General features: G+C 32.9%; 54 protein-coding genes, 1 rRNA gene and 1 riboswitch (1 of these 56 running past the window's edge). Of the genes, 21 read left to right on the top strand and 34 right to left on the bottom strand.

The features are described from left to right. Window positions 1-346, bottom strand: partial view of an EamA family transporter gene (locus BM253_RS04195; protein ID WP_091519650.1) — the start only. 512 nt of this gene lie to the left of the window's left edge; 346 of the gene's 858 nt are visible here — the first part of the coding sequence; it begins with the start codon at window positions 344-346; its stop codon lies off the left edge, out of view. Between the two features lie 157 nt (window positions 347-503). On the opposite strand from BM253_RS04195, the gene BM253_RS04190 reads away from it, so the two are divergent. The 8 genes from BM253_RS04190 to BM253_RS04155 all read left to right on the top strand — a co-directional run bounded on the left by BM253_RS04190 (window position 504) and on the right by BM253_RS04155 (window position 7,973). Continuing rightward, window positions 504-860 (top strand): hypothetical protein, encoded by a 357-nt coding sequence (locus BM253_RS04190; RefSeq protein WP_091519647.1) that lies wholly within the window; start codon window positions 504-506, stop codon window positions 858-860. Between the two features lie 2 nt (window positions 861-862). Then, entirely contained in the window at window positions 863-1,144 is a 282-nt protein-coding gene (locus BM253_RS04185; protein WP_091519644.1) for a DUF3817 domain-containing protein, read from the top strand. Between the two features lie 94 nt (window positions 1,145-1,238). Beyond that, window positions 1,239-2,501 carry an OmpA family protein gene (locus BM253_RS04180; protein WP_091519640.1) on the top strand — a complete coding sequence of 421 codons (1,263 nt, stop codon included), beginning with the start codon at window positions 1,239-1,241 and terminating at the stop codon, window positions 2,499-2,501. A gap of 79 nt (window positions 2,502-2,580) precedes the next feature. Further along, entirely contained in the window at window positions 2,581-4,578 is a 1,998-nt protein-coding gene (gene uvrB, locus BM253_RS04175) for an excinuclease ABC subunit UvrB (protein WP_091519634.1), read from the top strand. A 37-nt stretch (window positions 4,579-4,615) separates the two neighbouring features. Beyond that, entirely contained in the window at window positions 4,616-5,110 is a 495-nt protein-coding gene (locus tag BM253_RS04170) for a hypothetical protein (protein WP_091519631.1), read from the top strand. Between the two features lie 5 nt (window positions 5,111-5,115). Then, on the top strand, window positions 5,116-5,868 hold the full coding sequence (locus BM253_RS04165) for an LVIVD repeat-containing protein (protein ID WP_177205721.1): 753 nt from the start codon (window positions 5,116-5,118) through the stop codon (window positions 5,866-5,868). 49 nt (window positions 5,869-5,917) lie between these two features. Beyond that, the gene (locus BM253_RS04160) at window positions 5,918-6,379 is read left to right on the top strand and encodes a DUF1456 family protein (RefSeq protein ID WP_091519626.1); all 462 of its coding nucleotides are present in this window, start codon (window positions 5,918-5,920) and stop codon (window positions 6,377-6,379) included. Window positions 6,380-6,440: 61 nt separating this feature from the next. Further along, entirely contained in the window at window positions 6,441-7,973 is a 1,533-nt protein-coding gene (locus BM253_RS04155; RefSeq protein ID WP_091519623.1) for a hypothetical protein, read from the top strand. 15 nt (window positions 7,974-7,988) lie between these two features. Here the strand turns inward: BM253_RS04155 and BM253_RS04150 are convergent, their stop codons facing one another. From BM253_RS04150 to BM253_RS04120, 7 genes are all read right to left on the bottom strand, one after another. Continuing rightward, window positions 7,989-8,558 carry an anthranilate synthase component II gene (locus BM253_RS04150; protein WP_091519621.1) on the bottom strand — a complete coding sequence of 190 codons (570 nt, stop codon included), beginning with the start codon at window positions 8,556-8,558 and terminating at the stop codon, window positions 7,989-7,991. A gap of 14 nt (window positions 8,559-8,572) precedes the next feature. Next, window positions 8,573-9,991: an alkaline phosphatase gene (locus BM253_RS04145; protein WP_091519618.1), complete on the bottom strand. Its 1,419-nt coding sequence runs from the start codon at window positions 9,989-9,991 to the stop codon at window positions 8,573-8,575. Between the two features lie 79 nt (window positions 9,992-10,070). After that, window positions 10,071-11,279, bottom strand: coding sequence for a diaminopimelate decarboxylase (gene lysA / locus BM253_RS04140; RefSeq protein WP_091519615.1), 1,209 nt, complete (start codon window positions 11,277-11,279; stop codon window positions 10,071-10,073). Window positions 11,280-11,397: 118 nt separating this feature from the next. Next, complete coding sequence (locus BM253_RS04135; RefSeq protein WP_091519608.1) at window positions 11,398-11,895, bottom strand: thioredoxin family protein; 498 nt, start codon at window positions 11,893-11,895, stop codon at window positions 11,398-11,400. 44 nt (window positions 11,896-11,939) lie between these two features. Continuing rightward, window positions 11,940-12,677 carry a LytR/AlgR family response regulator transcription factor gene (locus tag BM253_RS04130; protein ID WP_091519604.1) on the bottom strand — a complete coding sequence of 246 codons (738 nt, stop codon included), beginning with the start codon at window positions 12,675-12,677 and terminating at the stop codon, window positions 11,940-11,942. Next, complete coding sequence (locus BM253_RS04125) at window positions 12,677-12,976, bottom strand: 2TM domain-containing protein (RefSeq protein WP_091519601.1); 300 nt, start codon at window positions 12,974-12,976, stop codon at window positions 12,677-12,679. The genes BM253_RS04130 and BM253_RS04125 overlap by 1 nt, the downstream gene beginning before the upstream one ends. Further along, window positions 12,963-14,279: a histidine kinase gene (locus tag BM253_RS04120; protein ID WP_091519597.1), complete on the bottom strand. Its 1,317-nt coding sequence runs from the start codon at window positions 14,277-14,279 to the stop codon at window positions 12,963-12,965. The genes BM253_RS04125 and BM253_RS04120 overlap by 14 nt, the downstream gene beginning before the upstream one ends. Window positions 14,280-14,466: 187 nt before the next feature. On the opposite strand from BM253_RS04120, the gene BM253_RS04115 reads away from it, so the two are divergent. From BM253_RS04115 to BM253_RS04100, 3 genes are all read left to right on the top strand, one after another. Next, a complete protein-coding gene (locus BM253_RS04115) occupies window positions 14,467-15,015 on the top strand; it encodes an IS1096 element passenger TnpR family protein (RefSeq protein WP_091519593.1) in 549 nt (182 codons plus the stop codon). Window positions 15,016-15,108: 93 nt separating this feature from the next. Next, a complete protein-coding gene (locus BM253_RS04110) occupies window positions 15,109-16,167 on the top strand; it encodes a nucleoid-associated protein (protein WP_091519590.1) in 1,059 nt (352 codons plus the stop codon). Window positions 16,168-16,937: 770 nt separating this feature from the next. Next, window positions 16,938-17,483, top strand: a complete 546-nt coding sequence (locus tag BM253_RS04100) for a hypothetical protein (protein ID WP_091519583.1) — start codon at window positions 16,938-16,940, stop codon at window positions 17,481-17,483. A 43-nt stretch (window positions 17,484-17,526) separates the two neighbouring features. On the opposite strand, the gene BM253_RS04095 is transcribed toward BM253_RS04100, so the two are convergent. The 4 genes from BM253_RS04095 to BM253_RS04080 all read right to left on the bottom strand — a co-directional run bounded on the left by BM253_RS04095 (window position 17,527) and on the right by BM253_RS04080 (window position 21,637). Then, window positions 17,527-17,877 (bottom strand): heavy-metal-associated domain-containing protein, encoded by a 351-nt coding sequence (locus BM253_RS04095; protein WP_091519580.1) that lies wholly within the window; start codon window positions 17,875-17,877, stop codon window positions 17,527-17,529. Between the two features lie 15 nt (window positions 17,878-17,892). Then, the gene (locus tag BM253_RS04090) at window positions 17,893-18,525 is read right to left on the bottom strand and encodes an NAD(P)H-dependent oxidoreductase (RefSeq protein ID WP_091519576.1); all 633 of its coding nucleotides are present in this window, start codon (window positions 18,523-18,525) and stop codon (window positions 17,893-17,895) included. A 160-nt stretch (window positions 18,526-18,685) separates the two neighbouring features. Continuing rightward, on the bottom strand, window positions 18,686-19,642 hold the full coding sequence (locus tag BM253_RS04085) for a phosphoribosylaminoimidazolesuccinocarboxamide synthase (protein WP_091519573.1): 957 nt from the start codon (window positions 19,640-19,642) through the stop codon (window positions 18,686-18,688). Between the two features lie 18 nt (window positions 19,643-19,660). Further along, complete coding sequence (locus BM253_RS04080; RefSeq protein ID WP_091519569.1) at window positions 19,661-21,637, bottom strand: alpha-ketoacid dehydrogenase subunit alpha/beta; 1,977 nt, start codon at window positions 21,635-21,637, stop codon at window positions 19,661-19,663. A gap of 269 nt (window positions 21,638-21,906) precedes the next feature. Between BM253_RS04080 and BM253_RS04075 the strand changes: the two genes are divergently transcribed. Then, window positions 21,907-22,563 carry a TetR/AcrR family transcriptional regulator gene (locus BM253_RS04075; RefSeq protein WP_245758443.1) on the top strand — a complete coding sequence of 219 codons (657 nt, stop codon included), beginning with the start codon at window positions 21,907-21,909 and terminating at the stop codon, window positions 22,561-22,563. A 57-nt stretch (window positions 22,564-22,620) separates the two neighbouring features. Next, the gene (locus BM253_RS04070) at window positions 22,621-23,571 is read left to right on the top strand and encodes an isopenicillin N synthase family dioxygenase (RefSeq protein ID WP_091519562.1); all 951 of its coding nucleotides are present in this window, start codon (window positions 22,621-22,623) and stop codon (window positions 23,569-23,571) included. 24 nt (window positions 23,572-23,595) lie between these two features. On the opposite strand, the gene rocD is transcribed toward BM253_RS04070, so the two are convergent. Further along, window positions 23,596-24,831 carry an ornithine--oxo-acid transaminase gene (gene rocD / locus BM253_RS04065; RefSeq protein ID WP_091520086.1) on the bottom strand — a complete coding sequence of 412 codons (1,236 nt, stop codon included), beginning with the start codon at window positions 24,829-24,831 and terminating at the stop codon, window positions 23,596-23,598. Window positions 24,832-25,007: 176 nt separating this feature from the next. Here rocD and rlmD point away from each other — a divergent pair, with 176 nt between their 5' ends. The 3 genes from rlmD (at window position 25,008) to BM253_RS04050 (ending at window position 27,688) form a co-directional block, all read left to right on the top strand. Further along, window positions 25,008-26,420: a 23S rRNA (uracil(1939)-C(5))-methyltransferase RlmD gene (gene rlmD / locus BM253_RS04060; RefSeq protein WP_091519561.1), complete on the top strand. Its 1,413-nt coding sequence runs from the start codon at window positions 25,008-25,010 to the stop codon at window positions 26,418-26,420. A gap of 76 nt (window positions 26,421-26,496) precedes the next feature. Beyond that, a complete protein-coding gene (locus tag BM253_RS04055; RefSeq protein ID WP_091519559.1) occupies window positions 26,497-26,994 on the top strand; it encodes a DUF6452 family protein in 498 nt (165 codons plus the stop codon). Further along, complete coding sequence (locus BM253_RS04050; RefSeq protein ID WP_091519557.1) at window positions 26,969-27,688, top strand: DUF6048 family protein; 720 nt, start codon at window positions 26,969-26,971, stop codon at window positions 27,686-27,688. The genes BM253_RS04055 and BM253_RS04050 overlap by 26 nt, the downstream gene beginning before the upstream one ends. Window positions 27,689-28,164: 476 nt before the next feature. On the opposite strand, the gene BM253_RS04040 is transcribed toward BM253_RS04050, so the two are convergent. From BM253_RS04040 to mnmE, 7 genes are all read right to left on the bottom strand, one after another. Further along, window positions 28,165-28,983: a YoaK family protein gene (locus BM253_RS04040; protein WP_091519552.1), complete on the bottom strand. Its 819-nt coding sequence runs from the start codon at window positions 28,981-28,983 to the stop codon at window positions 28,165-28,167. Further along, window positions 28,967-29,455 carry a hypothetical protein gene (locus BM253_RS04035; RefSeq protein ID WP_091519548.1) on the bottom strand — a complete coding sequence of 163 codons (489 nt, stop codon included), beginning with the start codon at window positions 29,453-29,455 and terminating at the stop codon, window positions 28,967-28,969. The genes BM253_RS04040 and BM253_RS04035 overlap by 17 nt, the downstream gene beginning before the upstream one ends. After that, window positions 29,452-29,958 (bottom strand): adenine nucleotide alpha hydrolase family protein, encoded by a 507-nt coding sequence (locus BM253_RS04030; RefSeq protein WP_091519544.1) that lies wholly within the window; start codon window positions 29,956-29,958, stop codon window positions 29,452-29,454. The genes BM253_RS04035 and BM253_RS04030 overlap by 4 nt, the downstream gene beginning before the upstream one ends. 109 nt (window positions 29,959-30,067) lie before the next feature. Continuing rightward, complete coding sequence (locus BM253_RS04025; protein ID WP_091519541.1) at window positions 30,068-31,444, bottom strand: HAMP domain-containing sensor histidine kinase; 1,377 nt, start codon at window positions 31,442-31,444, stop codon at window positions 30,068-30,070. Next, window positions 31,441-32,139 (bottom strand): response regulator transcription factor, encoded by a 699-nt coding sequence (locus tag BM253_RS04020; RefSeq protein ID WP_091519537.1) that lies wholly within the window; start codon window positions 32,137-32,139, stop codon window positions 31,441-31,443. The genes BM253_RS04025 and BM253_RS04020 overlap by 4 nt, the downstream gene beginning before the upstream one ends. 96 nt (window positions 32,140-32,235) lie before the next feature. Further along, window positions 32,236-33,723: a DnaJ domain-containing protein gene (locus tag BM253_RS04015; protein ID WP_091519532.1), complete on the bottom strand. Its 1,488-nt coding sequence runs from the start codon at window positions 33,721-33,723 to the stop codon at window positions 32,236-32,238. Between the two features lie 95 nt (window positions 33,724-33,818). Beyond that, on the bottom strand, window positions 33,819-35,219 hold the full coding sequence (gene mnmE, locus BM253_RS04010) for a tRNA uridine-5-carboxymethylaminomethyl(34) synthesis GTPase MnmE (protein WP_091519529.1): 1,401 nt from the start codon (window positions 35,217-35,219) through the stop codon (window positions 33,819-33,821). 146 nt (window positions 35,220-35,365) lie between these two features. On the opposite strand from mnmE, the gene BM253_RS04005 reads away from it, so the two are divergent. Further along, window positions 35,366-36,214: a universal stress protein gene (locus BM253_RS04005; protein WP_091520083.1), complete on the top strand. Its 849-nt coding sequence runs from the start codon at window positions 35,366-35,368 to the stop codon at window positions 36,212-36,214. 19 nt (window positions 36,215-36,233) lie between these two features. Here the strand turns inward: BM253_RS04005 and BM253_RS04000 are convergent, their stop codons facing one another. The 4 genes from BM253_RS04000 to BM253_RS03985 all read right to left on the bottom strand — a co-directional run bounded on the left by BM253_RS04000 (window position 36,234) and on the right by BM253_RS03985 (window position 39,907). Continuing rightward, window positions 36,234-37,247 carry an iron ABC transporter permease gene (locus BM253_RS04000; RefSeq protein ID WP_091519526.1) on the bottom strand — a complete coding sequence of 338 codons (1,014 nt, stop codon included), beginning with the start codon at window positions 37,245-37,247 and terminating at the stop codon, window positions 36,234-36,236. After that, a complete protein-coding gene (locus BM253_RS03995; RefSeq protein WP_091519524.1) occupies window positions 37,247-38,374 on the bottom strand; it encodes an ABC transporter substrate-binding protein in 1,128 nt (375 codons plus the stop codon). Before BM253_RS03995 ends, BM253_RS04000 begins: the two co-directional genes overlap by 1 nt. Before the next feature lie 232 nt (window positions 38,375-38,606). Next, window positions 38,607-38,879 carry a hypothetical protein gene (locus BM253_RS03990; RefSeq protein WP_091519520.1) on the bottom strand — a complete coding sequence of 91 codons (273 nt, stop codon included), beginning with the start codon at window positions 38,877-38,879 and terminating at the stop codon, window positions 38,607-38,609. Window positions 38,880-39,130: 251 nt separating this feature from the next. Next, window positions 39,131-39,907, bottom strand: a complete 777-nt coding sequence (locus BM253_RS03985; protein WP_143095580.1) for a hypothetical protein — start codon at window positions 39,905-39,907, stop codon at window positions 39,131-39,133. A gap of 83 nt (window positions 39,908-39,990) precedes the next feature. Continuing rightward, a riboswitch (cobalamin riboswitch) is annotated at window positions 39,991-40,186 on the top strand. Window positions 40,187-40,214: 28 nt separating this feature from the next. On the opposite strand from BM253_RS03985, the gene BM253_RS03980 reads away from it, so the two are divergent. Next, entirely contained in the window at window positions 40,215-42,056 is a 1,842-nt protein-coding gene (locus BM253_RS03980; RefSeq protein ID WP_091519515.1) for a TonB-dependent receptor plug domain-containing protein, read from the top strand. A gap of 1 nt (window position 42,057) precedes the next feature. Further along, on the top strand, window positions 42,058-43,071 hold the full coding sequence (locus BM253_RS03975) for a YncE family protein (protein ID WP_091519512.1): 1,014 nt from the start codon (window positions 42,058-42,060) through the stop codon (window positions 43,069-43,071). Between the two features lie 58 nt (window positions 43,072-43,129). Here the strand turns inward: BM253_RS03975 and BM253_RS03970 are convergent, their stop codons facing one another. The 9 genes from BM253_RS03970 to BM253_RS03930 all read right to left on the bottom strand — a co-directional run bounded on the left by BM253_RS03970 (window position 43,130) and on the right by BM253_RS03930 (window position 54,818). Next, window positions 43,130-44,440 (bottom strand): dihydrolipoamide acetyltransferase family protein, encoded by a 1,311-nt coding sequence (locus tag BM253_RS03970; RefSeq protein ID WP_091519508.1) that lies wholly within the window; start codon window positions 44,438-44,440, stop codon window positions 43,130-43,132. Between the two features lie 90 nt (window positions 44,441-44,530). Then, window positions 44,531-45,679 carry a glycosyltransferase family 2 protein gene (locus BM253_RS03965; protein ID WP_091519504.1) on the bottom strand — a complete coding sequence of 383 codons (1,149 nt, stop codon included), beginning with the start codon at window positions 45,677-45,679 and terminating at the stop codon, window positions 44,531-44,533. A 6-nt stretch (window positions 45,680-45,685) separates the two neighbouring features. Next, complete coding sequence (locus BM253_RS03960; protein ID WP_091519502.1) at window positions 45,686-46,726, bottom strand: arginase family protein; 1,041 nt, start codon at window positions 46,724-46,726, stop codon at window positions 45,686-45,688. 214 nt (window positions 46,727-46,940) lie between these two features. Then, entirely contained in the window at window positions 46,941-48,173 is a 1,233-nt protein-coding gene (gene hutI, locus BM253_RS03955) for an imidazolonepropionase (RefSeq protein ID WP_091519499.1), read from the bottom strand. Window positions 48,174-48,259: 86 nt separating this feature from the next. After that, complete coding sequence (locus BM253_RS03950) at window positions 48,260-48,982, bottom strand: LOG family protein (RefSeq protein WP_091519496.1); 723 nt, start codon at window positions 48,980-48,982, stop codon at window positions 48,260-48,262. Window positions 48,983-49,107: 125 nt separating this feature from the next. After that, entirely contained in the window at window positions 49,108-51,939 is a 2,832-nt protein-coding gene (uvrA, locus tag BM253_RS03945) for an excinuclease ABC subunit UvrA (RefSeq protein ID WP_091519493.1), read from the bottom strand. Between the two features lie 105 nt (window positions 51,940-52,044). Beyond that, window positions 52,045-52,356: a DUF2695 domain-containing protein gene (locus tag BM253_RS03940; protein WP_091519491.1), complete on the bottom strand. Its 312-nt coding sequence runs from the start codon at window positions 52,354-52,356 to the stop codon at window positions 52,045-52,047. A gap of 15 nt (window positions 52,357-52,371) precedes the next feature. Beyond that, window positions 52,372-54,180, bottom strand: coding sequence for a chloride channel protein (locus tag BM253_RS03935; protein ID WP_091519488.1), 1,809 nt, complete (start codon window positions 54,178-54,180; stop codon window positions 52,372-52,374). A gap of 35 nt (window positions 54,181-54,215) precedes the next feature. Beyond that, entirely contained in the window at window positions 54,216-54,818 is a 603-nt protein-coding gene (locus tag BM253_RS03930) for an acyl carrier protein phosphodiesterase (protein WP_091519485.1), read from the bottom strand. A gap of 105 nt (window positions 54,819-54,923) precedes the next feature. Between BM253_RS03930 and BM253_RS03925 the strand changes: the two genes are divergently transcribed. Further along, complete coding sequence (locus tag BM253_RS03925; protein ID WP_091519484.1) at window positions 54,924-55,760, top strand: hypothetical protein; 837 nt, start codon at window positions 54,924-54,926, stop codon at window positions 55,758-55,760. A 67-nt stretch (window positions 55,761-55,827) separates the two neighbouring features. Next, window positions 55,828-57,213 (top strand): phosphoglucosamine mutase, encoded by a 1,386-nt coding sequence (gene glmM, locus BM253_RS03920; RefSeq protein WP_091519482.1) that lies wholly within the window; start codon window positions 55,828-55,830, stop codon window positions 57,211-57,213. Window positions 57,214-57,579: 366 nt separating this feature from the next. Here glmM and rrf read toward each other — a convergent pair. After that, a 5S ribosomal RNA gene (gene rrf, locus BM253_RS03915) occupies window positions 57,580-57,671 on the bottom strand; the annotation flags it as partial.

The following is a 57,671-nucleotide window of genomic DNA, read 5'->3' as shown; positions in this document are numbered from 1 at the left end:
ACGTAAAGATTTCATGAAACAACCAAAAACTCAATATTACCGGGATTATTAGCGATAATCTTTGAAAAATATCTGTTTTAGCTAGTCCTGATTTATTTAATGATTTATTTAAAAAATAAAATATACTCGGCATTAAAATTCCTAAGGATATAGCTATTGGAGATAATGATTTGTTTAATGTTGATTGATTTATAACATCATTAAACAACATTAAACAAACAATTAGTGCAACAACATAATTTATAAAAACTACAATAAACAGTTTTTTTATTTCTTTGATTTTCAAAAACTTAATAAAAAAACCAACAAATAGAGAGGATATTAAACTTAACAGTAAAGCATACATATTTAAATTGAATTATAAGTCTGTTTTAATATAATATTAATTCTATTTTACATAATATACATTATAGTTCAATATAATTACAGTATAAAATAGATTGATAAATTTTTAATATTCAACAAATATCATTAATTTTGCGCTGTTTATAAAAAATAAATAAGTGGAAAATTCAAACGCACAAAAAATTATCAAGGCATTACAAGCCGAAGTAATTTCAAATGGTATAGTTGCCAAAACTATAGTTCCTGAATTAAAAAAGCTTAGAGAATTTGCTTTACTTGAGGAAAAACCTGTTCTGGTTAAAGCATTACGTTTAGCTTATGAACATATTGATGAGAATGATGATTTCTTGGTTAACATCCCTACAGATGAGCCAATTGAAGAAGATTCTGAAATCAATAACGAAAACTCTTCTACAGAAAGTTTTACTTATTTTATGTCGTTGATGTTGGATTTGGAAAATAAACACAATCTGGCAGACTTAAAAGAATACAACCAACAATTTCAACAATTTTAATCATGTTAAACTTTTTTAGATTCATAGCTGCTTTAGAAGGTATATCATACATCGCATTGTTTTACAACATGTTATATAACAAACCGAATAATCCCGAATTATACCAACAATTATTATATCCAATTGGAATGATTCATGGCATACTTTTTGTTTTGTACTTTATACTGGCTATTTATTTAAAATATGAATACAATTGGTCTATGAAAAAGTTAGGATTAATTTTAATTGCTTCCCTCCTGCCTTTCGGAACGTTCTATTCAGACTATAAGTGGTTAAAAAATTAAAAAAATTTTTGTTTTTAGTTAAAAAATATTATTTTTACCGAAAATTATAAATTCAAATATTCTATAATTACTAATAATTTAAAAAAAAAGTTTTATGAAAAAAATAACTTTGCCTTTAATTGCTGCAGTATTAGGTTTCTCAAATATGAACGCTCAAGAAGGATTACCTTACAACAAATGGTCTATTGACATTAATGGTGGTTTAACAAAACCTTCTTCTCCTATGACTCCAGGTTATAATGGTGACACTTTCTTCGGATTAGTTCACGCTGATGCTGGTGTTCGTTACATGTTCAATAATAAATTCGGTATTAAAGCTGATTTTGGTTATGACTATATGAAAAGTGGTGAAGATTCTAACTACTTTAGAACTACGCACTACAGAGCAAGCTTACAAGGGGTTGCAAATTTAGGTCGTATCATGAATTTTGAAGAGTGGACTAGAACTTTTGGTTTACAAGCTCACATGGGTGCTGGTTATTCTTGGATGGAACCAGGAAAAGACTTGGCTACAAATCTTTATGACAAAGACCAAATGGGTCACGTTCTTTTAGGATTAACTGGTCAAGTAAAATTAGGTAACCGTGTTGCTTTAAATGCTGACTTTACAATGGTTAATACTGTTAAGCAAAACTACACATTCGATGGTAATTCTGTGATAGATGCTAACGATAGAGGATTTAACGGTACATTCTACAATGCTACTTTAGGTTTATCTTTCTACTTAGGGAAAAACGAACAACATGCTGATTGGTATGCTAACGATGGTTTAACTAACAGAGTTGAAGCTTTAGAAAACCGTGTAACAGATATCGAAAACAAAATGATCGATTCTGATAACGATGGTGTTGCTGATTATTTAGATTTAGAGCCAAATACTCCAGCAGGAAACATGGTTGATACTAAAGGTCGTTCTATTGACTTAAACAAAAACGGTATTCCAGATTCTTACGAAGATTACTTCGATTCAAGATATGCTAAAAAAGGTGATACATTCTCTTCTGCTGATTCAAACACAGCTCAAGACTTAATCAACCAAGGTTATGTTGCAGTTTATTTTGATTTCGATAAATCAACTCCTAAAAACGCAGAAGCAACTAATTTCTTAATTACTTACTTACGTTCTAATCCAAACGCTACTGTTGAAGTTAATGGTTTTGCTGACTCAGTTGGTAACCCATCTTACAACCAACGTTTGTCTGAAAAACGCGCTAAGAATGTAGCTAAAATTTTAGAACAATCTGGAATTTCTAGTTCAAGAATTAAAACAACTGCTAACGGTGAAGATACTTCATTCGACGGTAAAAACAAAACTACTTCTAAATTTGCTAGAAGAGTAACTTTCAAAGTAAACTAATAATAGTTTAATATATCAAGAGAAAGAGAGGTTTATGCCTCTCTTTTTTTATTCTTATATTTGTAAAAATTGTACGATAATGAAATTTAAAGTAGAATCAGAATATAAACCTATGGGCGATCAGCCTGCAGCAATAAAAAGTCTTTCAAACGGTATCAAAAACAATGAACGTTTTCAAACTCTGTTGGGTGTAACCGGTTCCGGTAAAACTTTTACAGTTGCCAATGTTATTCAAGAAGTACAGAAACCTACATTGGTTCTGGCTCATAATAAAACCTTGGCAGCACAATTATATTCAGAATTTAAGCAGTTTTTTCCAAACAATGCCGTGGAATATTTTGTTTCGTATTACGATTATTATCAACCCGAAGCTTATCTACCGGTCACAGGAACATACATTGAAAAAGATCTTTCTATTAACGAAGATTTAGAAAAGATGCGGTTAAGTACTACATCTTCCCTACTTTCTGGTCGAAGAGATGTATTGGTTGTGGCATCGGTATCTTGTTTGTATGGTATCGGAAATCCTACAGAATTTCAAAAAAACGTGGTTACTGTTGAGCAAGATCAAGTTATTTCTCGGACAAAATTTCTGCAGCAATTAGTTCAATCATTATATTCAAGAACCGAAGCAGAATTTTCGCATGGAACTTTTAGAATTAAAGGCGATACAGTAGAAGTTTTTCCGAGTTATGCCGATGATCCTTTCCGCATTCATTTCTTTGGTGATGAAATTGAAACCATTGAATCTTTTGATTTGGCAACATCTAAAGTAATTGAGAAATATCAATTGTTAAGCATCTACCCTGCCAATATGTTTGTTACATCGCCAGATGTTTTGCAAAATGCCATTTGGGCAATTCAGCAGGATATGGTTAAACAGGTTGATTATTTTAAATCAATCGGAAAACATTTAGAAGCAAAACGTTTAGAAGAACGCACCAATTTTGATTTAGAAATGATACGCGAATTGGGCTATTGTTCGGGTATCGAAAATTATTCGCGATATTTAGATGGTCGTGAGCCCGGAACACGTCCCTTTTGCTTAATTGATTATTTTCCGAAAGATTATTTAATGGTTATTGATGAAAGCCACGTAACGGTTTCGCAAGTGCATGCCATGTATGGTGGCGACCGCTCGCGTAAGGAAAATTTGGTTGAATATGGTTTTAGATTGCCTGCTGCCATGGACAATCGTCCTTTAAAATTCGAGGAATTTGAATTATTGCAAAATCAGGTTCTTTATGTATCTGCAACTCCGGCTGATTATGAATTACAAAGATCAGAAGGAATTTATGTGGAACAAGTTATTCGTCCAACCGGACTTTTAGATCCTATTATTGAAGTGCGTCCAAGCCAGAATCAAATTGATGATTTAGTGGAAGAAATACACAAACGTGTGGAAATTGACGAACGCGTTTTGGTTACTACTTTAACGAAGAGAATGGCAGAAGAATTGGCTAAACACTTTACAAAAATCGGCATTCGTTGTAGATACATTCATTCTGATGTGGAAACTTTAGAACGTATTGAAATTATGCAGGATCTTCGTAAAGGTTTGTTCGATGTGCTTATTGGAGTAAACCTTTTACGTGAAGGTCTTGATTTGCCTGAAGTTTCCTTGGTCGCTATTTTAGATGCAGATAAAGAAGGCTTTTTACGAAGTACTCGTTCTTTAACACAAACTGTTGGTAGAGCGGCACGTAATATCAACGGCAAAGCCATCATGTATGCGGATAAAATAACCGATAGTATGCAACGTACTATTGATGAAACGCTTTACAGACGCAACAAACAAATGGCTTTTAACAAAGAGCATGGATTAAAGCCAAAGGCTTTAAATAAAAAGATTGAAAAATCGTTGGCTGATAAATTTAAATCGTACGATCAAACCGAAACAAATTTAAAAACCGTTGCTGAAGAAAATGTTGTTTATAAATCATCAAAAGATATCGATAAAGCAATAAAAGACAAACGTAAAGAAATGGAAAATGCTGCTAAAAATTTAGATTTTATACAGGCAGCCAAGCTTCGGGATGAGATCCAAGAATTAACAAATAAAAAAGCAAACCTATAGGTATTTTTTATATTTTTAACCAAAATATACTTAAAACATGAAAAACTTAAAATTATTGTTGTATTCCGTACCACTTGTAGCAACTTTAATGTTGCAAAGTTGTATTTATCGGGTAGATGATTCGCCATCACGCTATTCACCTTACGAACCTGTTTACATGTCACGTCAGCAACTGGAAAGTTCGATAAAAATGTCGGCTCCAAAAAGCATGACAAAAGCAGGTAAAATATACGTAAAAGATTCTTACATTTTTATTACCGATGAAAACAAAGGATTTCATATTTATGATAATTCAAATCCAAATACGCCACAGTTAACGGGCTTTTTAGAAGTTCCCGGTGCTACCGATATGGCTATTAAAAACAATACCATTTACATTAATCAGGCTGTTGATTTAGTTGCAGTTACCATAAACAATGGTACGGTTACGGTACATAAACGCATTGCCAATACGTTCCCGCAAAAAATCAGTCCGGATGGTTGGGGACATAGTGCAGGACAAAATGAAATTATTGTTGATTGGAAATCGTAATGTTTATGAAAAAGTTTTTAAAATTTAGTTTTTTATTGGCAACGTGTTTTTCATTAACATTTTGTTCAAGCGATGGTTCGGATTCTGGCGGACCAAATTCAGAAGGTACAGGAAAAGGAGGATCAATGGCAGTTTTTGCTATTAAAGGAAATTATTTATACACAGTAGATCATCAAGATTTACATGTTTTTCAGATATCAAACACAAACGATCCTGTAAAAGTGAACGATGTAACCATTGGACGTGATATTGAAACTATTTATTCTTTGGGAGATTTAATGTTTATGGGATCACGAAACGGAATGTTTATTTTTGATGTTTCCAATCCTGAAAATCCTAAATATTTATCACAAGCACAGCATTTTACGGCATGTGACCCAGTGGTTGCCAATGAAGGTTATGCGTATGTAACTCTGCACTCTAATACAGGTTGTGGAAATAATTTGAATACCTTAATGGTTTATGATATTGCCGATGTTAAAAATCCACAGCTTATCCATCAAAGAAATTTAACCTATCCACGAGGATTGGCAATTCATGAAAATTTTCTGATTATTTGTGATGATGAATTAAAGATTTTTGATACTACAAATCCAGCAGAACCGGTATTGGTAAAATCGGTAAACCATAAATTTAAAGATGTTGTGATTTATAACGATGTTATGTATGCTTTTGGCGAACAAAAAGTCACGCAATTTAAATGGAATGCCAGCGATTTTGCAAATACACTGACACCAATTAGCGATATTACTTACTAAGCTTTCTTTAAGAAAGCTTTTTTCTTGTATATTTACAAAAATAAAAAAAATGACTAACAACGATATATTAAAAAAATTACGAGTTGCTTTACAGTTAAGAGACGATCAAATTCTTGATATTTTAGAATTGGTTGATTTTAGAATTTCTAAAGGAGAAATAGGCAATTTTTTTAGAACAGAAGATCACCCAAAATATGTAGAATGTCAAGATCAGATTTTACGTAACTTTTTAAATGGTTTGGTTATTTATCTACGAGGAACTAAGGAAAATCCTAAAAATCCGAAAGATGTTTTAGCAGAAATTTCAGCATCTAAAGTAGCATTAACAGACAAACCTAAAGTTGAAAATAAACCTAAAGCAATTTCAGCTACTAAAAAACCAACAACTGCAAAACCTGCTTTTGAAGGTAAAAACAATGCTACAATAAAAAGTAATACTATAAGTCCTACAAAAAAAGATATTTTAGGAAACGTTAAATTTAATAACGGCAAACCGAAAAAGAAAGATTAATTTAAACATTCATTATTAATAAATTACCTATTAGTTTATAAGGTTAGATTTACAAATCATTATGCGAAAATTAGTATTTTTTATATCAGCATTCGTTCTATTTACTACTTCAGAAAATTACGGACAATCTTTGTATAAACGTGAATGGGGAACTTTATTACCTATATCAACCAAAACTACAAAGGCTTTCACACCTAACAAAGCAATTGTGAGAACAGTTTCTTTTGTTACCGTAGTACATCCTGAAACAGGGAATTTATATTTGGTAAATGCAGAAGGAAATGAAATTTATGAATACCGTCCGGATCAGCTTAAACCAAAACTTATTTATAAAATTTCTGATAGCGAAGAGGGCTTATCTACTATTGAAAATTTAAAGTTTGATTTTGAAAATAATTTAATTATTTCAGGAAGAACCGTTGCACAAAACCTTGCAACATCTGGTGCCTATAGTGAAAGCTTGATATTTGGTTTTAAATTAGCGCCTAGTTATTTAGCTAAAATTAATTTGCAAGGCTCTGTTATTTGGTTTACTTATTTTCATGATATTTTATCGAGTAACTCATCATTAGCAGTCGATTCACAAAATAATATTTACGTATTAAATAAACGAAATAAAAACACAGTTGCATCACCCACATTTTTTCAAAAAAACGGTGATCTAACTTCTAACAATGACTATCAAGATGTCATAAGTAAATTAGATAAAAATGGTAAGCATATCTGGAGTACATTTTATTCTAAAGATAGTTCTACAATAAAAAGTATTGCTGCAGGTACTAATGGTTTATATATTTATGGTGATCACATGGGAGCAACTATGTCTAGCAACTATTTTGGTACACCTAACAGCCATCATGAAAAAATTTATCGCCCTAATAAATCCCTTGAAAATATTTTTAGTGTTTTTCTTTCAAAATTTAGTTTTGATGGAGAAAGATTATGGAGCACTTATTTTGGAGAAGATAATACAAATGTTACGTTAGGTAATACACTTTTAAACAATAATAGTTTAGCTGTTGTTGGTGATGAAGCTTATATATTGGCAACACATAGAATTTATAGTAAAAATGTAGATTTAGCAACAGAAAATGCCTATTTGAAACAACGTTTTTCTAATGCAAATAATAATACTATATCTAAATTTTCTTCAACTGGAGAAAAATTATGGACTAGTTTTACACATGGAGGTGAGCATTTATTTACAAACGGAGATGAACTATTTGTTACATCATTAATGGCTAAAGAAGAAAACATAGATAATTTACCAGCAATTAATGCGTACCAATCTAAATATGGAGGAGGAAATTCAGACGTTTATACTTCGATTATATCTTTAGACGGAACTACACTAAATTATGCATCTTTTTATGGTTTTGAAGGTAGAGATGCGGGTGTAACACTGCCAACAAAAGAAGGATTTTATATTATAGGAACTACTGATAATAATGAAAAGCAAAAAGCACCTTTTGCCACTTCACGTTCATCTGAAAAAAAATATTTTTCAAAAGGTGATGTTTATATAGGCGATTTTCTAAGTTATTTTAAACTAAACGCAAAAGCTAAACATAAGAAAAAGAAAAACGATCAGTAAGATCGTTTTTCTTTTTTAGTTATTTTTCAGCCAATTCTCAATGATCTGTTTGCCTTGTGGAGTTAAAACCGATTCGGGATGAAACTGAACTCCGCGAATATCGTATTCCTTGTGTCTCAATGCCATAGTGTTTCCTAATTCATCAATTGCAGTAACAATTATACTTGTTGATAGGTTTTGTTTACTTACACACCAAGAATGATAATGCCCAACAAAAATATCATCTTGTAAATCATTCCATAAAAAATCATCTTCTATAATATGTAGTTTGGTTGAAATTCCATGTAAAGGTTGATCTAAATTTACAAGCGAACATCCAAAATATTCGGCAATTGCCTGATGTCCCAAACAAACGCCTAAAATACTTTTTTTATCTTTATAAAAGTCAATTACATCCAACAAAAGTCCGGCTTCATTTGGAATTCCCGGACCTGGCGACAAAACAATTTTATCGAAACTTTGTAATTGCTCCAAATAAAATTCATCGTTTAAAAAAACGGATACTTCCACACCATCAAAACTTTCCAGATAATGAATAATGTTGTGTACAAATGAGTCGTAATTGTTTATTACTGCAATTTTCATTCAACAAAAATACACTAAAATTTGTTTTCCACTTCGGCAGCTTCCAACAATAAATAGTGCATATCGGTATTTTTCATAAACGGTTTATGCAGATGATTTCCCGGACCAAACATGGCTACCTCTACATAATCAGCCGAGTGATCCATTGAAATCCATCCAACGGAATTATATTTTTTCTGAATTTCTGCAAAAGCACTAAAAGGCAAATGTTTATAATTGTACAAGCCGTCATCGCCTTTTTTCAACCCATTGTAGTATGATGCTATGGTTTTAGTTTCTTCATCATTCAACTCAACATTTATCGAACTTTTGATAAACTCTTTTATCTGACTTTCAGATTGATTATTCTTAATATTGTTTAAAATATATTCATTTGTAAAATTGTATTTCGCCAAACTATCGAAATGATCGTTTGCATATTTACCGTAAATCATACCCGGGTTTGCATTCCCATGATCAGTAGTAATTACAACCAACGTATTTTTGTCTTGTTCGGCAAATTTCATAGCAACCGCAATGGCTTCATCAAACTGCAATTGTTCGTGAATTAAAGCCGAAACATCGTTTGCATGTGCCGCCCAATCAACTTTTCCTGATTCAACCTGCAACACAAATCCTTCATTATGATCTTTCATTTGATTGATCGCAACCTCTGTCATTTCAGCCAAAGTAGGAATCGTATTTGTTAGTTCTGCTGATTGTTTTCTGTCGATTTGATAGGGAAGTGCATCAAAATCAAAAACACCTAATAATTTTTTTGATTTATCAGTATTTTTTAAATCTGATTTATTTTTTGCCACCACATAATTTTGTTGACTAAAAGCAGTGAACATGTCTTTTTTATCCTTACGATGTTCAGCAGCAAAATATTTTTGTCCGCCACCTAACAAAACATCGTAACCAATACGTAAATATTCTTCTGCAATTGCAGACTGATCATTTCTACTTTTCATAGCTACCGTAAAACCGGCAGGAGTTGCGTGCGTAATAGGAACCGTTGTAACGCAACCCGCTTTTTTACCTTTTGCCTTGAATTTTTGCCAGATAGGAAGATTTTCTTCACCAGACGGACTAATGTTCAATGAACCGTTATTTACACGAGCGCCACCGCCCCAAGATGAACTTGCAGCAGCAGAATCGGTAACGATTGATGAAGCCGATGCCATATCCATTATTCCGCGAGAAACCTTATTATCAATATAAAGTTGCAGCCAATTACTATTTTTTCCAAGTATGCGGTTAGAAAACATATTTGCAAGGTTCAGCGTTCCAGAACTCATACCGTCACTAACCATAAAAATAATGTTTTTGGCTTTTTTATTGGTTGAATTTATTGATATATCGTTATTTCCTGCAAAAGTATCAATTGGATTTACTAATGTTGATCCCAACGCAGCCAAGCTTCCTAACTTAAAAAAACTTCTTCTTTTCATTTTTGAAATATTTTATACAAAAATAGGCAAACTATACGTTTGCCTACTCTATACATATTAAATAAATGTTACTTAATCTTTAGTCAAAATTAACCGCAATTTGGTTTTGAAGCAGATCTGCCATGGTTTCGCGTTTTCTAATTAAATGAACAGCATCATTATAAAACAAAACTTCTGCCGGTTTAAAACGGGAATTGTAGTTCGATGTCATTGAAAAACAGTAAGCTCCTGCATTGTGAAAACACAAAATATCGCCTTCACTAATTTCAGCAATTTTACGGTTGCTTGCAAAAGTATCTGTTTCACAAATGTATCCAACCACCGAATAAAAGCGCTGCTTACCGTTGACATTTGAAATATTTGTGATATGATGATACGAATTGTAAAACATTGGGCGAATTAAATGGTTAAAACCAGAATCAACACCTGCAAAAACAGTTGATGTTGTTTGCTTAACAACGTTTACTTTAGCTAAAAAATAACCCGCTTGTGAAACTAAAAACTTACCAGGTTCAAAAACCAAAGTTAAATTTTTACCATAATCTTTACAGAATTCATTGAAACGAACCGTTAATTTTTCGCCTAATTCTTCAATATCCGTTTCTAAATCTCCTTCTTTGTATGGAACTTTGAAGCCGCTTCCGAAATCAATAAAATCAAGATTTTTGAATTGTTTAGCGGTTTCAAACAAAATTTCAGAAGCATATAAAAATACTTCGATATCTAAAATATCAGAACCCGTGTGCATATGGATTCCGTTAACCTTCATTTTGGTATTTTCGATAATTCTTAAAATATGTGGCGTTTGATGAACAGAAATTCCGAATTTACTGTCGATATGACCAACAGAAATATTGCTGTTTCCACCAGCCATTACATGAGGATTGATACGCACACATACCGGAATATCAGGATGTTTAGCACCAAACTGTTCTAAAATCGAAAGATTATCAATATTAATGTGAACACCTAATTGTACAGCTTCTTCGATCTCTTCTAAAGAAACTCCGTTAGGCGTAAACATGATGTCATCTGGAGAAAAACCTGCTTCTAATCCTAATAAAACTTCCTGTATAGATACGGTGTCTAACCCACTGCCCTTCTTCTTCAACAACTTTAAAACGGAAATGTTGGTTAATGCTTTAGCCGCATAATTGATTTTTAATTTTTTTACTTGTTTAAACGCATCCTGTAAACGTTGAAATTGATTTTCAATTGTGTTACCGTCGTAAACATACACCGGACAGCCATATTGCTGTGCAATGTTTAATAATAAATTTGTATCCATTTTTTAAAATTGTTGTTGAAGATGCAAATTTATAATTATTAACGAAAAACGGCGTTTTTTAGAAAAATTATTTAAAAATTTATGGGAGATTTATTTTAATTGAAAAATCTGCAACTATTTATGGTTTTACCGATTTTAAGAAGTTTATTACTTTTGTTTCATTGTAACCTTTACCTTCTTCTAAATTTCCGCTTTCTTGAACTTTTAAAACTTTACCGCTGCTATTAAGAACAATAAAAAATGGATAACCCAATTTATCGCCATTTGGAGCATATTTTTTAAAAACAGCTTCGTTTTTATTTTCTTTTGAAAAATTTAAGTGATAGTATAAAAAATTGCTTTGTAATTCCTTTTTAACTTTTACATTAGTTTTAATGAAATCATTAAAAAGTAAGCACCACCCGCACCAATTTCCACCAGCTTGTAGAATTACGTTTTTCTTTTCTTTTTTAGCTTGTTTTAATAAAGCATCAATTTTTTGTTGAGCATTATCGTTTGGATTGTATGGTTTTTCTAATGATTTTTTTTCGGAAACTGCACTGTTTTTTTGAGCTGTTACATCGATTGAATTAAAAAGAAATCCGATAAAAAGTAAAGAAAATATATAGTTTTTCATTGTTTAAAAATTTGATCTAAATTACTAATAATTTTTAAATGAAATTATCTACTAATCCATTCTTTAAACGCCTGAACCTTTTCTCTACTTACAATAATTTCTTCTTCTTTATAATTATTCAAACTGATTTTTAAACGTGAATTACTGTAAACACTTATTTCTTTAATTGCTTTTAGGTTGATGATGAATTGACGATTTACTCTAAAAAAACATTCTTTATCAACTTCTTTTTCAATAGTTTCCATGCTATCATCTAAACTAAAAGATCTATTCTCAATTGTTGTTAAAAAACTACTTTTAAAGGCACTATAAAAACATTCAATATCATTAACATCGATAATTTTTATGATGTTTCCGGTTTTAACAACAAATCGTTTTTTGAAATTGCTGCTGTAAACATTGTTTAAACTTTGCTGATTAAAAATTGTTTTATTTTGCAACGATAAAAACTTTTCAATGGCTGCTTTCAGTTCGTTTTCATCAATTGGTTTTAGTAAATAATCAATACTATTCAGTTTAAATGCTTTTAATGCATATTCATCATAAGCAGTAGTGAAAATGACAGAACTCTTAATTTCTACCTGTTCAAAAATTTCAAACGATAAACCGTCGGATAATTGAATATCAACCAAAACCAAATCTGGATGTTCGTTTTGTAAAAACCATTCGATACTTTCTGTGACCGACGATAGCACGGCGATAACTTCACAATTCAGGTTTTCAACCTTACGTTTTAGTAAACGTGCAGCTGGCTTTTCGTCTTCAATAATTACAATTTTCATTAATGTTTATTTTTAAAAGCATTTCGTTCTTCGTCCATATACTGCTTAATTTTTCGGTTTTCCCAGTCTTTATTTAAAAAAGGAATAAAATTAAAAGTATTTGCAGCGTGCGAAAACAAACCTATTCCCCAACCAATTACCGGAAATACAAACCAATAATTAGTATCATTACTTAACAAATTTAAAATAATAAGCGCGCTGTTTACCAAAGCATAAATTAAAGCGTGAATATAAAAATCTTTTACTTTTTTTACACGTTTTCTTGCTTTTAAAAGTTCTAATTGACTATAATTTTCCATGAGTTCTATTTTTATTAATTTGTTTTTTTATCATTTTGTTTTCCCAATTCTTCAAGAAGTTTACTGTTTTAAATCCGTTTATAACAAGTGCAAAAAGTGTAAATAAAACTATTGCTAACGACCATTTATAGTGAGGTAAATAGAAAAAGTTTAGTATTATTGCTGCAGGAATTACAATTACAGCTACAAAAACGGTTACATAAAATTCTTTTAATTGATACATTCTATCGTAAGCATTATTAAAAAGCTCTTCTGTAATTAAATCATCTTGAAAGTTAACTAACGATTCGCCTGAAATTAATGGGAGTTTTACAATATATAATTTTTCGGTTTGTTGAATATCGATATTTAAATTAGATACTAAATTGTAGCGCTGCATAATATTTTGCAATCCAATTCTGGTAGATTTTTCAAAAGTTTGCTTTTTTTGATAAGTATTTTGAACAACCAGATAATTTTCTTCTTTGAAAATATCAATTTGTAAAGGTTTTTGGTCTGATATAATGTTGTGCTTTATGGCATTTTCTAGCAAAAGCTGTAAACTTAAAGGAACAATTCTAAATTCGCTTATATCTGCATCTGTTTGAAAATTGATGATGATGGCATCTTCAAAACGCATTTTTAAAAGCGAGACATACAATTTTGCAAAATTCAGTTCTTCTTCAACCGAAATCAAATTCTTATCTTTTTGATCTAAAACATAGCGGTAAATCTTTGAAAGTGCTACAGTAAATTCTTGTGCTTTCTTAGGATTTTCTTCAATCAACGAACTCAAAACATTCAAAGAATTAAACAAAAAATGCGGATCTAACTGATTTTTCAAAGTTTCAAACGAAGCAGTTGCTTTTATAGCGATATCTTTTTGCTGCGTAACTTCAATTTTATCTTTTCTACGAATCAATAAAACAATATATACGATTGTTGAAATGGTCATTGAAAACCACAACATAAAAGTTGAATTATTTTTTACAAACGTAAATGCTTCAAATGCAGAACCATTTATGAAAACTAAATATCCTAAAAATTCTAACAGTAAAACAACCAAAGCTGTAAGGATGTTTACTAAAATTCCGCCGACCAAAATGTTTTCAAAATTCTTTTTTCGATTTAAATAATAGTCAGATAAAACCAACATATTTGCCATGTAAATTCCAAAAGTGTAGGTAAACACATTTATAAACTGCTTTACAAAACCAAAGCCGTTGTATCTTGTGCCATAGCCATAATTTATACCAATTACAATAACGTAGCATATCACTAATATTATTAAAAACTGCTTTATATGTCTTAAAAAATCTTTCATAAAATCAATTAGTTTAATTATTAAGTCAAAAGTAAGGCAAGATTATTAACGCAAAAACTAAAAGTCGCCGAACTGTCGATTTTACCTTCCCAACCGTAAAATTTACCTTCATAAACAAAAAAAAGAAAAATTAAAAGCCAAAAAAAATCAATATTAAATAGTAAATTTGCTATCAAATATAAGAATCATGGTTTACAAATTTCGCGTTATTTTAGATGCTGAAGATGATGTTTTAAGAGACATTGCCATTAAAGATACAGATACTTTAGAAGATTTGCACAACACGATTATCAACGCTTTCGGTTTTGATGGTATGGAAGGCGGATCGTTTTTTTTGTGCGATGACAACTGGGAACAACAAGACGAAATTATGTTGTTTGATATGGGCGATGTTCCGGGTGAACACAAAACAATGAGCGATTTTAAACTGAACGATCTGTTGTATGAAGATCAAACAAAAATTCTTTACATATACGATCCGTTTGTAAATTGGACGTTCTTTGTAGAATTGGCTGCAATTGAAAGTGAAGATGATTCGGAAGAAAAAGAATTACCTGCTCTACTTTTTGCGCACGGCGTTTTACCTGAAGATGCACCTGTGAAAAACTTCGATGATCCGATTTCTAAAGACGATATTTACGGAGATTTTGATGATGATTACGATGATGAAGATTTTGATATGTTTGACGGTGATGAAGGTTTTAACGAATTTGATTACGACGATAACAATTATTAATTACGAATTTCAAATTTAGAAATTTCAAATTTCAAAAATATTTAAAGAAAGCCAAACGGTTTTCTTTTTTTACCTATAAACAGTACAAACGCTATGATTAATTTATTTAATACCCAGATAGAATCTTTGTCTATTCACCGAGTTGGAAATAAAAGCCGTGCCGAAGCTATTTTTCTGTCTGAAAATACTTTTAACGTAAACGACGAAATTACCCCGCTTTTAAAAGAATATTTTTTTAAGCCTTTTCGCGAAAAAGAAGAAAACTACTACCAGTTTGCACACGATGTTGATTTAGATTATAACGACATGTTTAATTTTGCCAACGAAATTTTTGCAAACCCAAGCAATGTTCACGAAGTTTCAAAGAAAATAACCAAACATTTATATGAGCAGTCAAACCATCCACATATCAAAAACGGAGAAGTTTATGTAACTTATTTAACGCATATCACTATTGATAACAATCCGGTTGATGCGATTGGTATTTTTAAAAGTGAATTAAAGTCTGATTTTTTACAGTTCGAAGAAAACAACAGCAACCTTGAAATGGTGCTTCAGCAAGGAATTAATCTGAATAAGTTAGATAAAGGTTGCATCATTTTCAATTACAAGAAAGAAGAAGGCTACAAAATTTTAACTATTGACAGTAACCGTTACGATGCGCGTTATTGGTTAGAACATTTTTTATCGGTTGATGCTTTTCAGGATGAAAACTTTATGACCAAAAAATACTTGAAGTTTGTTCAGGACTTTGCTAAAGATGTGGTTTTACCTGCCGAAGATAAAAAAGAAGAGGTAATGTTCATGAACCGATCTGTAAATTATTTTGCAAAGAATGATGAGTTTGAAGAGCAAGGTTTTATTAATGAAGTAATTGACAATCCTGATTTACAGTCTGAGTTTAAAAACTACAAAACAGATCGCGCTGAAAAATACAGCATTGAAGATGTATCTAACTTCCCAATTGCAAACAACGCAGTTTCTGATGTTCGTAAAAAAATAAAAAACGTTATTAATTTAGATACCAACGTACAAATTAAATTGGATTTCATTAACCCGGAATCTGCCGAAAAATTCATTGAAAAAGGTTGGGACGAAGAAAAACAAATGTATTACTACCTTGTTTACTTTAATAAAGAACAAAAATCTTAATAAAAAAGCTTCCTACTTTGGAAGCTTTTTGTTTTTTAGAAATATTGATACTATAGTAATTACAAAGAATATAATATAAGCATTGTAAATAATCTTGTTTTGACTGAATTGAGTTTTTAAATTATCCCAAATCTGTGAAAAATTGTATTCTGGTTCTGAATAACTTATTCCTGAAGTACAATAAAACATCTCAAGTGGTTCTAACTTTTCGTCATCAGGAGAAGGTGGTTTCCAATCTCTTTCTACAAAATACATTGTGTTGTTATCTAAGGTATATATTTCGGCATTTCTTTCATTAAAAATATTCAGTACTTCGATAAATTCGTTATAAGTTGCGTTTTCTTCAAAATGAATTTTTAATCCATAAATGGTGTCTTTTGTTTGAACGACATCATTTACAAATTGGTCAATATATTTGAAAGTGTTTTTTGAATTTTTATCATTGTTTAAACTAACTTCTTTATAAATACGCTGCTTTATAAATTCTTCAGTGATAAAAATATTATCCCATTCTCTTTATTAAATCGGTCTGTTTCTTGAAAATCCATATTATAAAATGGATGTGCAGATAGCTTTGTAAAATAATCATACTTATTCATATACCAAATGCTTAAAATTGGTAAAAGAATAATAGAGAATATTCCTGGTATATAGTATATTTTTTTCACAAACTAAAAATAAAGAAATACATTAATATTATGAATTAAAACTTTTTTTTTATCGAAAAAAATTCATTTATTTGCCATTAATAAATCTTTAACACTTAATTTATGAAAAAACATCTATCTAAATCAATTCTGTTGTTTTCTACTATTTTATCGTTCTTTGTTTTTAACTCTTGTGCTGATTATGTAGACGGAGATCCTAGTGTGACATCTCAAGGACAGGGTCAAGGTAGTATTGAAATTAAAATATTATCAGGTTCTGAAAAAGATAAGGTTATTAAAAGTTCTGGTGTAGGAGCCGCTGTTGGAACTAAAAGAACATCAGATGGTAATTTTATGGTTTATCAAATTGTTGGAACATTCCAAAACGTTGGATTTGGTTGTCAAGTTACAAATGAAAATGGTGAAGAAAATTTTGGTGATTTAGCAATTTATTTCAACACTGGAACTACAGATGTTTATACTTCAATTGATGATGCTTCTAACAATGTTAAAATCACCAATATAAATCTTACTCAAACTCACCAAGGTGTTGGTGCTCAATTAATGAATGGTAAAGCAACCTTTAAAGGTAAATTTGTTAAAGAAGATATGACAGGGAGCGGAAACAGTGAAGAAGAAATTTTAGTAGAAGGAACAATAATTTTTTAAAAAATTCATAAATAAAAAAAATCTTCCAATTGGAAGATTTTTTTTATGCTTTGCAACAACCGTCTAAATTTTCGTAAGCTATTGGGTCTGCTTTTATTTCGTCGGCATCGAAACCTAATTTTGAAATTGCTGTTTTAATGTCTTGTAAATTTGTTTTTTTAGGATTGAAATAAACCGTAATGGTTTCTTTTTCTTCGTCTAACTCGTACATTTTTACACCTTTTACTTTCAGCATTTCTGTCTGAAACATTTTTCCGCAGGTTTCGCAAGCTTTGCAATGATCGCAAACAATGTTTGTTTTAATTACCGCTTTTTCTGATTTTTTGTTTTGTGCACTCACAACGGTTGTAAACGCAATAAACAATACAACTAATAAAGCTTTTAAATTTTTCATAATTCAAGTTTTAAATTAATCAATATAAGTAATCATATCGCTGGTTGTTTTTCTTACCTTTTTCAATTCTGCCTGCCAATCGTTTTCGGCATCGCGGTAACCAATCGGTAAAATAACAACACTTTTTAGTCCTTTTTCTTCTAAATTCAACAGTTTGTCAACTTCATGGTTTATAAAACCCTCCATTGGTATGCTATCTACTTCTAAAGCTCCGGCTTCTGTCAATGCCATTCCCAAGGCAATATAAACCTGTCGGGAAGCATGTTCAAACTGATCTTCTAACGACATAGAAGTCAACTGTTTAATAACGCCGTTTTTGTAATTATCAGAGAATCCTTTTGGTAAATCACGTTCTTTTTCGTAATAATCAAAATAATGATTCATTCTGTTAATATCGTAATAATTCCAAGCAGCAAAAATAATCAAATGCGAACAATCTGTTAATTGCGACTGATTAAAAGCCACTGCTTTAATTTTTTCTTTTAACGATTGATTGGTAATTACAATCATTTCAAAGGGCTGCAAACCGGAAGAAGTTGGTGCCAATCGCGCTGCTTCTAAAATGCTGTTAACTTTATCTTGAGAAACTTTTTCGCCGTTCATTTTTTTGGTAGCGTAACGCCACTGCAATGCGGGAATAATGCTCATAATTTTATTTTTATAATTGTGACAACTTTATAACTCAATTCAATTTATTGAGGACAAAACTTGTCGATACACTTTATTTATTACTTTCAGACCTCACATGCTTTTGAAACCTGTGAGGTCATTTGAAAATATAATTTTTGAATTTTATCGTGTAATTGAATTATTTTTTATACGATGCCAAAAAGGTATTTACATTTTGTTCGATACGTTCCTGAATATTTGATACATCGGCTTTTTCAAATTTTTCACCAATGATATTTTCGTATAATTCAATGTATCTGTCTGAAACTGTTTCAATGTATTCATCGGTCATTTCAGGAATCTGCTGACCATCTTTCCCTTGAAAACCGTTTGAAATTAACCACTGACGTACAAATTCTTTTGATAATTGTTTTTGAGCTTCGTTGTTATCCTGACGCTCTTGGTATCCATCTGCATAAAAATAACGAGAAGAATCTGGCGTATGAATTTCATCAATCAATACAATTTTTCCGTCTTTGGTTTTACCGAATTCGTATTTTGTATCAACCAAAATCAATCCGCGCGATGCTGCAATTTCTGTTCCACGTTGATATAAAGCATGTGTGTATTTTTCCAATACTTCGTAATCTTCTTTAGAAACAATTCCTTGTGCTAAAATTTCTTCTTTAGAAATATCTTCGTCATGCGTACCTAAAGCTGCTTTGGTAGTTGGAGTGATAATTGGTGTTGGGAATTTATCATTTTCTTTCATACCCGCTGGCATTTCAACTCCGCACAAAACACGTTTCCCTTCCGCATATTCACGAGCTGCATGACCCGATAAATAGCCACGGATAACCATTTCAACCTTAAAAGGTTCGCACAAATAACCCACAGCTACGTTTGGATCTGGGTTTGCAACCAACCAATTTGGAACAATATCTTGTGTAAGTTGCATGAATTTCGATGCAATTTGATTCAAAATTTGTCCTTTATATGGAATTCCTTTTGGCATAATTACATCAAAAGCCGATAAACGGTCGGTTGCAATCATTACCAATAAATCATCGTTAATATTATAAACTTCGCGTACTTTTCCTTTGTAAACAGATTTTTGACCCGGAAAATTAAAGTTAGAAGAAGTTATGGTTTTCATTTGTTGTTGTGTGTTTATTTAAAACTGTAAAAGTACTAATAATTCTTTTTCAAAACGTTCTTTAGGCAAATATTGCGCTTCTAGATTATCCATAAAAGGTATAGGCGTTTCGATACTTGCCACACGTTTTACAGGCGCATCTAAGTATTCAAAACAATTTTCCATAATCCAAGCCGATAAATCGCTGGCAATTCCACCAAACATTGAATCTTCCTGTAGAATTATAACTCGGTTTGTTTTTTGTACCGATTTTCTAATTGTTTCATAATCTAAAGGTTGAAGCGTTCTTAAATCGATCAAATCAGCAGAAATACTCGGGTTATTTGCTAAGGTTTCCAATGCCCAATGAACCCCCGATCCGTACGAAATAATCGTAACATCGATTCCTTCTTTAATTAATGAAGCCTGACCAAACGGAATGGTATAGTAATTTGTTGGAACATCTTGCGATTTACTGCGGTACAGATTTTTATGTTCGAAGAAAATTACCGGGTTAGGATCGTTAATTGCCGTGTTCAACAAACCTTTGGCATCGACAGGAAAAGCAGGATAAACCACTTTTAAACCAGGCGTTTTAGTAAACCAAGCTTCGTTTGTTTGCGAATGGAACGGACCTGCACCAGAACCTGCACCACAAGGCATACGCACAACCACATCGGCATGTTCACCCCAACGGTAATGCTGTTTTGCCAATAAATTTACGATTGGGTTGAAACCTGTTGAAACGAAATCGGCAAACTGCATTTCTACAACCGATTTGTATTTATTGATTGATAATCCGGCAGCCGATGACACAATAATACTCTCGCAAATTGGTGTGTTTCGCACGCGATCTTTCCCAAAAGCATAAACAAAACCTTCGGTTACTTTAAAAGCGCCTCCGTATTCTGCAATATCCTGACCCATGATTATTAAATTCTCATGACGCTCAAACGATTGTTTCAATCCTTCGGAAATTGCATCAATAAAACGAATGTTTTTTGATTCTGAACCAGCTTCAAAATGTTGATATTCGTAAGGTTTGTACACATCATTCAATTCCGTTTCCAGATTAGCTTCTAAACCAGCTTCGTCTTGCGTAATTTTCCAATGGGTATCAATTTCTTCTTTGATTTCTTTTCTTAACTGTGCATCTTGCTCTTCAGACAAAATACCCATTTCGGTTAAATAATTGTTGAAACGAGTAATTGGATCTTTAATTTTCCATTCTTCGAACAATTCCTGCGGAATGTACTTGGTACCACTCGCCTCTTCGTGACCACGCATTCTGAATGTTTTCATTTCAATTAAAACCGGATGCGGGTTTTGACGCATATTTTCGGCAATTTCATGAAGTTTCGTGTAAACTTCCACAATATTGTTACCGTCTATGATATGGCTTTCAATACCGTAACCAATGCCTTTATCGGCTAAATTTTCACATTTATATTGTTCTCGCGTAGGTGTCGAAAGCCCGTAACCATTGTTTTCAATAATAAACATAACCGGTAAATCCCAAACGGCAGCAACGTTTAATGCCTCGTGAAAATCACCTTCAGACGTTGCTCCTTCACCCGTAAAAACAGCTGTAATTTTATTTTCTTTTCGTAGTTTGTGTGCCAGTGCAATACCATCGGCAATACCTAATTGCGGACCCAAATGCGAGATCATTCCCACGATATTAAACTCTTGTGTTCCAAAATGAAAAGAACGATCGCGACCTTTTGTAAATCCGTTGGGTTTGCCTTGCCATTGCGAAAACAATCTGCTTAAAGGAATGTTTCTACTTGTAAAAACTCCAAGGTTTCTGTGCATTGGCAAAATGTATTCATCGTTATGAAGGATTGATGTTACACCAACTGCAATAGCTTCCTGCCCCATTCCGGAAAACCATTTTGATACTTTTCCCTGACGAATCAATATCAACATTTTTTCTTCTATTAACCTTGGTTTTAGTAATTTTTTATATAAATCTAACAGTATATCTTGCGATAAAATTTGTTCTTGAACTTCCATAAAAACGGTTGTAAATATTTTTGGGCTAAAAGTACTAATTTTATTTGTGTAAGCCTCTAAAATATTTTTTTTCACTACGTAGTGAATTTTTTTTTGGCAGACTCAAGTTTTATACTTAATTTTGCTCCTAATCAACAATAAAACACTCATTAAAACTCTAACTTTATTTTAATTGACTTTCATTTAGGATGTTGTTATAGAGAAAGACTGACTTATAGAAAATATGAGTCAGTTTTTTTTTAATTTTGTTTTACATTATAATGAATGTTATGGAAGATGAATCTAAAAGTCGTAAACGAACCTCTGGAAAGTTGCGAGACAAAGAGCGTACGAAAGTTAAAATGGTACAAGCCGTAGGTAAAGTTCTTTTAAAAAAGGGTTATACCGGTTTAAATGCATCTGCAATTGCTAAAGAAGCGGGTATTGATAAAAGTTTAGTTTGGACGTATTTTGGTAGTTTGGATAATTTGGTGGAAGAGTATATTGCACAACGCGATTTCTGGAAATACAAAGCTGCAGATTCCATTAACAACATACTTACCTTTAAAGATGGAATTAAAGAAGAATACATGAGTGGTCTGTTTCAATTTCAATTTCAATCTTTGTTAGATGATGAAATTCTGCAACGTATTATGCTTTGGGGAATCAGTGAAAAAAAGGACTTCTTACGACATTTATCAGACGAACGAGAATTGATTGGTGAAGAAATATTTAAAATTATTGATCCGCAGTTTCAAAATTCAGATATTGATATTCGTGGTATTTTAGCCATTTTGGTCGCCGGAATTTACTATCTGGTTCTTCACGGAAAAACTAACGGAAGCCTTTTTTGCGGGATCGATCTAAATACTGTAGACGGTAAAATTCGCATAAAAGAAAGTATTGCTCAAATTGTTTCAATGGCTTACAAAAAAACAATCGCTTAACTTCTTTTTAAAAAACTTTATTCATAAATACGTAAATTTGAATTTAAAGTTTTAATAATGCAAAATATACCTAGTGTTGACTTGCGTGATTTCCTATCGGATGATCCGGTACGCAAACAAAAATTTGTAAATGAAATCGGTAAAGCTTACGAAGAAATTGGTTTCGTAGCATTAAAAGGACACTTTTTAAGTGATGAATTAGTTGAAAAACTGTATCAGCAGGTTCGCAACTTCTTTAATTTACCTTTAGAGGTTAAAGAAAAATATGAAATTCCCGGAATTGGTGGGCAACGCGGATATGTTTCGTTTGGAAAAGAATCTGCAAAAGGACGAACAACCGGCGATTTAAAAGAGTTTTGGCATTTTGGCCAGTATGTTGAAAACAACGACAAACTGGCAAACGAATATCCTAAGAACGTAACAGTTGATGAACTTCCTGAATTTAATTCAACAGGAAAAGAAACCTATAAAATGCTCGAAAAAACCGGCGTTTACGTTTTAAGAGCATTGGCTTTGTACTTGGGTTTAAATGAATTTTATTTTGACGATTATGTAAAAAATGGAAATTCCATTCTACGACCAATTCACTACCCTCCTATTCTTAATGAACCAAAAGATGCGGTGCGTGCAGCTGCTCATGGCGATATTAACCTGATTACGCTTTTAATGGGCGCTCAAGGTAAAGGTTTGCAAGTACAAAATAACAAAGGGGAATGGATTGATGCTATTGCTGCCGATGACGAATTGGTTATTAATGTAGGCGATATGTTATCAAGACACACCAACAATAAATTGAAATCTACGATACACCAAGTAGTTAATCCACCGAGAGAATTATGGGGAACATCGCGTTTTTCTATTCCGTTTTTTATGCATCCGATAAGCGAAATGCCTTTAAATTGTTTAGATAATTGTGTTTCAGAAGAAAACCCTAAACTTTATGACGATATAACCGCAGGTGAATTTTTAACCGAACGTTTAATTGAATTGGGATTGATTAAGAAATAGTAAAAGAGGCTTTCGCCTCTTTTTTTATTTTTCAAACTCTTTTAAAGTTTCTGTAATAATTCTAACACAATCTAACAATTGCTCTTCGTTCATAACCAATGGTGGTGCAAAACGAATAATGTTTCCGTGTGTTGGTTTTGCAAGTAATCCGTTGTCGCGTAAACGTAAACAAATATTCCAAGCGGTATCGCTATCTTCAGTATCATTAATTAAAATAGCGTTTAACAATCCTTTTCCGCGTACCAAAGAACAAATGTTCGATGTTGTAATATAATCAGTTAGTTTTTCTCTGAACATTGCTCCTAATCTTTCAGCATTTTCAGCCAATTTTTCGTCAAGAACTATATCTAAAGCTGCCATTGCAACCGCTGCTGCCAAAGGATTTCCTCCAAAAGTAGATCCGTGTTGTCCAGGTTTAATTACATTCATTATTTTATCATCTGCCAAAACAGCCGAAACCGGATACATTCCTCCAGATAATGCTTTTCCTAAAATTAAAACATCGGGTTTGATATTTTCATGATCAACCGCTAACATTTTACCTGTACGTGCAATTCCTGTTTGAACTTCATCTGCAATAAACAACACATTATTTTGCTTACACAATTCAAATGCTGCCGATAAATATCCGTTGTCAGGAACGTAAACTCCAGCTTCACCCTGAATAGGTTCTACTAAAAATCCTGCAACATTTTTGTTGGTGATAACATCTTTTAAAGCATCGATATTATTATAAGGAATACGCACAAAACCTTCGGTATAAGGACCGTAGTTTTTACGGGCTTCCTGATCATTCGAGAATGAAATAATGGTAGTTGTACGTCCGTGGAAATTATTTTCGCAAACAACAATTACAGCTTCTTCTTCTTTAATCTTTTTTACTTCGTAAGCCCATTTTCTTGTCAGTTTAATAGCTGTTTCCACAGCTTCTGCGCCAGAATTCATCGGCAAAACTTTATCAAAACCAAACAATTTGGTGATTTTTTCTTCGTAAACGCCTAATTTATCGTTATAAAATGCACGTGAAGTAAGTGTAAGCTGTTGTGCCTGATTTGTTAACGCTTCAACCAATTTAGGATGACAATGTCCTTGGTTTACTGCTGAATATGCCGACAAAAAATCGTAGTATTTTTTACCTTCAACATCCCAAACATAAACGCCTTCACCTTTTGTAAGTACTACCGGAAGCGGGTGGTAATTATGCGCTCCGTATTTTTCTTCTAATGCAATTGCATCGTTACTTGTTAATAAACTACTCATTATTATTAGTTTATAAATTTTAAAATAAGCCATTCCTTCTTAACGGAGAGAAATCATCCAAAGGTGCAAGGTACTAAAAATAGAATCTTTCTAAAAATATAAAGGGTTAATTTTATAAACAATCTAAATAACGGTTGGTGCAGAAATTTCTGCGAACATTATATTATTTTTGCACCATGGCAAGAAAAAAAACCGATAAAATCGTATTCGAAAACGTAGAAGTCCTTGATGCAGGCGCAAAAGGCGTTTCGGTAGCAAAAGCTCCCGATGGTAAAATAATTTTTATTCCGAATGTTGTTCCGGGTGATGTGGTAGATGTTCAAACCTTTAAAAAACGTAAGGCTTATTTTGAAGGTAAAGCAGTTGCTTTCCACAAATTATCTACACAACGCGTTGAACCTGTTTGTCAGCATTTTGGTGCTTGCGGCGGTTGTAAGTGGCAGAACATGGGTTACGAATTTCAGCTGGGATACAAACATCAGGAAGTTGAAAATAATTTAAAGCGAATCGGTAAGATTGAATTACCGCAATTTGAACCTATTTTAGGATCGAAAGAACAATTTTTCTACCGCAATAAAATGGAATTTTCTTTTTCTAACGCGCGTTGGTTAACAGATGATGAAATTAAATCGGGCGAAGAATTAGGTAAAGAAAATGCACTTGGTTTTCATATCCCGAAAATGTGGGATAAAATTTTAGACATTAAAAAATGTTATTTGCAGCAAGATCCTTCAAACGCTCTTCGTAATGAAATTCGTGATTTCGCAAATGAAAACGGTCTGGAATTTTTCAATCCGCGCGAAAATACCGGTTTGTTGCGAACGTTAATGATCAGAACAGCATCAACCGGAGAAATAATGGTATTGATTCAGTTTTTTAAAGAAGATAAAAAGAAACGTGAATTATTATTAGAGTTCTTAAAGAATCGTTTTCCAGAAATTACATCGCTTCAATATGTGATCAACAGTAAATTGAACGATACTATTTACGATCAAAACGTAATTTGCTACCATGGTCGCGATTATATTTTGGAAGAAATGGAAGGATTGAAATTCAGTATTAATGCAAAATCGTTCTATCAAACCAATTCAGATCAAGCATACGAATTATACAGTATTACCAGAGATTTTGCAGGTTTAACAGGCAATGAACTGGTTTACGATTTATATACGGGTACCGGAACCATTGCACAGTTTGTATCGAAAAATGCAAAAAGAGTAATTGGTGTTGAAGCTGTTCCAGAAGCAATTGCTGATGCAAAAGTGAATGCCGAACGCAACAATATTACTAATTGCGAGTTTTTTGTGGGCGATATGAAAAATGTTTTTAACGATGAATTTATCGAACAACATGGTCAGCCTGATGTGATTATTACCGATCCGCCTCGCGATGGAATGCACAAAGATGTTGTGGCACAAATTTTAAAAATTGCTCCGAAACGTGTGGTTTATGTGAGTTGTAATTCGGCAACCCAAGCTAGAGATTTAGCTTTAATGGACGAAATGTATAAAGTGGTTCGCGTACGACCGGTTGATATGTTTCCGCAAACGCATCACGTTGAAAATGTGGTTTTGTTAGAAAAAAGATAAAATATACAAGAGTGGCTTAACGGCTGCTCTTTTTTTACAAAATGATTTTGTATTTTTACGGTCTATTAAAAAATGTATGAGAAAAATTTGGTTTGTAGGCTTGCTTGCATTAGGTTTATCGGCATGTGAAAAAGACGATATTTGTTCGGGTAGCGAATCGGAAACGCCAAACGTTATAATTGGTTTATTTGATCGTTTAGATCCTGAAATTCGAAAATCTGCCGTAAAAATTGCCGCAATTGCCGAAGGTTTTAACGATACACTGATTTTTAGAAGTACATCAACAATCGAACTTCCTTTGCAGATAAATACCACTGAGACAACTTGGAATTTGGTACTTTACCAACCTACCGGAAGTAATAATGATACCATTCACAAAACAGATCAGTTACGATTTACTTATACACCCGAAGCTTTGTATGTTTCTAAAGCGTGTGGTTACAAGACAATTTTTCACGAATTTAATGCCGTTAAAACAACAAGTGTTTCTGACGCTACCTGGATACGAAGCATGAACAGACTTACAAACGAACTTACAAATACCGACAATGCGCACCTTCAGTTTTATTATTAGTGCATTTTTAGCTTGTACTACCAACTTGTTTGCACAAGATTCCTTACCAAAGATATATCCCGATGTTTACGGTTTACGTATTGGTATTGATGTGGTTAAGGCTTCGCGCAATTTTTGGGATAAAGATTATAAGGGTTTGGAATTTAATGCCGATTACCGTTACAATAAAAAATGGTACCTGGCTGCCGAAGCCGGTTTTGAAGACAAGTTTAAAGAAGACGACCAGCTTTCTTTTACAACCACTGGAATGTTTTTAAAGTTGGGTGCCGAAAGAAACTTTCATCAAAACTGGTTAGATATGGATAATTTAATCTATGTTGGTGGACGTTACGGATTAAGTTACCACAACCAAACCTTGCACAGTTACCGCGTTAACACCGGAAATGCTTATTTTGATGAAGAAATGCAGTATCCCGAATTAAAATCGACAGGTTTAATGGCTCATTGGTTGGAATTGGTTGTAGGAATTAAGGTAGAAGTTGCCAATAATTTGTATGTTGGTATGAATGCCCGGCTAAAAGGATTGATTTACCAAACGCAACCAGAAGGATTTGAAAATCTTTATTACCCAGGTTTCGGACAAAAATTCAGTGGGAATATCGGTGTTGGTTTTGGTTATACGGTTAGTTACATGATTCCTTTTAAAAAGAAATTTAATACGGTAAATACAGATCGAACTTTAATAAGAAAGTAAGATCCTTACATTAGAAATTTTAGCGAGTTTTAATTTTCACTCGTCAATGTCATGCTGAATCAGTTACTGATCTTCGGTTACTGATCCTGTCGAAGTATCGAAGTATCATATTTATAGTATCCGTAATTCTACTTATTGCACCCGCAGTTGTATTTATAGTACCCGCAGTTGTATTTATAGCAATAGTAGTTACATTTATTTCACCCGCAGTTATATTTATTGCATCAGCAAATGCAATTATAACATCCGCCAAAGTAAAACCTCAAATCACTACATCAAAAACGCAGGTATAGAAACCGTTGCTTACTTTATAGAAACAAAAAAAACAAATTAAACTTGCAGCTATACATTGTAATAATATCAGAAGATTATACCAAATATTCAATCTAGTAAAAACACAAAACGCCAAGGTTTCTCAAGCCTTGGCGTTTCTTCTTACAAGTAAATTAATTATATGAAAAATTAAAGATTCAATTTTAATAACAGGTATTTTTTTCTGTTATGCGGTTATTTTGTTCTTGGTGAACATTGCTTTTACTTTCTTTTACTTCTTCTTGCCTTAAACTGAAAAACTTTTTATGGTTGTATTTCAAAATAGTCAGTTTGTAATAATCATAAAAAATAATAATGGTTAAGAAAAAGCAAACAATATAAAACGTATAGTTTTGAATAGTGTTGTAAAGCACGCCTGTAATTACGCCGCCCAACACATAAAAAAACATAATTGAACTTAAAAGCTGTATTTTTTCTACTACCTTTTCGTCTTTTCTGTAATGCTTTTTTGTCATCATTGAAAGTGCAATAGCCAAATCAGTCGTTAAACCTGTTAAATGGGTTGTTTTTACTGCCGAATTAGAAATGCTTGCGGTTAATCCGTTTTGAAGTCCCATTGCAAACAATAATAATCCCACTAAAAATTCGGTTTCCTGTAAACTTTCGGTATAAAATCCTTGCAAATAAATTCCAACAACAAGCAAACAGATAATTTCTAAAATTATAGGAATGGCATGCGATAAATATCTACCTATATAATTGTTACCGTGAATAATGACAAAGTTTGATGTAAAACTTCCGAAAAAGAACAACATAATCCACAGAATAACAATTGCTGCCTGAAACCAGTTTCCTTTAGCAAGTTCTTGTGCAAAAACGGCATAATGCCCAGTAACGTTTGATGTAAAAGCAAAAAACACAATTACAGATATAACATTGACCATTCCTGCCGAAAAAGCAGTAAGTGCGCCTAATTTTAAATTATCGTCATGTGTTCTGTGTGTACTATATTTTCTGAGCATAATCTTGTTCTTCTACTTTTTTAAAGGTAATTTTAACGCTTCCCCTCATCTGCAAATCAAAATTGTAATAAATAACCATGGTATCTTTGGTTAATTTGTGAACCTGATAGCTTTCTACTACATTATCGCCATATCTTAATTCTAAAATATTACCACGACCTTTTAAATACCATTTGATCTTTTTTTCTTCAGAATGATCTTTCGGTGTTAAAGTCAGCTCTTTCTTCGGACAAAACTCCCACTCTTCTCCCTGATGAATGATCATATTGTTGTAAAGTTCATTTTTCTGGTAAGCCAATAAATTGCCGTTTACCTCAGTAGAATCTACATTAATTCGTTCAAAATTCCAGTCAACTTCTTCCCATTTCCCCACAATTAATTCTTCGGGGCTGTCGCCCTTAATTAGTACTGTTCCACAACAAATCAGTACTACTAAAATTAAACTATATGCAAATGGTCCTATTTTTTTCATTGTTCTACGCTTGATAAAAAGATATCGGCAAGTTGTTCTGAATGTTCCAACTCTGATACGACATTCTGTGTGTTTTCAATATTAATTATTTCAACTTTTGTGGCTTTTAAATAAGGCAGTAAGTTGAAACTGTCTCTTGATTTAAACTTCATTTTGTAATCGTTACAGCAAACAATACAATCAATATTATTAGCTTCAACATAATTTTTAACATAGCGCTTGGTGCTGCCGGTTAAAATGCTGAATTTTAATTTTGTAATTTTAGACTGATACGTGTTTTCGATTAATTTACACGATTCACGAAACTCTTCGGATTGTATTTTTTTAAGAATTTTGTATTCAGAATAAAACAATAGATCTCTGAAAGAATAAGACATATCATAACCATGCGCCAAAATAACTTCGAATTGGTCGTTAGGGTTTCTTCTTAAAAATTCTAACAATACATTTAACGATTTAACATTGAAATCGGTAGGAATCAATACTTTTTTTACTGCGCTCATAATTCACATAATGTTTAAAACAAAATTACGACCAACAGTATTAGAAGGATTTTAGAATGAAATTATAAAGTTATTAGAAAATAAGCCAGTTATTAGAATTTGATTAAAATTACAATTTGTAGTTTCCGGTTGGCAAAATAATTTGTACGGTTGTACCGCTTTTTTCGACAGATTTTATCAGCAACTCGCCATTGTGCATTTTAATAATGTTTCGACTTAGAGGCAAGCCAATACCGTAACCTTCATAATTAAAGGTATTTGATGCTCTGAAATAAGGATCGAAAATATAAGGCATTTCCGATTCCGGAATACCGATACCTTTGTCTTTAATAATGATTACAACAGATTGCTCGGTAGCGCCCAATGCCAGATAAACCTCGTTATTGTCTGAATATTTGCTGGCATTTGATATAATGTTTGAAATTGCCAGGTGTAGCAATTGTGAGTTTCCTTTAATCTTTAATTTTTCTGGACTTTCGGGTAGCAAGCTAAAATCCATTTTAATTTTAAGGTTTTTATTTACTCTTGAAAGATTTTGCTGAACTTCCATCAACAATTCATCAACACGTACTTTATCAAAACGTTTGGTATTTTCGGTATAACCGGTTCGAGCTAAGAAAAGCAGTGCTTTGGTTTTTTCCTCTAATTTTTCGGCTTCCAACAAAATATTTGTCAGTGCTTTTTCGTATTCGGGAATAGATCGCTCTTTAGAAAGAATAAGGTCAGCCTCACCTATTATTGATGTTAATGGCGTGTTTAATTCGTGTGATGCGTTGCTAATGAAATTCTTCTGGGTTTCAAACGAAGTTTCAATGCGATTCAACATATCATTAAAGGTATATTTTAGTTCGCTGATTGGATCTTTATGTTTTGCATCGGAAACTTCCAACCGAAGGTGTAAATTTTCTGACCCAATTTTATTTACATCTTTTATGATCGATTTTACAGGTCGTATCAAGGTTCGCAACACGAAATGAGAAATCACAAAAATTAGCAGTAGCGAAAAAAGTAACGATGTAATCAATAAATTTCGAAGGTAAATAATGTGATGGCTGTAAAAGTAATTTTCTGCCGAAACCACCACAACATATTTTTCCTTTTCGGCATCTTCATAAATTAATCCGCTGTAGAATAAATCGGCATCATTATAATTAAACGCTTTGCTTTTTAAAGTATTCCGAACCACTTTTGAAGGAACTTCTTGCGGAATTTCGCCTACAATCTGATTATTTTCAACAGGAAAAATATAATATTTCTGTTTAGGCAGATTTTCTAAAAAATTCTCATACGTTTCCTTAACTTTTAATGATTCTTCAGGTTCGCCCAATTTCATTGTTGCAATGGTTCCCGCTCTTAAATCTAATCGTTTGTAGAAATCTTCGAAAGCAAAATTAGAAAACGAATAATAAATGTATCCTGTAAAAATTAAGGTGTAAACAACAAAAATTGATACAATGGTTAGTACGGTTTTGCTATATGTTTTCATGCGTCGTTTTTTAAAACATATCCCATACCGGTAACAGTATGAATTAATTTTTTATCGCCGAATTTATCTAGTTTTTTACGCAGATAATTAACATAAACATCAACCACGTTGGTACCATTGTCAAAATTAATTCCCCAAACGTTATCTAATAAATCACCCCGATTTAAAACCTTTGTAGGATTTTTCATAAACTCTAACAACAATCGGTATTCCGTAGATGTTAACGAGATTTCATTGTTATTACGAGTAACTTTTTTAGTGTAATCGTTCAGTTCTAAATCGGCAAATTTATAAATATCATTAATCACCGTTCCGTTTGCATCAAAAAACTCGCTTCGTCTTAAAAGATTTTTAATTCGGGCTTTCAATTCAATCAACTTAAAAGGTTTTGCCAAATAATCATCGGCACCAGTATCAAATCCTAAAACAATATTCTCTGCACTGCCCAAAGCCGTTAAAATCAATACAGGAAGATCGGTATAACCATCATTACGAATTTGTCTGCAAACTTCCAAGCCGTTCATTTTTGGCAATAAAATATCTAATATTACCAACTGAATATTTTCGGATTTTATTAATTCAATTCCCTTCAACCCATCGGCAGCATGCAGCACATTATAACCTTCTTCTTCCAAACTCTGCTTAATCAAGTCGGCAACGTGCTGTTCATCTTCAATTATTAATATGGTACTCATTGTTTTAGCTATAATTTGCAAAAATAAAATTTACCGAATCAACGGTAATTAAAATTTAATTAGAATTTTGTAAGTACCATAAATATAGCGAAAAATTTAAAATAGTGCCACAAAAATGCCGTACAGATAAACAATTGTAACAAAAACCATGTATCCGTTGGCAAACTTTAATTCGGCAGCTGCTTTAAGATTCCGCCAAACATACAACTGACTTAAAAACAGCAAAAAAGTAATTAATAGCAACGGATTATTGCTTTGCAGCACACCAAAATTCAACCGTTCGGTATTGTTGTTTTTAGAATCGATCAATCGGATGTATTCTACATTATTGTTATTTAAAGCGATTTTGTAGGTATCGAATTTTTGTCGGTAAACAATTTCGTTAAAATAATTTTCGGATACATTTACAGAAATCTTATCGTTAAAAACCAAGAAATAATCTCTGTTTACACTTCCGTTTGTGGTTGGTCTGGCTGTTTCAATGTAATATGATGTAAGATTTACCGGAGTTTCTTGATAGGTGTTGATGCTTTTGAAGAGTACTAAAACAACTAAAAGTAAAAAACTACCCATAGAAATTTTATGTAAAAGCGTTAACTGTTGGTTTAAAAGTTTCAATCCGTTTACAATCCAGTTTTTAAAACTATTGGTCGATTTTTGAGGAACCATTCCAAATTCATTAACATCCGATTCACTATCTAAAACAAATAATTCACTAACTATCAATAAATTATAAAAAGGAATTAGCAATAACCCGACTTTGTTTTTATACTTTGTGGTATCGTGCATGCGTTTGTAACACTGACTAAAAATAATCCAAAAAAGCAAAAGTAGTATTAAGAAAACCAGTGTATTTGCAGCAATTGTGAAAAATAAAGTGGTTAAAATAAAAAATAACGACCCTAAAAGAATCATTCGGTTTTTAAACTCGTTTTTATTTATTCGAGCATGTAAACCAAAAAAAGTTTCCTTTTTAAAATGGATTTCATCAGCATCAGGATATTGAGATTTTATCTTTTGAAAAGCTTTTTTAGCAGGATTTTTATTGCTGTATTGTAACTTGATTTGATACTTGTATTCTTTATCGTTTAAACCAACAACGGTCATTAAAACAAAGATTTCTTCTGCAAAATGATCAATTTTTAAATAATGCGTGCCAGAAAAAGAAACAGCTCCAAAAACATTTATATTGACTGATTTGCAATGGCTCACATTCCATTGCAGTAAAATATGATCGTTTAAAACAAATTGTTTTTTATCGGCAGAAAAAAAATGGATAACAGGTTCTACTTGAACCGAATTTTGTTGTGGATTTTGTGTGTACTTATCTTGATATTGAGTTTGATGATTATTGTTTGTTGCTTTAGAAACTTCATGAAAATATAAAAACTGATGCAATAACAAACGCTTGTTTTCGTCTATTAAAAAATCGTACGCTTCGTTTATTTTTAAAAAATACGAATTCGCAAACGGATCTTTGTTCACATCGGGATGGTATTTTTTAGACAACTTTCGGTATGCCTTTTTTATAACCGTCTGATCTGAAAAATTCGGAATTTCTAAAACAACGTAGTGGTTGATCATTTATGTTTTAAAGTTACTTTCATAATTGTATGAAAATAGTAAACTAAATTTAAGTAGCAAGGTTTTATTTAAATTTAAATCATAAAATTTAAAGATTACTTTCCGATACAAAAATTAGCAAAAATATTTCCTAACAATTCATCGTTTGTTACTTGACCAGTAATTTCACCAAAATAATATAATGCCTGGCGAATATCAATTGCCATTAAATCGGCTGAAATATTTGTATCTAAACCGTATTGTACTTTCTGAATTTCCTCTAAAGCCTTTATTAGCGAATCATAATGACGCGTATTGGTTACAATGGTTTCGTTATTGCGAAGTGCACCAGTATTTACAAAACTAATCAGCTGTTTTTTCAAGGTATCAATTCCTTCTTTATTTTTTGCAGATATGGTTTCAAGTTTTACATTTAACGTTTCAAGTTGTTTTTTGATATTTAATATCTCCGTTTCAGAAAGTAAATCTATTTTGTTTATAACTACAACTAAAGGTTTCAGTGGAAATTGATTTTTGATCTTTTCAATTTCTATGATGTATTCCGAACTTTGAACTTTAAACTTTAAACTTTCAAACAAGTATAAAATGACTTGAGATTGTTCAATCTTTTCAAACGTTTTTTGGATTCCGATACTTTCTACCACATCTTTTGTTTCGCGAATGCCGGCAGTATCAATAAATCGAAATCCAATACCATCAATAACCAATTCATCTTCAATTGTATCACGAGTAGTTCCGGCAATGTCTGAAACTATGGCACGTTCTTCGTTCAACAAAGCGTTTAAAAGGGTCGATTTTCCGACATTTGGTTCGCCCACAATCGCTACCGGAATACCATTTTTAATCACGTTTCCTACCGCAAACGAATCTATCAATCGTTTTAAAACAAACTGAATTCTGTTTACAAGATCTCGAAATGCAGTACGATCGGCAAACTCCACATCTTCTTCAGAAAAATCCAATTCCAATTCAATCAGAGAAGCAAAATTCAAAAGTTCTTCACGCAGTTTAGCAATTTCGTTACTGAAACCACCGCGCATTTGCTGCATAGCTATTTGGTGCGATGCTTCGTTGTCTGATGCAATTAAATCGGCAACGGCTTCGGCTTGCGAAAGATCCATTTTTCCATTTAAAAACGATCGCATGGTAAATTCGCCGGCAGTTGCCATTCTGCAACCTTTTCTCAATAAAAGTTGTATGATTTGTTGTTGGATAAAAGTAGATCCGTGGCACGAAATTTCAACAGTAGGTTCACCTGTATAAGAATTATTCCCTTTAAAAAGCGATACCAGTACCTGGTCAATGATTTTTTCATCGTCTTTAATAAAACCCAAATGCAGCGTATGCGTTTTCTGTTTGCGCAAATCTTTATTTTTTACAGGCTGAAAAACATCAGCAACCAAATCAATTGCTTGTGGTCCTGAAACGCGGATTAATGCTACAGCACCTGCGCCCGATGCCGAAGCTAGTGCTACTATTGTTTCGCTTAAAATCATAAACTAAAAATTGAAACACAAATTTACGCCAACTTTATAAATCCTGCTAATTTTAAAAGTAGCTGTGTTTGAAAAAAAAGTCCATATTTTTTTACAATCATTTAATTTTTCGTAATTTAATAGCAACAAACCAACAGCCTAATATTATGAAAAAGATTCTTTTCCCAACCGATTTTTCAGAAACCGCAAATAATGCACTGGTTTACGCATTAAAACTTGCCAAAAGTATTGATGCTGAAATTTATGTTTTGAATACCTACGAAATGCCTGTTATTTCTACGACTTCTGCCGGACAGCCAGAACTGATTCAGAACGTATATAATTCTATTGAACTGAATAATTTCGAAAATTATAAGAAACAAGTTCCTAAATTGAGGAGTATTGCTGAGGATCACAATTGTGGCGATATTAAACTGACTTTTATTTTTGAGGAAGGAATTATGCTTTCGATTCTTCACAAAATTATTCGCGATGAAAATATCGATTTTATTGTGATGGGAACAAATGGAAATTCCGGATTTGAGAAGAAATTACTCGGATCGAACACCGTTCATGTAATGGAAAATGTTGATATTCCGATTTTAAGCGTTCCACGAAAAGCTGAATTTAAACGCTTGAACAATTTTGGATTTGCAACAATGCTTCGCGATAGTGATAAACCTGGATTGCATCAGATAATTAAGATTGCACAATCTTTAAATGCCGATGTAAAAGTGTTGCATGTTTTACGTAAAGAAAACCCAGATGCTATGCAAGTTTTAAACAGTTGGAAAGAAGAATTTAACGATGAAAATGTTACATTTCATACCGTTTTGAATGAAAAATTAGACGAAAGTGTTTTCTTTTTTATAGATGATCAGTTAATTGATGTTATGTGCATTGTGAAACGCCATTTAAACTTTTTCGAAAAGATTTTTACAACCAGTTTAAGTAAACAATTATCGTATCATGCCGATGTTCCCGTATTGGTTTTAAAAGAACAAAAAAGCAAGTAAATACTTGCTTTTTTTATGTTTATCTGTTTCTCAAAATTAAATAAATTACCAAAGGTGCACCTAATATCGAAGTTACAGCATTTATCGGCAACACAAACTGTTCACCGGGTAACTGACATATAATATCGCACGTAATTAAAATTAACGCTCCGATAATGATGTTGCCTGTGAACAAATGAAAATGATTGGTGGTTTTATAAATAATTCGTGTAATATGCGGAACTGCCAATCCTATAAATGCAATTGGTCCTACAAAAGCGGTACAAACCGCAACCAACATACAGGTTACCAAGATGATTAAAAACTTGGTCTTTTTAATGTTTAATCCCATGCTTCTGGCATAGCCTTCGCCCATTAAAAGCGTGTTTAAAGATTTGTTCAGTAAGAAAGATCCTGCCAAGGCTGCACATAAAATAGGGACAATAAAAGAAATCTGCTGCCACGAAATGTTTCCTAAACTGCCTAAATTCCAAAAAGTAAATTTCTTTAATTCTTCAGCGGTTGAAAAATAAGCCAGAACATTCACAAAAGCACTCGTAAAACTACTGAACATCAACCCCACAATTAACAGCGTAGCTATTTGTTTTATGCGTTGCGATATTCCTAAAATAATAAACATTACCAAAATACTTCCGCCTAAAGCAAAAAGAATAATGGTAAGGTTACCAGTAAGATAATTTTGCAGTGTTAGTGAAAACAGACTTTTTCCTAAAATACAGATTGCCACCCCTAAACTTGCACCAGAACTTACACCTAAAATATAAGGTTCTGCCATTGGATTTTGAAAAAGCGTTTGCATCATCATTCCGGCAATTGAAAGTGCTGCACCAACAATACAGGCAATTACCAGTTTAGGCAATCTGTATTCTAAAACAATATATTCCCAACTTGCTTTTCCTGAAAAATTACCGCTTACAATTTCCAAAACATCGGTCACAGGAATTCGTACCGATCCAATTACAAGGTTTAAAACCCCTGCAATTACAAGCAATACAAGAAAAAGTAAATGATATTTGGAATATTTTGCAAACATTATTTTAAGGCTTCAATAAATGCTGGTTTGTAGTTTGGTAAAACATTTGGATGAAGGATCGAAATTAAATCTTTCAAAACCAGATCCGGACGATTAGGAGCATCTTCATAAAAAATCAAGCCGCCTGTTGGTCCTTTTTTGATAGAATACGAATAGATTTTTTTGTTTTGAAACGCTGCAAATTTGCCATAATGCTTGTTGGCTGCCACCATTTGATCGAACGTTGTAAATTCGCCCGGACCAATCCAAACATCGCCGTTCATTGCTTTTTCAAAAACAGCTTCAAACGATAACGACAAACTTCCTGTACCTTTTGAATCACTCCACAAATAATTTCCTCCGGCATCTTTTATAAAGGCAGCCATCCAGCTTTCGCCTTGCGGAACGTACCAAACATCCTGAAAAATGGCTCCGCTCAAAACGGTTGGTCGATTCGTTACATTGCCAACTAATTTTTTGGCGTTGTTGTATTCTGTAACTATATTATTAAAATATTCGTTGGCTTTTTGCTGCTGATCAAACAAAACGCCGAAAAACTTTACCCATTCTGCTTTTCCCAAAGGCGATGTTTCCACCCAATCGGCATTATATAAAACGGGAATTCCAGCTTTTTCGAACTGATTGAATTTCGCCGTTTCACTGTCCATACTCAATCCGACGATTAATTGTGGTTGCAGATCGACCGTTTTTTCGAAATTCAAACTGTGTTTATCAGACAATTCTTTTACTTTTTCGGCATCGATTTTTTGTCGAACATCGGCAGATGAAATGTAATCTAAATTGGGAAAACCAACCAATTTGTCGGTTTCATTTAAAGCTACAATCGAAGAAATATGTGTGGTTGATGTTGCTACCAAGTTTTTAACCGGCGTTTGTATAAAAGTATATTTTGCCAAACTGTCTGGCAGGTTTTTGTTAGATTTTGCACAAACGTACGTAAACGTTTTAGTGGCATTTGGCCAAGGTTTGGTAACCTTCATTACAACAAAATCGTTGTAATTGTGTATTTCTAATCCGTTGGCGAATTCAATGCTGTTTTCAACTTTTGCAGTTGTAGTTTCAGTTGTTTTTTTACAGCTTACAAAAGCTATAAAAACCGTTAGCAATACGTATTTTGATAGATTCATTTTTGCACTTTTAGTTGCGCAAAGATAGTTTAACAAAAAGTATTTTCGAAGTTTCTGTTTAATTATTGCCGATTTTAGTAAGGTTTCTTGATACTCTGAATTAGATTTGCTTTGCTACTGACCCGATTTGAATTATTTTTCTATTCTTAGTTTATAAAGTTATTACTCAAAGTCGGGAGACTTTGCGTAGCGGGGAAGCGTTTTTTAAGTTTTAATGATTTATAACAATATTTCAAATTAATACTTTATCTAATATTAAATTTGCGTGATAAATCGATAAATTTCCTATGTGTACGATATATCTTAAAATTGTTGAGAGCGTCCTTTTATTAGATATTTTCTTTAACTCATCAATTAAATCCTCTTCTGAATTAATTTCTTCAAAAATCCTCTTAATTTCTTTTACATCTATAAAATTTGGGTTTAATCCCTTAATAACTTCATCAACATTTTGATTGTTAATACGTTTTACTCCATTTTCTATTTTGATTACAATTAATTTCATATTTTATCTATAAACCTTAGTTTGATTAATAATTTTCAAAAAATTAGTCAATCACAAATAATATAGTTAAATTTAAGTTGCTAAAAATCAAATTTTTAATTATAAAATTCATGATTAACTACTCTAAAATTAGCGATATTTTTGTCTTGTATATGAATTCTGCAAAGATTTTGATAAAACTCTTCTGCCTTTTCTGTTAGGCAAGCCTTGCTGCACAAAGGCACCCGATTTTGAGCACTATCAATTTACCATTAATCAACAATCCAAGACGGATAATCATCTACATAAATCCACTGATTTTGTTCTTTTCGTATAAAAATAAAATTCCGGCAAATTTGATTGTCTCTACATTTAAACGAAAACAAATAGCAACCTTTTGTAAAAGAATCGTTGAATACGGTGCGATAAACTTTTTCTGCCTTAAAACAATATTCGTCATTACACGAATCATTTTCTGCTGTAAACTTATAGTACGAATTATCTAATTCTTTAACCGAAAATAATTTGTCAGTGCCTTTATAATGTATCTGCCTTTTAATTAAATCGATGTATTCTTCGCCAATAATCGTATCCAACCGTGCCATATTATTATACTTAAAATCATCAAGCAAATTATTATAATTGTCATCCCAATCTGCATTTTTTCGAAGATCGTTGTTTAATGGTTTGTACTGATAAGCATAAAGTGTATCGCTTATTTTCACTCGAATTTTTCTATTTTTTAATTCTGCCGAAATACTGTTGGAAATATAATCCAAACTATCTACTAAAATATGAACAAGTTCTTGCTTTTTAATAGAATCTTCTTCCTTTACAATTCCCATTTTATAGGCAAACTGCAACATTTCATATCCTTTTTTTCCTTTGATATAACTTGCAACCGAATTTGGACTTGTATCTAAATACTGACTTAAAGTTTCTCTGATGATTTTTTTCTCTGTTTCAAAATCAATTTTCTGCGAAAAAGAATTTATCGTCAATAAAACAAAAATCACATTTAAAAGTGTTTTCATTGTGGTTCTATTCATAATTTTAAAGATAATTTAAATAATACTATTTTTTTGTAGAACTTGTATTACAAACTTTAATTTGCAATATTGATAAAATAGAGTACTTTTGCCAGATATTAGGTTGCAATTTTTTGCATTAATAGGGAAATAGGTGCGATTTTTTTAATTCCTATGCTGTTCCCGCAACTGTAAGCTTTGTTTGTAACGAACTTTTGTTTTTAACTACGCCACTGAATTTTTTTGGGAAGGCAAAAACAAGAAGCAAGCCAGGAGACCTGCCTAATGATTACTAATTGATTTCGCCTTCGGAGAAAAGGTTAAACAAATGAACAAAGCGATCGTTTATTCTTTATTTTTTTCAACTTTTAGCTACATTGCGTATTCGCAGAGTAATTCTTCTATTGAATTAGACGAACTTATTATTGAAAAAAGTAAAATTTCTAATCAGTCTAAATCACAGAATTCCATTGTTTTAAACGATTCTTTGGTTGAAAACAGCGTTGGCACATTTACTGATTTTCTTCAGAAAAACACTACACTATATTTTAAGGAAAACGGTTACGGAATGGTAAGTTCGCCGTCTTTTCGAGGAACAACATCGCAACAGACCAGTGTTTTATGGAATGGAATTAAGATCAATTCGGCACTTTTAGGTCAGACCGATTTTAATTCTACAGCTTTTAAAAGTTACGATAATATTGTTGTAAAACCAGGTGGCGGAAGCGTTTTGTACGGAAGCAGTGCTATTGGCGGAACAATACATTTGAACAACCAATTGCAATTTAACAAGATTACCGAAAATGAAATTCAATTGAATTATGGCAGTTTTAATACGCAGGGAATTCATTATAAAATTTCGACAGGGTTTGATAAATTTGCGGTGAATGCACATTTTGGTTATAATAAAAGCGATAATGATTATGAATGGATCGGAAAAAATCGTAAAAACATAAACGGTCAGTTTTTCAATACCGATTTTGGTGCGGAACTTGCCTACAAAGTAAACACCAAAAATACGATTGAATTTTACTCGTCAAGCTATAATGATGACCGTCATTTTGCATTGCAAACACCATATCAGACCAAGACAAAATATCAGAATAACTACAATCGAAATCTGTTAAAATGGCACTATAAAACCAATCGGTTTTTAAACACGTTTTACGCAGCAAACATCAAAGAATCATATTCTTATTTTGATCAGTTGCCTACTAATAGTAAATCGGGCGGAAAAGCAAACACTTTATATTTTAAGAACGAAAGTTTTTACAACGTTCTACAGAATTTTAAATTGTCAGGATTTTTAGAGTATCAAAAAACAACTGGCGAAGGGCAAGGTTCGGGTTTGCCATTTTCAACACAAGAAATTTTTGCTGTAAGTGTTTTAGGAAATTATGATTTTACCAATCGGTTAGGAATTGAAGTGGGTGCAAAAAATGAAATGGCAAAAGATTACGAAAATCCGTTTTTGTTTTCGGCAGGACTTTATTACAACACCGAATTGTATCAGTTAAAAGTAAATTCATCTAAAAATTACCGCATACCAACTTTCAACGATTTGTACTGGCAACAGGGCGGAAATTTAAATTTAAAACCCGAAACAAGTCATCAGTTCGATATAAACCATAACTTCAAATATAAATCAGTAACTTTTAATATATCAACTTATTATACATCAATTACAAACATGATTCGATGGATTCCTACGAACGCCGGTTTTTGGGAAGCTAACAATGTTGATGAAGTTACTATTTATGGTGCCGACGTATTTTTGAACCTGAAAAAACAATGGAATAATCATTTGGTTCAGTTTAATTCAAATTACGGTTATACCAGATCCATCGACAAAAAAACAGAAAAACAGCTTACTTATACACCTTTGCATAAGTTTAATGTGCAACTTTTTTACGGTTATAAAAATTTCAGCATTGTACCATCATTCTTATATGTGGACGAAATTTTTACAACTGCATCAAATGATAAAGCAAGTGCTTTAGATGCTTATGGAATAGTTGATATTGATATTCAGCAAAAAATTAAATTCAAGAAAAATCCGTTTATCATCAACCTAAAAATAAAAAATGCTGCCAATACGGTTTATACAAACATGCCAGAACGCGTGATGCCTGGCAGAAATTATCATATACAATTAATTAAAAAGTTTTAAAATGAAAAAAATTTTAGCTCCAATGTTTGCTGTAACACTTTTATACAGCTGTAGTAATTCTGATGACAACACAGTTCCTGTAAATCCTGACGAAAAATATTTAGACGGTATTTTTGTATCAAACGAAGGAAATTTTACAAAAGGAAACGCATCAACGTCATACATTAATAACGGTTTAACAACAATAACAAACGATATTTTTACAACAACAAACGGTCGTGCGTTAGGCGATGTTTCGCAATCAATGGTTGTTACAGATAAGTATGTTTACATTGTTGTGAATAATTCAAACACGATTGAAGTGGTTAACAAGAAAACATTTAAATCGGTTTACACGATTACCCAAGGTTTAAGTTCGCCGAGATATGCCGTTGTTAAAAACAACAAATTGTATGTTACCAGTTTAAATAAAGCATCGGTAAATGTTTATAATGCCGAAACTTTTGCTTTTATAAAAGAAATTGAGTTAAACCATACGTCTGAAAATATCGTTGTTGTTGGTGACTATATTTATACTGCTAATGGTTTTTATAGTGGAGGAATGGCGATTGAAGTGATTAATCCTGCAAACGACACCAATACTGTTGATATTGCTTTTGATAAGGCTATTAGCGGAATTTCTACTAACGGACAATTTGTATATGCGTTGAGTGCTAACGCAACTACAACAAGTGTTTCTGTGGTAAATAACACAAGTATTACAGCAACAAAAGTTTTAGATCAGCCTATTGCGCGCAATATTGTTGCAGAAGGATCGAACCTTTATTATACAGCTGGAACCGGAGTTTATAAAATGAGTAACTCTTTAACTGCTGCAGGTACAAAATTGTTTGATGTTGCCCAAGGAGCAGATTTTTCTGTATTCTACGGATTTAATGTAATTAACGGAACTATTTTTACTTCTGATGCAAATGGCTTTGTAGATAATTCTAAAATTGTTATTTATAAAGAAGACGGTAGCGTTGTTAAAGAATTTGCCGGCGGTATAGGAACCAACGGTTTTTATAAATTTTAAAAACACTTAATTTATTAAACGAAAAATCCCGAGGTTTTCACTTCGGGATTTTTACTTTTTAAATATCTCTGTTAGGATCAAAAGATTCTAAATATTGTGCTACTCTTTGAACAAACTGTCCGCCTAATGAACCATCAACAACGCGGTGGTCATAAGAATGCGATAAGAACATTTTTTGACGGATACCAATGAAATCGCCTTCAGGAGTTTCAATAACTGCAGGAACTTTTCTAATAGCTCCCAACGCTAAAATACCTACTTGTGGCTGACTGATGATTGGTGTACCAAAAACAGAACCAAATGTACCAACGTTTGTAACGGTGTACGTTCCGCCTTGTGTATCGTCTGGTTTTAATTTACCTTTTCTTGCACGGTCTGCTAAATCGTTAACCGCTTTTGCCATTCCAACTAAATTCAATTGGTCTGCATTTTTAATTACAGGAACAATTAAATTTCCGTTTGGTAAAGCCGCTGCCATTCCTAAATTAATATTTTTACGTTTAATGATGTAGTCACCATCAACCGAAATATTCATCATTGGAAAATCTTTCAAGGCTTTTGCAACTGCTTCCATAAAGATCGGCGTAAAAGTAAGCTTCTCTCCTTCTCTCTTCTCAAAAGCATTTTTAGTTTTGTTTCTCCAGTTTACGATGTTTGTAACATCAACTTCGATGAACGACTGAACGTGAGCCGATGTTTGAACTGATTGAACCATGTGGTGCGCAATCATTTTACGCATACGATCCATTTCTACAATCTCGTCTTGTCCGTTTACAGAAACCGGAGCCGCTTTACTTGCAACTGGCTGTGAAGTTTGAGCCGGAGCTGGAGCAGATGTTTGTTGAACCGGAGCTGCCGCTGGTTGCGAACCTCTGTTTTTAACGTAATCTAATATATCTGTTTTGGTAATTCTACCATCTTTTCCTGTTCCGTTAATTGCTTCTAATTCGGCAATAGAAATACCTTCTTCTTTTGCAATATTCTTAACTAAAGGCGAGAAAAATTTTTCCGATGCATTAAAATCGGCAGCTTCAACAGTTTCTTGTGCCTGTGTTACTGTTTTCTCTACTTTTTCAACCGAAACTTCTTCTTTTGCAGGTGCAGCACTTGGTTGTGCAGCATCACCGCCTTCTGTTTCAATAATAGCAATGGTTTGCCCTACCTGAACAACATCATCTTTCTGAAATAAAATTTCAATAATTTTCCCACTAACTTCGGTAGGTACTTCACTATCAACTTTATCGGTAGCTACTTCAACAATTGTTTCGTCTTGTTCAACAGTATCTCCAACATTTTTTACCCAATTTGTAATGGTTGCCTCTGCAACGCTTTCACCCATTTTAGGTAATTTTAATTCAAACTTTGCCATATTTTTAGTAAAGAGTTGTATTTAGATTAAAGTATTACAAAAATAGTAATTTTTAAGACTATTTACCTGTTTATTTAAAATTTTTAATGGTTAGAAAGATAAAATTTCTCCCCTATCGTTTTTATCATTGCTTCCAATGAAAAAATCGGAATTTAAAGCTCGAATTTTAAACGATTTATTAGTTTTTTGATTTTGATTGATAAATCGTATATAATCTTTATAACTAATTGATTCGCTATCAATTAAAACTTCGATATTTTTATCAGGCTGATTTATCGTTTCGATATCATCTAAAAAATAAACCCAATCTAACGGTTTATCAACCTTATTCACAACACTTTGATAAATAGCTGCGTTATTGGTTACCAAAATATAATGATCTGTAAAGTTGGTTGTATTGCTTTTTTCTGATTTCTTTTTAAAAGCGAACAATGCAATTCCAATATTCATAATACTGTTGAACCACCACGATGTTTTAAAATGCTTTTGATAAAAAAACTGCATGGCTTCTTTAAAGCGCATCATATATTTACCGTCTTTCAAGGTACTTTCACCTTTAAAATGAATCACAGTAGTTTTTGGAACGTAATAATTCTGCAAGCCTGTTTTCGAAACCATATAGCTTAAATCTATATCATCGGCATACATAAAACATCCTTCATCGAACCCACCAACTTCCAAGTAAATATCTCTTTTCATAAACATAAAAGCACCGACAAGAATATCTGTTTCTCCTGTTTCGTTTTCAGAAATATGTTGTGCGTAGTATTTATTAAACCATTTTGATTTTGGAAAGATTTTATATAACGATGCTACTTTTGTAAATGCAACCCAAGGTGTAGGCACTCCGCGCTTACTTTCGGGAAGAAATTTGCCCGACCCGTCGATCAATCTGCAACCTAAAATTCCGGGATCTTTCAGTGATTGATATTCTTTCAATAAAACTTCAAAGGTATCTTCCGCAACAATAGTATCCGGATTTAAAATACAAATGAATTCGCCTTTTGCATGATCAACTCCAATATTATTTCCTTTGGGAAAACCAGCATTTTCTGTCTGATACAAATAAGTAACGTCTGGGAAAATGGTTTGCATCATTTCCTTTGATCCATCGGTAGAAGCATTATCCACAACAATAATTTCACCATTGAGGTTTTCAATAGCTTTTTGAACACTTTTTACACAGATTTCTAAAAAGTGCTTCACATTGTAATTTAAGATAACGACAGATAATTGCATGAAAATTTATTTAACGTAAGGCAGCTGTGCTTTAATAAAATCGGTTACCAAATAGGTTAAAAATTTACCTAACATATTTGCAGGCGATGTGCCTAAACTTGCAGAACCTTCGCACAAATGCAGATAACTCGCATTTATATTATTTGCTGTAAGATTTACAAACTGACGAGCTTCTGTAACTGAAAAACCGCTTGATGACATAGCACTGCTTGCAATATTTTCAACTGCATCTACATCAATTTCAATCCCGTACGGTTTGTTTTTTATCAGCTTATTTACATTGTTTATGCTGGTGATGAAATCTTTTTCAAATCGAACCTTTAAGTCTTCAAAAGTAAATAACTTCAGTTTTTCGGGCTGATCTTTAAATTGATGTAACATGTATTTGTTTAAATAATTTTCATGTGCACCAAAAACACAATACGTATCTAAAAATCCCTCGTTAAAAGCATACGAAAATCCGTTGCCGCTGTGACGACCTTCCATCGCTCGAAAATCGGTATGGGCATCAAAATTCACCACATTTATGCTTTTTCCTTTTGCCAACGCCAATCCTTTTATATTTCCGTAAGCATTGTTATGTCCGCCACCAATTACGATCGCCTTTTTACCCGCACGATGAATCAGCGTATTTAAGTAGGTAACATCTTTATCAATTTCTGATACGATTTCATATAGTCGATTTAATTGAGAAGGATCATTCGGATCTAACTGTTCTACTTCGGCATTGTAATCTTTATAATTCAAACATCCAATTACTGCAACATTTGATGCTTTTAAGTATTTATTGTTTTGAATATTCAAAAACGACGATAAAAAAACGTCCCAACTGTGCGTGGTGCCCATTCTGCCAAAATTTGCCTTTATTCCTGCAAATTCCTTAATACCAAAAATTATAAATGACGCGTTGGTATCATTTATAAAATCGTTCAAGCTAACTCCTTGATTAGAAGGATATTTAATTTTTTCGCCGAACTTGGTTTCGTCTTTTCTTAAAACTAAATGCTGCGATAAAGTGTTTGTGTTAAAGTATTCAAAATTTTCCATTGAATGGGTATAAGAAATCTTAGTAAAATCAACCGTTATAAGTATTATTTATACTTTTTTAAAATTTAACATACGTTATCTTGTTCAAAATTAATGATTTATTATTAACTTTGTAATAGGTAAATATATATCGATATTAATTTCGATTATATAAAAATCTTTTTCATAACTATTTTTTTTCACACCGATAATCCAAGATTATCGGTGTGTTTTTTTATTGCTTTTTTCCGTTTAAATATACCGTTTCTATTAAATCGCTACCGAAATTATACGGAATGGCGTAAATAGAATGTATGGGTTTTGTGATAAAAAACGATGCTTTTTTTCCTTTTGTGATACTTCCGTATTCGTTTTCAACTTCCAACGCATAAGCAGCGTTTAAAGTCGCAGCGTTAAAAGCTTCCTCAGGAGTCAATTTCATTTTTATGCACGATGTAGCCACCACAAAATTCATATTTCCGCTTGGTGTGGTTCCCGGGTTGTAATCTGATGCAATTACCAATGGCAAATTCGCATCCAACAATTTACGTGCAGGTGTGTAAGGAATCGATATAAAATAAGAACAAGTTGGCAATGCCACTGGAATGGTGTTTCCTTTTTTCAGAGCTTCAATATCAACATCTTCCACTACTTCCAAATGATCTACCGTAAGTACGTTTTCTTCCACACACATTTCAATTCCGTTAATCGCAGTAAACTGATTGATATGGATTTTTGATTTTAAACCAAATTTTGTAGCTGTTTGAATTATTTTTCGAGTTTCATCAACGGTGAAATATCCGGTTTCCAAGAAAGCATCAACATAATCTGCCAAGCCTAATTTGGCGATTTCAGGAATCATTTCGTTACAAATAGCATCAACAAAACCAGCCTGATTTCCTTTAAATTCAGGTGGTATGGCATGCGCACCTAAAAAAGTTGCTTTTATTTTTACAGGATAATTCTCTTGTAATTTCTTTATCACCCGTAACATTTTTAATTCGGCTTCTAAACTTAAACCGTATCCCGATTTAATTTCAATAACTCCGGTTCCTAAAGCAATTAATTCTTCCAAACGAGCAGCTGCATCTCTATACAATTCGTCTTCAGAAGCATTGCGCAACTTTTCTACCGAATTTAAAATTCCGCCACCACGTTTATAAATTTCATCATAACTTAAACCATTAATTCTATCAACAAATTCCTGTTCACGATTGCCTGCATACACAATATGCGTGTGACTGTCAATATAACTTGGCATAATCATTTTACCCGAAACGTCAACCGATTCGTCAAAATCTTTCGGTGCATTTTCCATTGATCCATAATCTGCAATTAGATCATCTTCAACCACTAAAAATGCATTTTTTATTGAAGGAAGTTCTTTCATTTCACTTCCTTTTAATATGGATTGATTGTTTTCGCGAACCTGAAAAAGTTCTTTTATATTGTAAAATAAGGTTTTCATTTCATTGTTTTGATTCTTTTCAAAGATAGATAGTTCTTGCAAATTGGCATAAAAAAATCCGTTTCTTTTGAAAACGGATTGGTGTATTAAAAATTCGGACTTAAATTGTATTTTTTATAGAAGTTATCAATGATGGTAACTACTTCATCGGCTGTATCAACCACTTTAATAAGGTTTAAATCTTCGGGTGATGCGTTAAAATATTTTTCGATCATTACCGTTTTTATCCAATCAAGCAAACCCGACCAAAATTCACGACCAACTAATATAATAGGAAATTTACCAATTTTCTTGGTTTGAATTAAGGTAATTGCTTCAAACAACTCGTCTAACGTTCCAAAGCCACCCGGCATTACAACAAAACCTTGCGAATATTTTACGAACATTACTTTACGTACAAAGAAATAATCGAACTGCAGGTTTTTATCGTGATCGATATACGGATTAAAATGTTGTTCAAAAGGTAGATCGATATTTAAACCTACCGATGCACCACCACCTAAATGTGCTCCTTTATTGGCAGCTTCCATAATACCCGGACCACCACCCGAAATTACGCCGTAACCTGCTTTACTTATTTTAAAGGCAATTTCTTCTGCCAATTTGTAATATTGATTGTCGTTCTTTGTACGTGCCGAACCAAAAATAGATACACACGGACCAATGCGTCCCATTTTTTCGTATCCGTTTACAAATTCAGACATTATTTTAAAAATTGCCCACGAATCGTTTGTTTTGATTTCGTTCCACGATTTCTGCGTTAAACTTTCTTTTATTCTGATATCTTCTTCTGATAAATTTTCTTCCATATATTTTTTTGTTTAATTGTTGATTTGTTTTAGGTTTAATCGTTTATCTCGGATGTTTTAGTAGTTCGAAGTTCAAGTTAAAAACTCTAACATACATAAACTTAGAACATACAACATAAAACCTATTACTTTAATTCTTTCTTTAAAAAACGTGCGGTATGGCTTTTTTTGCTTTTAGCTACTTTTTCAGGTGTACCAAAAGCGACAACTTCGCCTCCATTTTTACCACCTTCGGGACCGATATCAATAATATGATCGGCAATTTTAATAACGTCTAAATTATGTTCGATAATTAAAACGGTATTTCCTTTATCTACCAACTGCTGCAATACTTCCATTAACACGCGAATATCTTCAAAATGCAGACCGGTTGTAGGTTCATCTAAAATATAAAACGTATTTCCGGTATCTTTTTTAGATAATTCGGTTGCCAATTTAATACGTTGTGCTTCACCACCAGACAACGTAGTACTTTGCTGCCCCAACGTAATATACCCCAAACCAACATCTTGAATGGTTTTTAATTTACGATAAATTTTAGGGATATTTTCAAAAAACGGCACACTTTCTTCAATCGTCATATCCAGAATATCCGCAATAGATTTTCCTTTATAGCGAATTTCCAAAGTTTCGCGGTTAAAACGCTTACCCTGACAAGTTTCACATTCTACATAAACATCGGGTAAAAAGCCCATTTCAATGGTTCGCAAGCCCGATCCTTCGCAGGTTTCGCAACGTCCGCCTTTAACGTTAAAGCTAAAGCGTCCTGGTTTGTAACCACGAATACTTGCTTCAGGTGTTTTGGTAAACAAGGTTCTGATTTCCGAAAAAACTTCGGTATATGTTGCAGGATTTGAACGTGGTGTTCTACCAATCGGACTTTGATCGATGCCGATCACTTTATCAATATTTTCTAATCCTTCAATTTTATCGAAAGCCTGCGGAACTTTAATTGCATTGAAAAAATGCTCGTTTAATATTGGATACAGCGTTTCATTAATTAAGGTTGATTTACCAGAACCTGAAACTCCAGACACACAAATCAACGTTCCTAACGGAAATTCAACCGTTACATTTTTTAGGTTATTTCCTTTTGCACCAAAAAGTTTCAAGGTTTTACCGTTGCCTTTTCTACGTTCTGTTGGAATCGGAATATTTAAATTTCCGTTTAAATATTGTGCCGTAATGGTTTCCTCTTTCAACAATTCTGCCGGTGTACCTGAGCTGATAATTTGTCCGCCGTTTAAACCGGCTTTCGGACCAATATCAATCACATAATCGGCTTCTTCAATCATGTCTTTATCGTGTTCAACCACTAAAATCGAATTGCCTACATCGCGCAACTGTTTTAACGAAGTAATTAATTTTTCATTATCGCGCTGATGCAAGCCAATACTCGGCTCATCTAAAATATACAGAACGCCAACCAACTGTGAACCAATTTGAGTTGCCAAACGAATACGCTGAGCTTCGCCACCAGAAAGGGTTTTTGACGATCGATTTAAGGTAAGATAATTCAAACCAACATCTAACAAAAACGACAATCGGGTAGAAATTTCTTTAACGACTTCGCCAGCAATTACTTGTTGTTTAGAACTCAAATTTTCATTCAAGCTACCAAACCAATCACTTAACTGATCCAAATCCATTGATGCCAAATCGGCAATATTGTTGTTATTCACTTTAAAATAAAGCGATTCTTTTCGCAAGCGAGAACCATTACATTCGGGACAGGTAATTTCGTCCATAAAATCGCCAGCCCAACGTTTAATTGCCGCTGTTGGCGCATCGTTAAACTGATTTTTTATAAAGTTTGATATTCCTTCAAAATCAATTTTATAGTCTTTGGTAATTCCCAAAATTTTCGATGCAACCGAAAAACTTTCTTTTCCACCGTTTAAAATAACATCTAGCGCATCGGCTGGAATGTCTTTAATAGGATCGGTCAATTTAAATTCGTAACGTTGTGCAATAATCTCTAATTGCTTAAAAATCCAAGTGCTTTTTTGTTCGCCAATAGGTTCAATTCCACCAGCTTTTATAGAAAGTTCGTTATTTGGAATAATTTTTTTAAGGTTGATTTCGTTGATCGTTCCCAAACCGTTACAAACCGGACATGCACCTTTTGGCGAATTGAACGAAAAGCTGTTTGGTTCGGGAATGGGATAGGAAATTCCCGAACTTGGACACATTAAATGTCGGCTGAAAAATCTCGGAGTTTCACCTTCGTGCGGCAAAACTACCATAATATCTTCCCCGTGATACATTGCCGTTTTTATGCTTTCTGCCAAGCGTTTCTGCGTATCTTCGGTATCATCAACCGCCAAACGATCAATAACAATTTCTATATCGTGTGTTTTATATCGATCCAATTTCATACCCGAAACAATATCTCGAATTTCGCCATCAACACGCACTTTTACAAAACCTTGCTTGGCAATTTGATCGAACAATTCACGATAATGTCCTTTACGCGAACGAATTACGGGCGATAAGATATTGATTCGCTGCCCGGAATAATTTTCGGTAATAAGTTGTTGGATTTGTTCATCGGAATAGCTGACCATTTTTTCGCCTGTTTCGTAAGAATAGGCATCAGAAGCACGGGCAAAAAGCAAACGGATGAAATCGTAAATTTCGGTGATGGTTCCAACGGTTGATCGCGGATTTTTGTTCACCGTTTTTTGTTCAATGGCAATAACCGGTGACAATCCGTCGATCTTATCAACATCTGGTCGTTCCAATCCACCCAAAAACTGACGCGCATACGAAGCAAATGTTTCAATATAACGGCGCTGCCCTTCGGCATAAATGGTATCAAAAGCTAAAGAGGATTTTCCGGAACCCGATAAACCTGTAATAACCACCAGTTTTTCGCGCGGAATGGTAACATCTATATTTTTTAAGTTGTGAACGCGAGCGCCCAAAACCTGTATATTATCATCTTGGTTTTGCATAGAAAAATTCAAAGTGCAAATATACAAATTGCTTTGTTTTTAAGATATTAAAGGTTTGGTAAAAAGTTTTTATTTCTCCCACAGATGCACAGATTTTGATTTATTCTAAAGGATAGCATCTTCATCAAATAACTCCTCTACATTATACAAAACCTCACAGTCACAATAACCACCATTTTTATTTAACCAACTAATAGTTTCTTGAACGTTAGTTATATTTTGATTCCTTAATATTTCAAGTGTAGTATTTAAAGTATGATCACATTCATTTTGCTCTAAATAATCATTCAAATAGTCAAAAATCGTCTTGAAATAATGTCTTGAAATTGGTAGATTTTCTTCAAATTCTTTCCTAGCATTCTCTCTTAATTGCTTTTTTAAAAGTTTTCTTTTTTCTATTTCCTCTTTACTCGGCATAATATTATATTTAAGCTATTCTATCCTTAAATTCTTTAAATTTTCTCGGTAAACTTCTAAAATTTTCACTTTAGTAACGTAGCCAATGAGTTTGTTTTGCTGGGTAACGAGTATTTCAGACAAATGGTTTTCGTCTATCATTTGAAGTGCATTTCCTGTGTTTTCTGAAAGCGATACCGAAAAAGCAGGTTTCATTTCGGTTTCTATAAATGTGGAACTTAATTTGTAATTGTTAAATAATATAGATCGAACATCATTCAAATAAATAATTCCCAACACATTTCGTTCTTCATTAATTATAGGAATAAACGTTTGACTGGTTGTTAAAAACAGATTTTTAACATCGTACATAGAGTTTTCTGTTGTTAAAACTTCGGCATCGTTACTGTAAATGTTGTGTAATTCGATCTTATTCAAAATATTTTTGTCTTTGTCTGATGTAAACACCAAGCCTTTATCTGCAATGGTAAAAATATCCATAGAATAATTATCGTATCGTTTCGAAATTGCAAAACTAATCGATGAAACAATCAACAACGGAACCATTAAACCGTAACCGCCGGTGATTTCGGCAATCAGGAAAATGGCAGTTAATGGCGCATGGAATAATCCGCTTAAAACGGCTGCCATACCTACAACGGTAAAATTTTCGATCGGTAACTTTTTAAGTCCGATCAACTCAATAAACTTAGCCACCATGTATCCCAGATAAGATCCAACAAAAAGCGATGGAGCAAAATTACCGCCGTTTCCGCCCGAACCAAGTGTTAACCCAGTTGCAATACTTTTTATAAATGCTGTCAAACCCACAAAAACCAAAACAATCCACGGGTTTTTACGGAATTTTTCTAATAATGAATTTTCAAGGATATCGGCAGCATTGTTATTTGCTAAAGATTTAATACTTTCATATCCTTCTCCAAAAAGTGTTGGGAAAAGAAAGATAAGAACCGCCAACATACTCGCACCAATCAAGGCTTTACGATACGTGCCAAACGGAAGGTTCGATGCAAAATGTTCTACCTTGCGAAACATTCGAGCGTGATATATAGAGAAAAAACCGGCAGCAACGCCTACCAGCACATAATAGCCAATGTTGGAATAATCAAAAGTAAACTGACTTTTAAAATTTAATATGATGCTTTCTTTTAAAACCACTGCCGAAACAATGGCTCCGGTTGCCGATGAAATCATTAAAGGGATAAACGCCGTAACGCTCATATCGGCAATAATTACTTCAATAGCGAACAAAACACCGGCAATTGGGGCGTTAAACGCAGCTGCAATTCCCGATGCCACACCGCATGCCAATAACAATGTTCGATCTTTATAATTAAAACGAAAATTTTGTGCAAAGTTTGACCCAAATGCGGCGCCTGTAATAGTAATAGGAGATTCTAATCCGGCAGATCCACCCATACCAACCGTTAACGAACTGGTAATAATTTGCGCGTACATTTGCTTTCTGGGCATGTAACCCGATTTCTTTGCAACCGCAATCATAATTTGGCTGGTGCCTTTTTCTATAGATCCGTCTAAAAACTTTTTAATGATAAAAACGGTGAGCAAAATTCCAATTACAGGAAAAATACTATTTGAAAATGGCAATTTATAAATAGTATCTAAATAAGTTGCCAATTTAAAAACACTGTGTGCAAACGATTTTAAAAGAATAACCGCCAACGCAGAAGAAATGCCGACCAAAACACACGAAATATATAAAAACTGTCGATCGGAAATAATTGTTTTTAATAAATACAATATTCCTTCAAGGTATCGAAAAGTTTTTTTAAATCTATTTTTTTTGTTTTTGGCTGCGTCCATTATGCAAAAGTAACTTACTTAAAATTAAAACCCAATCATTTTTTAAGTTCTTCTGCAATTCTAAATCGTTCTGCTTCGGCATGCACCATTAAGTCTTTAAAAAACAAATGAAATTCACGCTGAAAATCTTCGTAATTCGCATATAAATCATCAACCGCTTCGTACATGTTTGATTTTAACGGAAAACGCTGATCCATCTGTTTTAAAATCTGCTGTAAATCGGTTAAATGTGCATAGCGTTCCAGCCAATTCTGATTTACAAGATAAGGCAGTAAATCACGGGTTTTTATATTGAGTTCGTCTTTATGATTTTCTAAACTTTGATAAAATCGTTGGGTAAAAACGGCTAAATCTTCATGATGATACATGTTCCATTCCTTCGCCAGAAAATGATCGTAAAACATATCGATAATAATCCCCGAAAAATGATTAAATTTTGGAACCAATCGGTATTTTGATTGACGAAATATCGGATGAAAATCTGTAAAACTATCAATAGAACGATGCAGTAAAACACCTAACTGAATATCGGAATGGTAATGTTCGTAGTCTTTCCCACGGATACCATCGCCCATAAAATTGCCGATCTGTATGCGTTCATTCGTTCCCGATAAATAAATATGCGCTAGAAAATTCATTAAAAAACCATGCTGATTAGACTTCTAATATAAGAAAATCATTTCATTCTAGTTTTTATATCTTTGATATTGAAAACATTTTCAAATTTCACAACTTTATCCAAGATGAAACAACTAACCATATATATTTTATACTTTTTACTTATAAGTATTTCAGGATATTCACAAAAAACTGATGACAGATATATAACAGAACCCAGTCCTAAAAGATTTTTTCCTGAATTAAACGATATTGAAAAAGTAAAATACGTTAAAACGATATATTACGAAATAGATTCAAAAAATAAATTTTTAGGTTATTTTTGGGATACAGAGATTTATGTAGATGAATATCCATATAAATATTTTTATCGCATTGACAATAAAACAAATGATACCATTTTTAAGATCATTTATGAGTATTATGAAGACAAAAATACTTTGAAATATGTTATAGAAGATAATAATCCTACTAATGAAAAAAATATGTTCCGCCCTGAAAATACTAAACGTTGGTATTACGATAAAAAAGAAAATATTGTAAAAAAATTAGAGGCTGTTAATACTAAATCGCAAATAACCAATAGGTATTTTAATTCTAGGAATCTACTTATCAGAGAAGAAAGTATTTATTTTAATAACGACAAATCTATTATTTACTATTTATATAATGAAGCTCATCAATTGGTTAAAAAAATTAGAACCTACAACCATAATATTGACTATATAATAACTTGGGCATACAAAGAAGATAATACATATTATGTAACAGAACAGCTAGTTTATGATAGAGAAAGTATCGAATTTAACAATACCATAAAACCTGAAAATTCGATATCTTCAATAAAAAAAACAGATAACAAAACTAAATATTCCTATGATAAACATAATAATTGGATAAAAGAAACGTATGTTGACAATGAGGGCTTCATGATTACCGAACGTGAAATCATTTACAAATAATTAAACTTTCTATTTCTAATAATTAATAAAGTAATCTTTATATTTGTTTGTTAAAAAATGTAAATAAATGACCTTAATAAAATCAATTTCGGGGATTCGCGGAACCATTGGTGGTAACGTGGGCGAAAATTTAACTCCGATCGATGCTGTAAAATTTGCATCGGCTTATGGTACTTTCCTAAAAAATAGATTAAAAAAAGATAAATTAACCGTTGTAATTGGTCGTGATGCGCGCATTTCGGGTCCAATGATCCACCAGTTGGTTATGCAAACATTGGTTGGATTGGGAATTAATATTATAGATTTAGGATTATCTACCACGCCAACCGTTGAAGTTGCTGTTCCTTTGGAAAAAGCTGATGGTGGAATTATTCTTACGGCATCGCACAACCCGAAACAATGGAATGCACTGAAATTATTGAACAATAAAGGCGAATTTTTAAGCGGAGCCGAAGGTGCTTTGATTTTAGAAATTGCAGAGTCTGATGATTTTGATTTTGCCGATGTTGATTCGTTGGGAACCATTACCGAAATTACCGATTATATGGATCGCCATATCGATGAAGTTTTAAACTTGAAACTGGTTGATGTAGAAGCCGTAAAAAGCAAAAAATTCAAGGTGGTTGTTGATGGTGTAAATTCTTCGGGCGGAATTGTAATTCCAGATTTATTAAAGAAAATGGGCGTTGAAGTGGTTGAACTTTATTGTGAACCAAACGGACATTTTCCTCACAATCCCGAGCCTTTAAAAGAACATTTAACCGATATCTGCGAATTGGTTGTAAAAGAAAAAGCCGATTTTGGTATTGTGGTTGATCCCGATGTAGATCGTCTAGCTTTTATTAGCAACAACGGCGAAATGTTTGGTGAAGAATATACGTTGGTTGCGGTTGCCGATTATGTATTGAGTAAAACGCCAGGTAATACGGTTTCAAACATGTCGTCTTCTCGAGCGTTAAGAGATGTTACGGAAAAACACAACGGAATGTACGAAGCATCAGCAGTTGGCGAAGTGAATGTGGTAGAATTAATGAAGAAAAACAATGCTATCATTGGCGGCGAAGGTAACGGAGGAATCATTTATCCAGAAATTCATTACGGTCGCGATGCCTTGGTTGGTGTGGCTTTATTTTTAACGCACTTGGCAAAACAAGATTTAGATGTGGCTGCTTTAAGAGCGTCGTATCCGGCTTATTATATGAGTAAAAATAAAATAGAACTGACTCCTGAAATTAATGTGGATGCTATTTTAGAAGAAATGCAAAAGCTATATGCAAATGAAAAAATCAGCACTGTAGACGGAGTTAAAATCGACTTAGCAGATTCTTGGATTCATTTAAGAAAATCAAATACGGAACCTATTATTCGTATCTATACCGAAGCACCATCTCAAAAAGCAGCTGATGACCTGGCACAAAAAATATTGAAAGAAATTGGGGATATTGTAGAATAATATTTTCAAATTGAATAATTTTAAAACTCCTGCAAATGCAGGAGTTTTTATAAATTTTAATCAAGGCAATCCCTTCCGCGATTGATACGGGTCGGGCTGTCGCGAGTCGCTTTTTGTTTTGTACCCTGAGTCCTATCGAAGGGCGAAGGGCAACAAAAGAGCTCCAACAAACGCTCCATCCTTATTGCGGTGTGTTGGGGTGTTTGATGCCGGATGTTGAATGTTTGATTTTAGAGTAATATTTGTTTAAAGTTTAACATTCAAAGTTTCTATGTAAGCCTAAAATCCGTGCCAATCTGTGTAATCTGTGGTTAAACCTATTAAATCAAAAAAAGTCCTTATCAATTCTGATAAGGACTTTCTAAAAAAAGGCGGCGACATACTCTCCCACATTAAGATGCAGTACCATCTGCGCAATCGGGCTTAACTTCTCTGTTCGGAATGGGAAGAGGTGAGCC

The sequence above is a fragment of the Paenimyroides ummariense genome (assembly GCF_900115115.1).
Taxonomy (GTDB): domain Bacteria; phylum Bacteroidota; class Bacteroidia; order Flavobacteriales; family Flavobacteriaceae; genus Flavobacterium; species Flavobacterium ummariense.
This window is presented reverse-complemented; position numbering and strand designations above follow the sequence as displayed.

Bases quoted from the DNA above. Each gene is read 5' to 3' on its own strand.
- BM253_RS04185 (WP_091519644.1), top strand. From the start codon at position 863: ATGTTAAACTTTTTTAGATTCATAGCTGCTTTAGAAGGTATATCATAC.
- BM253_RS04180 (WP_091519640.1), top strand. From the start codon at position 1,239: ATGAAAAAAATAACTTTGCCTTTAATTGCTGCAGTATTAGGTTTCTCA.
- uvrB (WP_091519634.1), top strand. From the start codon at position 2,581: ATGAAATTTAAAGTAGAATCAGAATATAAACCTATGGGCGATCAGCCT.
- BM253_RS04170 (WP_091519631.1), top strand. From the start codon at position 4,616: ATGAAAAACTTAAAATTATTGTTGTATTCCGTACCACTTGTAGCAACT.
- BM253_RS04165 (WP_177205721.1), top strand. From the start codon at position 5,116: ATGAAAAAGTTTTTAAAATTTAGTTTTTTATTGGCAACGTGTTTTTCA.
- BM253_RS04160 (WP_091519626.1), top strand. From the start codon at position 5,918: ATGACTAACAACGATATATTAAAAAAATTACGAGTTGCTTTACAGTTA.
- BM253_RS04155 (WP_091519623.1), top strand. From the start codon at position 6,441: ATGCGAAAATTAGTATTTTTTATATCAGCATTCGTTCTATTTACTACT.
- BM253_RS04150 (WP_091519621.1), bottom strand. From the start codon at position 8,558: ATGAAAATTGCAGTAATAAACAATTACGACTCATTTGTACACAACATT.
- BM253_RS04145 (WP_091519618.1), bottom strand. From the start codon at position 9,991: ATGAAAAGAAGAAGTTTTTTTAAGTTAGGAAGCTTGGCTGCGTTGGGA.
- lysA (WP_091519615.1), bottom strand. From the start codon at position 11,279: ATGGATACAAATTTATTATTAAACATTGCACAGCAATATGGCTGTCCG.
- BM253_RS04135 (WP_091519608.1), bottom strand. From the start codon at position 11,895: ATGAAAAACTATATATTTTCTTTACTTTTTATCGGATTTCTTTTTAAT.
- BM253_RS04130 (WP_091519604.1), bottom strand. From the start codon at position 12,677: ATGAAAATTGTAATTATTGAAGACGAAAAGCCAGCTGCACGTTTACTA.
- BM253_RS04125 (WP_091519601.1), bottom strand. From the start codon at position 12,976: ATGGAAAATTATAGTCAATTAGAACTTTTAAAAGCAAGAAAACGTGTA.
- BM253_RS04120 (WP_091519597.1), bottom strand. From the start codon at position 14,279: ATGAAAGATTTTTTAAGACATATAAAGCAGTTTTTAATAATATTAGTG.
- BM253_RS04115 (WP_091519593.1), top strand. From the start codon at position 14,467: ATGGTTTACAAATTTCGCGTTATTTTAGATGCTGAAGATGATGTTTTA.
- BM253_RS04110 (WP_091519590.1), top strand. From the start codon at position 15,109: ATGATTAATTTATTTAATACCCAGATAGAATCTTTGTCTATTCACCGA.
- BM253_RS04100 (WP_091519583.1), top strand. From the start codon at position 16,938: ATGAAAAAACATCTATCTAAATCAATTCTGTTGTTTTCTACTATTTTA.
- BM253_RS04095 (WP_091519580.1), bottom strand. From the start codon at position 17,877: ATGAAAAATTTAAAAGCTTTATTAGTTGTATTGTTTATTGCGTTTACA.
- BM253_RS04090 (WP_091519576.1), bottom strand. From the start codon at position 18,525: ATGAGCATTATTCCCGCATTGCAGTGGCGTTACGCTACCAAAAAAATG.
- BM253_RS04085 (WP_091519573.1), bottom strand. From the start codon at position 19,642: ATGAAAACCATAACTTCTTCTAACTTTAATTTTCCGGGTCAAAAATCT.
- BM253_RS04080 (WP_091519569.1), bottom strand. From the start codon at position 21,637: ATGGAAGTTCAAGAACAAATTTTATCGCAAGATATACTGTTAGATTTA.
- BM253_RS04075 (WP_245758443.1), top strand. From the start codon at position 21,907: ATGGAAGATGAATCTAAAAGTCGTAAACGAACCTCTGGAAAGTTGCGA.
- BM253_RS04070 (WP_091519562.1), top strand. From the start codon at position 22,621: ATGCAAAATATACCTAGTGTTGACTTGCGTGATTTCCTATCGGATGAT.
- rocD (WP_091520086.1), bottom strand. From the start codon at position 24,831: ATGAGTAGTTTATTAACAAGTAACGATGCAATTGCATTAGAAGAAAAA.
- rlmD (WP_091519561.1), top strand. From the start codon at position 25,008: ATGGCAAGAAAAAAAACCGATAAAATCGTATTCGAAAACGTAGAAGTC.
- BM253_RS04055 (WP_091519559.1), top strand. From the start codon at position 26,497: ATGAGAAAAATTTGGTTTGTAGGCTTGCTTGCATTAGGTTTATCGGCA.
- BM253_RS04050 (WP_091519557.1), top strand. From the start codon at position 26,969: ATGCGCACCTTCAGTTTTATTATTAGTGCATTTTTAGCTTGTACTACC.
- BM253_RS04040 (WP_091519552.1), bottom strand. From the start codon at position 28,983: ATGCTCAGAAAATATAGTACACACAGAACACATGACGATAATTTAAAA.
- BM253_RS04035 (WP_091519548.1), bottom strand. From the start codon at position 29,455: ATGAAAAAAATAGGACCATTTGCATATAGTTTAATTTTAGTAGTACTG.
- BM253_RS04030 (WP_091519544.1), bottom strand. From the start codon at position 29,958: ATGAGCGCAGTAAAAAAAGTATTGATTCCTACCGATTTCAATGTTAAA.
- BM253_RS04025 (WP_091519541.1), bottom strand. From the start codon at position 31,444: ATGAAAACATATAGCAAAACCGTACTAACCATTGTATCAATTTTTGTT.
- BM253_RS04020 (WP_091519537.1), bottom strand. From the start codon at position 32,139: ATGAGTACCATATTAATAATTGAAGATGAACAGCACGTTGCCGACTTG.
- BM253_RS04015 (WP_091519532.1), bottom strand. From the start codon at position 33,723: ATGATCAACCACTACGTTGTTTTAGAAATTCCGAATTTTTCAGATCAG.
- mnmE (WP_091519529.1), bottom strand. From the start codon at position 35,219: ATGATTTTAAGCGAAACAATAGTAGCACTAGCTTCGGCATCGGGCGCA.
- BM253_RS04005 (WP_091520083.1), top strand. From the start codon at position 35,366: ATGAAAAAGATTCTTTTCCCAACCGATTTTTCAGAAACCGCAAATAAT.
- BM253_RS04000 (WP_091519526.1), bottom strand. From the start codon at position 37,247: ATGTTTGCAAAATATTCCAAATATCATTTACTTTTTCTTGTATTGCTT.
- BM253_RS03995 (WP_091519524.1), bottom strand. From the start codon at position 38,374: ATGAATCTATCAAAATACGTATTGCTAACGGTTTTTATAGCTTTTGTA.
- BM253_RS03990 (WP_091519520.1), bottom strand. From the start codon at position 38,879: ATGAAATTAATTGTAATCAAAATAGAAAATGGAGTAAAACGTATTAAC.
- BM253_RS03985 (WP_143095580.1), bottom strand. From the start codon at position 39,907: ATGAATAGAACCACAATGAAAACACTTTTAAATGTGATTTTTGTTTTA.
- BM253_RS03980 (WP_091519515.1), top strand. From the start codon at position 40,215: ATGAACAAAGCGATCGTTTATTCTTTATTTTTTTCAACTTTTAGCTAC.
- BM253_RS03975 (WP_091519512.1), top strand. From the start codon at position 42,058: ATGAAAAAAATTTTAGCTCCAATGTTTGCTGTAACACTTTTATACAGC.
- BM253_RS03970 (WP_091519508.1), bottom strand. From the start codon at position 44,440: ATGGCAAAGTTTGAATTAAAATTACCTAAAATGGGTGAAAGCGTTGCA.
- BM253_RS03965 (WP_091519504.1), bottom strand. From the start codon at position 45,679: ATGCAATTATCTGTCGTTATCTTAAATTACAATGTGAAGCACTTTTTA.
- BM253_RS03960 (WP_091519502.1), bottom strand. From the start codon at position 46,726: ATGGAAAATTTTGAATACTTTAACACAAACACTTTATCGCAGCATTTA.
- hutI (WP_091519499.1), bottom strand. From the start codon at position 48,173: ATGAAAACCTTATTTTACAATATAAAAGAACTTTTTCAGGTTCGCGAA.
- BM253_RS03950 (WP_091519496.1), bottom strand. From the start codon at position 48,982: ATGGAAGAAAATTTATCAGAAGAAGATATCAGAATAAAAGAAAGTTTA.
- uvrA (WP_091519493.1), bottom strand. From the start codon at position 51,939: ATGCAAAACCAAGATGATAATATACAGGTTTTGGGCGCTCGCGTTCAC.
- BM253_RS03940 (WP_091519491.1), bottom strand. From the start codon at position 52,356: ATGCCGAGTAAAGAGGAAATAGAAAAAAGAAAACTTTTAAAAAAGCAA.
- BM253_RS03935 (WP_091519488.1), bottom strand. From the start codon at position 54,180: ATGGACGCAGCCAAAAACAAAAAAAATAGATTTAAAAAAACTTTTCGA.
- BM253_RS03930 (WP_091519485.1), bottom strand. From the start codon at position 54,818: ATGAATTTTCTAGCGCATATTTATTTATCGGGAACGAATGAACGCATA.
- BM253_RS03925 (WP_091519484.1), top strand. From the start codon at position 54,924: ATGAAACAACTAACCATATATATTTTATACTTTTTACTTATAAGTATT.
- glmM (WP_091519482.1), top strand. From the start codon at position 55,828: ATGACCTTAATAAAATCAATTTCGGGGATTCGCGGAACCATTGGTGGT.